At 72.4% G+C, this 45752-nt stretch carries 39 protein-coding genes (1 of these 39 only partly in view); 15 read left to right on the plus strand and 24 right to left on the minus strand.

The features are described from left to right. A protein-coding gene (locus tag ACIBI5_RS26695) for an FtsX-like permease family protein (RefSeq protein ID WP_397251234.1) crosses the window boundary here: on the plus strand, window positions 1–381 show its end. Its footprint begins 2088 nt before the window's first position; 381 of the gene's 2469 nt are visible here — the last part of the coding sequence; its start codon lies beyond the left edge, outside the window; its stop codon occupies window positions 379–381. Between the two features lie 6 nt (window positions 382–387). Continuing rightward, window positions 388–1146 (plus strand): ABC transporter ATP-binding protein, encoded by a 759-nt coding sequence (locus ACIBI5_RS26700; protein ID WP_397251236.1) that lies wholly within the window; start codon window positions 388–390, stop codon window positions 1144–1146. Here ACIBI5_RS26700 and ACIBI5_RS26705 read toward each other — a convergent pair. Genes ACIBI5_RS26705 through ACIBI5_RS26715 form a run of 3 tightly spaced genes read right to left on the minus strand, consistent with a single transcriptional unit; the run spans window position 1107 to window position 3723 of the window. Next, window positions 1107–1772: a response regulator gene (locus ACIBI5_RS26705; RefSeq protein WP_397251238.1), complete on the minus strand. Its 666-nt coding sequence runs from the start codon at window positions 1770–1772 to the stop codon at window positions 1107–1109. The two genes, ACIBI5_RS26700 and ACIBI5_RS26705, sit on opposite strands and share 40 nt — an antisense overlap. Next, entirely contained in the window at window positions 1769–2839 is a 1071-nt protein-coding gene (locus ACIBI5_RS26710) for a sensor histidine kinase (RefSeq protein WP_397251240.1), read from the minus strand. The genes ACIBI5_RS26705 and ACIBI5_RS26710 overlap by 4 nt, the downstream gene beginning before the upstream one ends. Window positions 2840–2868: 29 nt before the next feature. Next, window positions 2869–3723 (minus strand): AraC family transcriptional regulator, encoded by an 855-nt coding sequence (locus tag ACIBI5_RS26715; protein ID WP_397251242.1) that lies wholly within the window; start codon window positions 3721–3723, stop codon window positions 2869–2871. A gap of 84 nt (window positions 3724–3807) precedes the next feature. Between ACIBI5_RS26715 and ACIBI5_RS26720 the strand changes: the two genes are divergently transcribed. The 4 genes from ACIBI5_RS26720 to ACIBI5_RS26735 all read left to right on the plus strand — a co-directional run bounded on the left by ACIBI5_RS26720 (window position 3808) and on the right by ACIBI5_RS26735 (window position 8440). Next, window positions 3808–4608 carry an NAD(P)H-binding protein gene (locus tag ACIBI5_RS26720; protein WP_397251244.1) on the plus strand — a complete coding sequence of 267 codons (801 nt, stop codon included), beginning with the start codon at window positions 3808–3810 and terminating at the stop codon, window positions 4606–4608. A gap of 107 nt (window positions 4609–4715) precedes the next feature. Beyond that, window positions 4716–5594, plus strand: a complete 879-nt coding sequence (locus ACIBI5_RS26725; protein ID WP_397251246.1) for a GNAT family N-acetyltransferase — start codon at window positions 4716–4718, stop codon at window positions 5592–5594. After that, the gene (menC, locus tag ACIBI5_RS26730) at window positions 5591–6703 is read left to right on the plus strand and encodes an o-succinylbenzoate synthase (RefSeq protein ID WP_397251248.1); all 1113 of its coding nucleotides are present in this window, start codon (window positions 5591–5593) and stop codon (window positions 6701–6703) included. Before ACIBI5_RS26725 ends, menC begins: the two co-directional genes overlap by 4 nt. A 99-nt stretch (window positions 6704–6802) precedes the next feature. Next, complete coding sequence (locus ACIBI5_RS26735; RefSeq protein ID WP_397251250.1) at window positions 6803–8440, plus strand: helix-turn-helix domain-containing protein; 1638 nt, start codon at window positions 6803–6805, stop codon at window positions 8438–8440. On the opposite strand, the gene ACIBI5_RS26740 is transcribed toward ACIBI5_RS26735, so the two are convergent. The 8 genes from ACIBI5_RS26740 to ACIBI5_RS26775 form a co-directional block, all read right to left on the minus strand. Continuing rightward, window positions 8418–10472 (minus strand): prolyl oligopeptidase family serine peptidase, encoded by a 2055-nt coding sequence (locus tag ACIBI5_RS26740; RefSeq protein WP_397251252.1) that lies wholly within the window; start codon window positions 10470–10472, stop codon window positions 8418–8420. The genes ACIBI5_RS26735 and ACIBI5_RS26740 overlap by 23 nt on opposite strands. Beyond that, window positions 10469–11602, minus strand: coding sequence for an erythromycin esterase family protein (locus ACIBI5_RS26745; RefSeq protein WP_397251254.1), 1134 nt, complete (start codon window positions 11600–11602; stop codon window positions 10469–10471). Before ACIBI5_RS26745 ends, ACIBI5_RS26740 begins: the two co-directional genes overlap by 4 nt. Continuing rightward, on the minus strand, window positions 11599–13467 hold the full coding sequence (locus ACIBI5_RS26750; protein WP_397251256.1) for an ABC transporter substrate-binding protein: 1869 nt from the start codon (window positions 13465–13467) through the stop codon (window positions 11599–11601). The genes ACIBI5_RS26745 and ACIBI5_RS26750 overlap by 4 nt, the downstream gene beginning before the upstream one ends. 51 nt (window positions 13468–13518) lie before the next feature. After that, window positions 13519–14382, minus strand: coding sequence for an ABC transporter permease (locus ACIBI5_RS26755; RefSeq protein ID WP_397251258.1), 864 nt, complete (start codon window positions 14380–14382; stop codon window positions 13519–13521). After that, complete coding sequence (locus tag ACIBI5_RS26760) at window positions 14379–15329, minus strand: ABC transporter permease (RefSeq protein WP_397251260.1); 951 nt, start codon at window positions 15327–15329, stop codon at window positions 14379–14381. The genes ACIBI5_RS26755 and ACIBI5_RS26760 overlap by 4 nt, the downstream gene beginning before the upstream one ends. After that, entirely contained in the window at window positions 15326–17380 is a 2055-nt protein-coding gene (locus ACIBI5_RS26765) for a dipeptide ABC transporter ATP-binding protein (RefSeq protein ID WP_397251262.1), read from the minus strand. Before ACIBI5_RS26765 ends, ACIBI5_RS26760 begins: the two co-directional genes overlap by 4 nt. A 121-nt stretch (window positions 17381–17501) precedes the next feature. Then, on the minus strand, window positions 17502–18890 hold the full coding sequence (locus ACIBI5_RS26770) for a serine hydrolase domain-containing protein (protein WP_397251264.1): 1389 nt from the start codon (window positions 18888–18890) through the stop codon (window positions 17502–17504). Between the two features lie 157 nt (window positions 18891–19047). Then, window positions 19048–20199: an ROK family transcriptional regulator gene (locus tag ACIBI5_RS26775; protein ID WP_397251265.1), complete on the minus strand. Its 1152-nt coding sequence runs from the start codon at window positions 20197–20199 to the stop codon at window positions 19048–19050. Window positions 20200–20511: 312 nt separating this feature from the next. Here ACIBI5_RS26775 and ACIBI5_RS26780 point away from each other — a divergent pair, with 312 nt between their 5' ends. Further along, entirely contained in the window at window positions 20512–24429 is a 3918-nt protein-coding gene (locus ACIBI5_RS26780; RefSeq protein ID WP_397251267.1) for a discoidin domain-containing protein, read from the plus strand. Between the two features lie 28 nt (window positions 24430–24457). Beyond that, window positions 24458–26824: a cellulase family glycosylhydrolase gene (locus ACIBI5_RS26785; RefSeq protein WP_397251269.1), complete on the plus strand. Its 2367-nt coding sequence runs from the start codon at window positions 24458–24460 to the stop codon at window positions 26822–26824. 43 nt (window positions 26825–26867) lie between these two features. On the opposite strand, the gene ACIBI5_RS26790 is transcribed toward ACIBI5_RS26785, so the two are convergent. The 3 genes from ACIBI5_RS26790 to ACIBI5_RS26800 all read right to left on the minus strand — a co-directional run bounded on the left by ACIBI5_RS26790 (window position 26868) and on the right by ACIBI5_RS26800 (window position 28784). Next, window positions 26868–27362 (minus strand): SRPBCC family protein, encoded by a 495-nt coding sequence (locus ACIBI5_RS26790; RefSeq protein ID WP_397251271.1) that lies wholly within the window; start codon window positions 27360–27362, stop codon window positions 26868–26870. Further along, complete coding sequence (locus ACIBI5_RS26795) at window positions 27359–27724, minus strand: metalloregulator ArsR/SmtB family transcription factor (protein ID WP_397251273.1); 366 nt, start codon at window positions 27722–27724, stop codon at window positions 27359–27361. The genes ACIBI5_RS26790 and ACIBI5_RS26795 overlap by 4 nt, the downstream gene beginning before the upstream one ends. 79 nt (window positions 27725–27803) lie before the next feature. Further along, window positions 27804–28784, minus strand: coding sequence for a LacI family DNA-binding transcriptional regulator (locus ACIBI5_RS26800; protein ID WP_397251275.1), 981 nt, complete (start codon window positions 28782–28784; stop codon window positions 27804–27806). Between the two features lie 69 nt (window positions 28785–28853). On the opposite strand from ACIBI5_RS26800, the gene add reads away from it, so the two are divergent. Continuing rightward, a complete protein-coding gene (add, locus tag ACIBI5_RS26805; RefSeq protein WP_397251277.1) occupies window positions 28854–30719 on the plus strand; it encodes an adenosine deaminase in 1866 nt (621 codons plus the stop codon). Window position 30720: 1 nt separating this feature from the next. Here add and lexA read toward each other — a convergent pair whose 3' ends face one another. Then, window positions 30721–31329 (minus strand): transcriptional repressor LexA, encoded by a 609-nt coding sequence (lexA, locus tag ACIBI5_RS26810; RefSeq protein ID WP_397251323.1) that lies wholly within the window; start codon window positions 31327–31329, stop codon window positions 30721–30723. 44 nt (window positions 31330–31373) lie between these two features. After that, a complete protein-coding gene (locus ACIBI5_RS26815) occupies window positions 31374–32309 on the minus strand; it encodes an NAD(P)-dependent oxidoreductase (protein ID WP_397251279.1) in 936 nt (311 codons plus the stop codon). A gap of 59 nt (window positions 32310–32368) precedes the next feature. On the opposite strand from ACIBI5_RS26815, the gene ACIBI5_RS26820 reads away from it, so the two are divergent. Both ACIBI5_RS26820 and ACIBI5_RS26825 read left to right on the plus strand, forming a co-directional pair. Then, window positions 32369–32719 carry a MerR family transcriptional regulator gene (locus tag ACIBI5_RS26820; protein ID WP_397251281.1) on the plus strand — a complete coding sequence of 117 codons (351 nt, stop codon included), beginning with the start codon at window positions 32369–32371 and terminating at the stop codon, window positions 32717–32719. Between the two features lie 265 nt (window positions 32720–32984). Continuing rightward, complete coding sequence (locus tag ACIBI5_RS26825; RefSeq protein WP_397251283.1) at window positions 32985–33395, plus strand: ATP-binding protein; 411 nt, start codon at window positions 32985–32987, stop codon at window positions 33393–33395. Between the two features lie 242 nt (window positions 33396–33637). Here the strand turns inward: ACIBI5_RS26825 and ACIBI5_RS26830 are convergent, their stop codons facing one another. From ACIBI5_RS26830 to ACIBI5_RS26850, 5 genes are read right to left on the minus strand one after another with little or no spacing between them, the layout of a single operon-like run. Beyond that, window positions 33638–34471 carry a sugar ABC transporter permease gene (locus tag ACIBI5_RS26830; RefSeq protein ID WP_397251285.1) on the minus strand — a complete coding sequence of 278 codons (834 nt, stop codon included), beginning with the start codon at window positions 34469–34471 and terminating at the stop codon, window positions 33638–33640. Beyond that, window positions 34468–35847, minus strand: a complete 1380-nt coding sequence (locus ACIBI5_RS26835; RefSeq protein ID WP_397251287.1) for an ABC transporter permease subunit — start codon at window positions 35845–35847, stop codon at window positions 34468–34470. Before ACIBI5_RS26835 ends, ACIBI5_RS26830 begins: the two co-directional genes overlap by 4 nt. Next, entirely contained in the window at window positions 35847–37037 is a 1191-nt protein-coding gene (locus ACIBI5_RS26840) for an extracellular solute-binding protein (RefSeq protein ID WP_397251289.1), read from the minus strand. The genes ACIBI5_RS26835 and ACIBI5_RS26840 overlap by 1 nt, the downstream gene beginning before the upstream one ends. 9 nt (window positions 37038–37046) lie before the next feature. Further along, window positions 37047–38366: an alpha/beta hydrolase gene (locus ACIBI5_RS26845; protein WP_397251291.1), complete on the minus strand. Its 1320-nt coding sequence runs from the start codon at window positions 38364–38366 to the stop codon at window positions 37047–37049. Then, window positions 38363–40102, minus strand: a complete 1740-nt coding sequence (locus ACIBI5_RS26850; RefSeq protein WP_397251293.1) for a glycoside hydrolase family 13 protein — start codon at window positions 40100–40102, stop codon at window positions 38363–38365. The genes ACIBI5_RS26845 and ACIBI5_RS26850 overlap by 4 nt, the downstream gene beginning before the upstream one ends. 134 nt (window positions 40103–40236) lie before the next feature. Here ACIBI5_RS26850 and ACIBI5_RS26855 point away from each other — a divergent pair, with 134 nt between their 5' ends. After that, window positions 40237–41235: a LacI family DNA-binding transcriptional regulator gene (locus tag ACIBI5_RS26855; protein WP_397251295.1), complete on the plus strand. Its 999-nt coding sequence runs from the start codon at window positions 40237–40239 to the stop codon at window positions 41233–41235. 2 nt (window positions 41236–41237) lie between these two features. Here ACIBI5_RS26855 and ACIBI5_RS26860 read toward each other — a convergent pair whose 3' ends face one another. Further along, complete coding sequence (locus ACIBI5_RS26860) at window positions 41238–42413, minus strand: sensor histidine kinase (RefSeq protein WP_397251297.1); 1176 nt, start codon at window positions 42411–42413, stop codon at window positions 41238–41240. 122 nt (window positions 42414–42535) lie between these two features. Between ACIBI5_RS26860 and ACIBI5_RS26865 the strand changes: the two genes are divergently transcribed. Both ACIBI5_RS26865 and ACIBI5_RS26870 read left to right on the plus strand, forming a co-directional pair. After that, window positions 42536–43198: a response regulator gene (locus ACIBI5_RS26865; RefSeq protein ID WP_397251299.1), complete on the plus strand. Its 663-nt coding sequence runs from the start codon at window positions 42536–42538 to the stop codon at window positions 43196–43198. A gap of 316 nt (window positions 43199–43514) precedes the next feature. After that, window positions 43515–43892, plus strand: coding sequence for a hypothetical protein (locus ACIBI5_RS26870; protein ID WP_397251301.1), 378 nt, complete (start codon window positions 43515–43517; stop codon window positions 43890–43892). Between the two features lie 58 nt (window positions 43893–43950). Here ACIBI5_RS26870 and ACIBI5_RS26875 read toward each other — a convergent pair whose 3' ends face one another. Then, window positions 43951–45057: an MFS transporter gene (locus ACIBI5_RS26875; protein ID WP_397251304.1), complete on the minus strand. Its 1107-nt coding sequence runs from the start codon at window positions 45055–45057 to the stop codon at window positions 43951–43953. 179 nt (window positions 45058–45236) lie between these two features. On the opposite strand from ACIBI5_RS26875, the gene ACIBI5_RS26880 reads away from it, so the two are divergent. Further along, window positions 45237–45656: a YciI family protein gene (locus ACIBI5_RS26880; RefSeq protein WP_397251306.1), complete on the plus strand. Its 420-nt coding sequence runs from the start codon at window positions 45237–45239 to the stop codon at window positions 45654–45656. 10 nt (window positions 45657–45666) lie between these two features. Here the strand turns inward: ACIBI5_RS26880 and ACIBI5_RS26885 are convergent. After that, the coding region (locus ACIBI5_RS26885) for an integrase core domain-containing protein (RefSeq protein WP_397251324.1) at window positions 45667–45752 on the minus strand (86 nt) is incomplete at its 5' end.

Genomic DNA, 45752 nt, shown 5'->3' on the forward strand with positions numbered 1-45752 from the left:
GCCGAGCGCAACCGCGTCATGCCCTATGTCTCGATGCTCATCGGGGTCTTCTGCCTGGTGGCGGCGGTCAACAGCCTGTGCCTGGCGGTCGTGGACCGCAGGCGGGAGTTCGGGGCCATGCGGCGGCTGGGGATGCGCCGTCGTCAGGTGATGGGGATGGCCGCGTGGGAGAGCGTGCTCACCGTGCTGCCCGTGGTGGTGTTGTCGCTGGCCGCCGTCGCCGCCCTGGCGGCCGTGCACGCGGTGAGCTCAGGCGGGCCCGCCTCGCCGGTGTCCTTCATCCCCTTCGCGTGGCTGGCCCCGCTGGCGGGCGGCGCCCTACTGGGAGCGTCGGCGGGTTCGGTCCTGGTCGTCCGTGCGGTCATGAAGAACGAGAGGTAGGCAGAGATGACCATCACGCGTGAGCCCGCGGTCCTTCTCAACGGACTCGGGAAGATCTACGGCTCGGGGGCCTCGGCCGTCACCGCGCTCCACGACGTCACCTACGGCTTCGCCCGGGGGTCGTTCACCGCGGTCATGGGGCAGTCGGGGTCGGGCAAGACGACGCTGCTGCAGTGCGCGGCGGGGCTCGTCCACCCCACGTCGGGCAGCGTGCGCGTGGGCGGCGCCGACCTTACCGGGCTGCGGGAGCGCGAGCTCGCCTCCATGCGGCGCGAGCGGGTCGGCTTCGTCTTCCAGTCGTTCAACCTGCTCCCGGCGCTGAGCGCGCTGGAGAACATCGAGCTGCCGCTGCGCCTGGCGGGGCGGCGGCCCGACCCGGACTGGGTGCGGGAGCTGGTGGGCAGGACCGGCATCGCCGAGCACGTACGGCGGCGCCCGCACGAGCTGTCCGGCGGCCAGCAGCAGCGGGTGGCCATCTGCCGCGCGCTGGCCGCCGGGCCCGAGGTCGTCTTCGCCGACGAGCCGACGGGCAATCTCGACACCGCCTCGGGGCAGGAGATCCTGGCCATGCTCCGGCAGGTCGTCGACGCGCTGGGCCAGACGGTCGTCCTGGTCACCCACGACCCGGCCGCCGCCGCGCACGCCGACCGGGTGCTGTTCCTCAGCGACGGACGACTGGTGGACGTCCTGACGGAGCCGACGCCCGAGCGGGTCGCCGCGGGAGTTCAGCGGTCCTCCCCCGGCCTCACCAGACCGGCCTCGTAGGCGGCGATCACCGCCTGCGCGCGGTCGCGGACGCCGAGCTTGGCGAACAGCTCGCTCACCCGGTTCTTCACCGTCGACAGCGACAGGTTCGTCTCCTGCGCGATCTGCCCGTTGGACAGGCCGTGCGCGATGAGTTCGAGTACCCGCCGCTCGCGTTCGGTCAGCGCGGACAGCTCGGACGGCACCTCGGGCGCGCGGCGGCGGGCGGGGCGGACGAAGGTGCCGATCAGCCCGATGAGCAGCCGGGGCGCGACCGCCGCCTCGCCTCTGTGCACGATCCTGATGCCCTCGATCAGCTCCTCCGGCGAGGCGTCCTTGGGCAGGAAGCCGGACGCGCCCGCGCGCAGCGCCGTCACGACGTGCTCCTCCAGGTCGAAGGTGCTCAGCGCGAGCACCTTCGTCCCGGGGAGTTCGGCGACGATGCGCTCGGTGGCCGCGATGCCGTCCATGCCGGGCATGTGCAGGTCCATGAGGACCACGTCAGGACGCAGTTCGTGGCCGCGCCGCACGGCCTCCAGGCCGTCGCCCGCCTCGCCCACCACCAGCAGGCCGGTTCCGGTCTCCAGCAGCAGCCGCAGTCCCGCCCGGACCAGGACCTGGTCGTCGACGACCAGCACTTTGATCATGTCCGCTCCGGCAGGGGGATGCGGGCGCGCACGAGGAAGCCTCCTGCCGGTGCGGGACCCGCCTTGAGCTCGCCCCCGACCAGCGAGACGCGCTCGGCCATGCCCGCCAGGCCGAGCCCCAGGCCGGGGCCGCCGGACGCGCCACGCCCGTCGTCGCTCACCTCGACCTCGACCCGGCCGGGCAGGTACGCCAGCCGTACGCGGGAGGCGGCGCCGGCGGCGTGCTTGCGGGTGTTGGTCAGCGCCTCCTGGACGATGCGGTAGACCGCGTGGTCCACGGGCGCGGGCAGCGTGACCACCTCGCCGGTGACCTCCAGGGCGGCGTTGCCCGACTCCCCGACCAGCGCGGGCAGGCCGGCGGCGCCGACGCTCGCGAGGCCCTCGGCCTTCTCGCCGTCGGTGCGCAGCACCTCCAGCAGGTGGCGCATCTCCGTCATCGCCTGCCTGGCGGCGTCCTCGCCGGTGAGCAGGGCCTGCCGGGCGCGATCGCCGTCGGTGGGGATCAGCCGCCTGGCCGCGCCCATGTACAAGCTCACCACGCTGACGTGGTGGGCGATGACGTCGTGCAGTTCGCGGGCGATGCGGCGGCGTTCCTCGCGGACGGCGCGCTCGGCCGCCTGCTCCCTGCCGCGGCGGGCCATCTCCGCGCGCAGGGCGGCGACGTGCCCGGCCGTGGCCGGGAGCATCGGGAACAGCGTCATCGTCACGCCGGTCAGCGGATGGCTCAGCACGAAGTCCGCGGTGAGCACCCCGGAGACGGCCGCCGCGCCCAGCGCCACGGTCGCCGCGGCGGGGGCGGGCGCGTGGCGGCCCGCCAGGAACAGAGCGATGATCATGGCGCTGTTCGGGGTGTCGTAGCCGGGCGGCATGGTCCCCAGCAGGTAGAGCACGCCCACGAGCGCGACCACGGGAACCGGGTGCCGCCTGCCCAGCGCGACGAGCCCGGCGCAGGCCAGCGTGATCAGCAGGCTCTTGACGGAGCCCGCCCCGGGCAGCTCGGCCGCCAGGACCACCGCCGCGAGGGCGAGGTCGCCGAGCCAAGGCCGGCTCCGCACCCCGTCGATCACCGCCCCAATCTACGCGAATCGCGCGCCCGTCAGCCGGCGGCGGCGGTGCGGTAGGCGGTGGGGCTCTTGCCGAGGACCCGCTTGAACGCCGCGCTGAAGCCGAACGCGTCGGCGTAGCCGACCTTGCGGGCCACCGAGGCGACGGTCGCGGCGGGTTCGGTGAGCATGTCGGCGGCCAGCGCCATCCGCCAGCCCGTCAGGTACGCCAGCGGCGGCTCCCCCACCAGCTCCGTGAACCGTTTCGCCAGCGTGGTACGGGAGACCGACGCCGCCTCCGCCAGGGAGGCGAGGGTCCAGGGCTCGGCGGGCGAGCCGTGGATGGCGCGCAGCGCGGGTCCGACCACGTCGTCGCCCAGCGCCGCGTACCAGCCGGGCACGACCGCCTCCGGCCGGGCGAACCACTCGCGCAGCGTGCACACCAGCAGCCAGTCGAGCAGCCGGTCCAGCACGAGCTGATGGCCGGGGCGCCCGCTCAGGAGCTGGAACTCCAGGTACTCGGCCATGGTGGAGCAGCCGTGCTCGTCGGAGACCACCAGCATCGGCGGCAGCACCCGGACCAGGCGGCGTGCGACCTCGCCGCCGATCTCGTAGGAGCCGGTCAGGAGCACGGTCCGCTCGCCCGGCCCGGTGCCGGCGGCCGGGCCGCGCTCCGGGCTGTCGGCGAACACGAACGGCTCGGGGCCGGTCACGACGGCCGCTTCACCGGCGCGTACCCGATGGGCCTGCTCGCCCCTGACCAGCCAGCCCTCGCCGCGCAGCGGGCAGCACAGCGTCAGCGGCGCGCCCGTGCCGATCCGCGCCGTGCAGGGCGGCGACAGCACCGACGCGTCGAACACGGCTCCCTGGCCGCGCACACCTCTGAGCAGATCATCCAGCGGGTCCACCGTGCCACGATATCCGGACGATCGGACAACTCCCCCGTACGCTCACCCATGTCCGGACCACGCCGTCACCGGTTGGCTGGACCCATGAGTGAGATTCTGATTCTGGGCGCGAGCGGCAAGACCGGCCGCCGGCTGGTGCGACGGTTGCGGGCGGCGGGCGAGAACGTACGGCCGGCGTCCCGCTCCAGCCAGGTCCGGTTCGACTGGTCCGACCCCGGCACGTGGGACGAGACGCTGCGCGGGGCCCACGCCGTCTACCTGGTGGCCCCCGACGGCCCCGGCCCGGTCCACGAGTTCGTGCAGCGGGCGGCGGACGTCAGGAAGTACGTGGTGCTGTCGGGCCGTGGCGCCGACAAGCTCGATGCGGCCTTCTCCCGGAGCATGCTGGACGCCGAGGAGGCGGCGCGCGACTCCGGCGCGGAGTGGACGGTGCTCCGGGCCAACAACTTCAACCAGAACTTCGACGAGTTCGTGTGGCGCGACGGCGTGATGGCCGGGCTGCTCACGCTGCCTCTCGGGCGGACACCGGAGCCGTTCGTCGACGTCGAGGACATCGCCGAGGTGGCCGCCGAGGTGCTGACCGGCGACGGGCACTCCGGGCGTACCTATGAGCTGTCGGGGCCGCGCGGGCTGACCTTCGAGGAGGCGGTCGCGATCATCGCGCGGGCCTCGGGACGCTCCATCCGGTACGAGGAGGTGACGCCGGAGGCGTACCGGGCGCAACTGGTGGCCGAGGGCTGGGGCGAGGAGGACGCCGACGGGGTCCTGGCCATGTTCGCCTACATGCGCGAAGGACACGTGGCCGAGCCCGCCGACGGGGTCCGGCAGGTACTCGGCCGCGAGGCGGCCTCGTTCGAGGACTACGCGAGGCGCGTCTGGTCCTAGCCTCCGGGCGATGACGTCGGCCGGTTGTCCGCCCGGACGAACCGGGCCCCGACCTGATGTCCTCGCCGACCATCTACGGGACCCGATCGGTTGCGACCATGGCCGTCGTGACCGATCTCATCAGCGACCGTCGCGAGTCCCCGGCCGCCGAGGCCGCCCGCGCGGCGGCCGAGGCGGCCGCGCGCGGCGCGGGCGTCGACATCCGCCCCCTGGACAGCGTCGGCGAGCTTGAGGCCGTCCGCCGCCTGTACGAGCGCATCTGGCGCACCGGCGAGAACAACCCTCCGGTGACGGCCGACCTGCTGCGCGCGATGTGGAAGGCGGGCAGCTACGTGAGCGGCGCCTTCGACGGGGGCGAGATGGTCGGCGCCTGCTTCGGCTTCTTCTCCCCGCCCGCCCGCGCCACCCTGCACAGTCACATCGCCGGAGTCCTGGCCCGCACGCAGGGACGCAACGTCGGTTTCGCGCTGAAGCTGCACCAGCGCGCCTGGGCGATGCCGCGCGGGGTCGGCGAGGTCGCCTGGACCTACGACCCGCTGATCCGGCGCAACGCCTACTTCAACATCACCAAGCTGGCCGCCGATCCGGCCGAGTACCTGCCGAACTTCTACGGCCCGATGGACGACGACATCAACCGCAGCGACGACACCGACCGCGTCCTGGTCCGGTGGCGGCTGGAGTCGCCCGAGGTCGAGGCGGCCTGCGCCGGCCGGCCCCGGCCGGTCGGGGTGACGGCCGCGCACATGGGCGTCGCGCTGGGCGTCGCCCCCTCCGGCGGGCCGCTGAGCGGCCGCGCCGACGCCCCCACCGTGCTCGTCGGCGTCCCCGCCGACATCGAGACCATGCGCGAGAAGGATCCGGCCCGCGCCGCCGAGTGGCGCAAGGCGCTGCGCGAGGTCCTGGGCGGGCTGCTCGCCGAGGGCGCGCGGGTACGCGGGTTCGACCGCGCCGGCTGGTACATCGTCGACAGGCAGGAGAAGCCGTGAAACTCACCGGAGTCGAGATCCGCACCATTCAGGTGCCGCTCGTGTCACCGTTCAGGACGTCGTTCGGCACGGAGACCGTACGCGAGGCGCTGGTGCTGCGCGCCGTCACCGACGAGGCCGAGGGGTGGGGCGAATGCGGCGCGGGCACGGCGCCGCTGTACTCGCCGGAGTACACGCACGCCGCCGCCGACGTGCTGACCCGTCACCTGGTCCCGGCGCTGGCCGGGGTGGCGGAGCTGGACGCGCACCGGGTCGCCCCGGCGCTGGCCGCGTTCAAGGGCCACCGGATGGCCAAGGCCGCGCTGGAGACGGCGATCCTGGACGCGGAGCTGCGCGCCCGCGGCGTCTCCTTCGGCCAGGCGCTCGGCGCCGTGCGCACGGCGGTGCCGTGCGGGGTGTCCGTGGGGATCACCGAGTCGATCCCCGAGCTGCTGGACACGGTCGCCGGCTATCTGGAGGCGGGCTACGTGCGGATCAAGCTCAAGATCGAACCCGGCTGGGACGTCGAGCCGGTCCGTGCCGTGCGCGAGCGGTTCGGTGACATCCTGCTGCAGGTCGACGCCAACACCGCCTACCGGCGCGGCGACGCCGGGCACCTGGCCGGGCTCGACCCGTTCGGCCTGCTGCTGATGGAGCAGCCGCTGGACGAGGACGACCTCATCGGGCACGCGGAGCTGGCCAAGCGGATCACGACGCCGATCTGCCTGGACGAGTCGATCGTCTCGGCGCGGGCCGCCGCCGACGCGATCGCGCTCGGGGCGTGCCGGATCGTGAACATCAAGCCGGGCCGCGTGGGCGGCTACCTGGAGGCCCGGCGGATCCACGACGTGTGCGCGGCCAACGACGTGCCCGTGTGGTGCGGCGGCATGCTGGAGACCGGGCTGGGCCGCGCCGCCAACGTCGCGCTGGCCGCGCTGCCCGGGTTCCTGCTGCCCGGCGACACCTCGGCCTCGGATCGCTACTACCGCACCGACATCACGCCGCCGTTCCGCCTGGTGGACGGGCACCTCGAGGTGCCGGCGGGGCCGGGGCTCGGCATCAGCCCGATCCCCGACGTGCTGGACGCGGTCACGGTCGCGACGAGCTGGGTGCCCGTAAGCGCGCCATGACGGTTGTCCCGCCGGACGAACGGGATGGCATCATTTCGTCATGGCGACCCAACGACCCCGCACCCGCGCTGAGCTAGCTTCAACCGTGTGCTCGACCCCATGAGCGGCCTTCCGCGAGCCGGCCTCGCCCGTGTGCTGGAGGAACTCGGCTCCACGCTGCTCGACGTCGTCTGCGGCGACGTCGAGCCGGCCCGCGACGTCGGCGGCGTGGTCATCCACGACCCGCTCGACGAGCCGGAGCTGCCGGGCAACGCGCTCGTGCTGGGCGTCGGCCTGCACGATCCCGCCGAGATCGCGCGGGTCGTCACCCAGGTGGGCAAGCGGGGGGCCGCCGGGCTCGTGGTGCGCGCACCCGTCGTACCGGACGAGGAGCTGGTCGCGGCGGCGCGCGAGTCGGGGGTCGCGGTGCTGGCGTTCGCGCGCGGCGCGTCGTGGACGCACCTGACCGGGATGCTGCGGACGCTGACCGCGGACGGCGGCCTGGACGACGCCGACGCGTTCGCGCTCGGCCGGGTCCGGTCGGGTGATCTCTTCGCGGTCGCCAACGCCATCGCGGCGCTGCTCGACGCGCCCGTCACCATCGAGGACCGCAACTCACGCCTGCTGGCCTTCTCCAGCCGGCAGGAGGAGGCCGACCCGTCGCGGGTCCGGACGATCCTCGGCCGTCAGGTCCCCCGTCACTACACCCAGATCCTCGAAGAGCGCGGGGTGTTCCAGGCGCTCTACCGCAGCGGCAGACCCGTCTTCGTGGCGCCGCTGCCCGAGAGCGGCGAGCTGCCGCGGGCGGCCATCGCGGTACGCGCCGGGGACGAGATCCTCGGCACGATCTGGGTGGTCGCGCCGGAAGCGCTGAACGAGGAGCGCAGCGAGGCGCTCTTCGAGGCGTCCAAGCTGGTCGCGATGCACATGGTGTGGCAGCGGGCGGACGAGGACAGGGAGCGGCGGCTGCGGGCGGAGCTGCTGAGCACCGCGCTGGAAAGCGCGCCGGGGTCGCTGGAGGCGGTGCGCCGCCTCGGGCTGAAGGACGAGCCGGCGGTCGTCCTCGCGCTCACGGTCGTCGCCCCGGCGGCGGCGCATCCGCTGCCCGCGCAGCTGGCCACCGAGCGCAAGCGGCTGGCCGACGCGTTCTCCATGCACCTGTCGGCCGTGCACCCGCGCGCCGCCGCGGCGCTGATCGGCGATGTCGCGTACGGCATCCTGCCGCTGCCGCAGAGCGGCCAGGACGCCGAGGAACGCGCCGCCCTGATCGCCACGGAGTTCCTGGCCCGTGTCGGCTCCCGCCTGCGTCCGCTGGTCGGGGTGGGGCAGCTCGCCCTGGACGCGTCGGCGCTGGCCCGATCCCGCTCCGGGGCGGAACGCGCGCTGCGCGTCCTGCGCGCCGGGGTCCTGGCCGGCCGGCAGGTGGCCCGGCTGGACGACGTCCACGTGGAGGCGCTGCTGCTGGAGCTGGCCGACCTGGTTCCGCGCGGCGACCTGCCGAGCGGAACGATCGCGCGCGTGGCCGCCTACGACAAGGAGCACCAGACCAGCCTCGTCGAGACGCTGCGCGCCTGGCTGGACGCCTTCGGCGACGTCGCGGTGGCCTCGTCGGCCATGTACGTGCACCCCAACACGTTCCGCTACCGGCTGCGGCGCGCGGCCGAGGTGGGCCGCGTCGACCTCACCGATCCGGGCGCGCGCCTGTCGGCCATGCTGCAGCTGCGCCTGATGTCGATCAGGTCGGCCCCGGACGGCTGAGCGGGCCCCGCAGGCCGAGCGTGCCGATCAGGAACGCCAGCCACTCCGCGTCCTGCGCCAGCGCGACGTCGTGCGGGGTCGCCGCGCCGTGGCCCGCGTTGTCGAAGACGTGCAGCAGGATCGGCGCGTCGCCCCGCTGGGCGGCCTGCATCCGGGCGGCGAACTTGCGCGCGTGCCAAGGCCGGCACCGCGGGTCGTTCGCCCCCGCCTGGATGTAGACCGCGGGAAAGTCACCGGGACCGGCCAGCTGGTACGGCGACAGCCGCAGGAGCCGGCGCACCTCCTCCGGGTCGTCCGGGTCCGCCCAGGCCTTGCGGATGACGAAGTCGAGGTAGGGGTCACGGGTGCCGCCGACGAGATCGAGCAGCGGCTCCCTCGGCAGGACGGCCCGCCACAGGTCCGGCCGCGTGGTGACGGCGACCCCGCACATGAGGCCGCCGTCGGACCCCCCGGTCAGCGCGAGCCGCCCCGGATCCGTGACACCCTCGGCGATGAGGTGCTCGGCGACCGCGACGAGGTCGGCGTCGCGCACGTGCTTGTTCTCCCGGTGCGCGGCCAGATACCAGTCCCGGCCGAACTCGCCGCCGCCGCGCAGGTACGCCTGGACCAGGACGCCGCCGGCGGCGACGAAGGCGGCCAGGTCGGGCTGGTACTGGGGCAGGAGGGGCACGTTGGCGGCGCCGTACGCGGAGATCAGGACCGGCGCGGGACGCGCGGGGTCGCTCCCGGCCGGGCGCACCACGTGGTACGGCACCGCCACCCCGTCGGCGGCGACGGCGTGCCCCGTCTCCAGCGAGGCGTCCAGGGTGAGCGCGGGGGCCGACAGCGTCTCCAGCCCCGCCCGGCCGGGACGGTGCCGGTAGACGCCCCAGGAGCTGGTCAGCGTGGAGAAGGCGAAGACGAAGTCGTCGGCGGGCGGGCCGGCGGCCAGAGCGGTCATCGCGAAGAACGGGGCGGCGAGCGCGCCGCGCCCGGGGAGCGGGACCTCACCGGTGACGGCGCCCGTGTGGTCGAGGACGCGGACCCTGGCGAAGGTCCGGTCGAACTCGCTGAGGTAGAGCCGCCCGCCGACCGGCTGGAGGGAGCGCAGCACCGTCTCGCCCTCCGGGACGAGTTCGGTCCAGCCCTCCGGGTCGCCGGGGTCGTCAGCGTCCAGCGGGATGGAGACCACGCGCCCGCGGGCGGCGCCGACGTCGGTCACCGCGATGTAGTGGTCGCCGACGACGTGGCCGGCGATGGTCCCGGAGCACGCGGTGACGAAGGGGCGCCACACGGTGCCGGGCCGGGACAGGTCGCGGACCGCGACCGGGATCGGGCTGCCCACGCGATGGCTGGCGACGGCCCACCGGCTGCCCGGCGCCATCTGGACGAGCGTGTACTCCCGGGAGCCCGCGCCGACCGGGATGGGTTCGAGGGTGGTCCTGCCGTGGCGGTGGAGGAAGACCGCCTGCCGGAAGTCCTGGGGCGAGCCGGTGAGGGCGAAGAAGTAGAAGCCGCTGCCGTCGGGCAGCCACGAGACGCCGCCGGCCCACGCGCTGTGCAGGACCTGTTCCGGCGCGCCGTCGAGCAGCCGTCCCGTGTCCACCTCGACGAGGCGGATGGTGTTGTGCTCGCTGCCGTCGGCGCAGACGCCCAGGGCCAGGACGCGGCCGTCGGGTGACGGCGCCAGCCAGGACAGGACGGCCGGGTCGCCCGCGTCGCCGAGCCCGGCCAGCTCGATCAGCGGGCGGCCGGGGCCGAGCGGCTCGCCGGACACGACCACCGAGGAGCCCACCGCGCGAAACCACCGCCCGGCCGCGTACTTGGGCAGGGCCGGACGGGACCCGGCGTCGTGGGCCAGGACCAGTGCCCGGACGTCGCCGGGGTCCTGGCCGTCGTAGACGACCGCGGTGGCCAGCTCGGCCTGGCGCCGCTGCCAGAGCCGCACCTCGGGGGTCTCCTCCTCCAGCCAGCGGTACGGGTCGGGCGCGCGGACGCCGGCGACGTCCTCGAAGACCTCGACGGTGCGCGCGGGCGGGTAGGGCAGGGTCATGTCGCCTCCAGTTCGGCGCGCAGCCGCTCGAACGCGCCGGGAATCCGGGTGACCCGGCGCAGGTGGATGAGGGCGTCGAAGGCGGCGGGGAAGTCCTCGACGAGGTCGAGGCCGCCGCCGGCGAGCGTGCCGTCGACGCCGTCGAAGAACGTCGTGGGCGCGCGGCGCAGGTCGACGGCGGTGACGGCCCGCCCGATGCGGTCCAGCCGCGCCTCGACGGAGTTCGGCGGCGCGACCCGGGCCTCCAGGAAGACGTCGCAGTCGAACGGCCGCGGCGAGCGCTGCGCGAACCGGACCTCCGGGCCGGAGCCGTAGGTCATCCCGACGACGACCAGCCCGTCTCCGAGCGCGGCGTCGAGCATGCCGCCCATCGTCGGCCGGTTCAGGAACGGCGTGCGCCGCACGTGCGCGTTGTGCGCGCTCACCACGACGCGTTCCTCCCGCTCCAGGATCCAGCGCACGGTCTCGGCCATGAACACCTCGCGCGGGTACGGCCCGGCCGCGGGCGGATCCAGCTCGGCGGCGAACGCGTGGAGCGAGGCGGCGCACCGGCGAGCGACCTCGTCGCCGTCGGCGGCGGCACGCTCCCGCAGCTCGCGCAGGCCGCCGAGCAGCCGGGCCCGTCCCGCCTCGGACATGGCCGCGTAGCCGAGCGCCGCCTCGGTGCGGCCGCCCAGGTCGCTCAGCTGAACGAGCTCCCGGTCGCCGGGGCGGCCCGGGATCCGGTCGAGGATCGCGCGTACGGCGGGGCCGGGTGAGGTGGAGGAGCCGGGCAGGTCCATCCCGTAGAAGCTCACCCGGGCCGGGCCTCCGGAGTTGCGCGCGCGCATCCAGCGCAGTTGCCCGCGCATCGGCTCGCATTCGCCGAACCGGTAGGTGATGCCGTCGCGGGCGACGTCCTCGGCCCGGCCGGGGCCGCCGTGGATCCAGGCGTCGACGGCCAGGCCCTCGGCGAAGCCGGACTCCATCACGAAGGCGGAGAAGCCGAGCTCCTCGGCGAGGGTGCGGAACAGCCGGTCCTTGAGCTCGTAGAACTCGGTGATGTTGTGCGCCCCCTCGCCGATGGCGACCACCCTCGCGTCGCCGGCCAGTTCACGCACCGACGCGGCGTCGCCGGGGTCGATCATCATGGGCGGGTGCCGGCCGCGTCGTGGAAGTACCACAGCTCCGGGGTGTAGAGGAAGCTGATCAGGGCGTTGAACGACGACTGCGGGCCGGACAACGTGTTCTTCCACACGACGAGCGTGTGCGGGGTCGGCAGGAAGAGCACGGGCAGGTCCTCGGCCAGGCCGTTCACCTCGGCCGACAGCGACTTCTCGTCCGAGCCGAACGTGGAGGCGTTGATCAGCTTGTCGATCGCGGCGTTGCGGTAGCTGCCCAGGTTGAAGCTGCCCTCCGTGTTGAGCACCGTGTTGCTGCTCGGGTAGCCGGCCGCCAGGTAGAGCGGCCCGTAGTCCTGCATCGCCCACTCGTTCTTGGTGGCGGGGGCGTAGGTGTTGCCGTAGTTGGCGTACATGTAGTTGAGCGACTTGGTCACGATCTTGACGTCGATGCCGAGCTTCTTGGCCGCCGAGGCGAAGGCGACGTCGCGGGCGCCGACGAAGGCCGGGGCGTTGGCGGAGGCCAGGGTGAAGCTGATCGTCTGTCCGCGCGGGATGCCGGCGCCGCACTGGCCGGGGCCGGTGCCGGGGCGTTCGCAGGTGGTGGAGCCGTTCGGCGTCACCTTCCAGCCGTTGTCGGTGAGCAGCTTCCCGGCGGCGGCGGGGTCGTAGGGGTAGGGCGGCCGGTCGCCGAACGCGGGCGGGTAGGGCGAGCCGTGCCCGGCCGTGCTGTAGTTCGGGGAACCGGCGCCGTTGTAGACGCCCCTGCTGGTGATGTAGCCCTGCTGGTCGATCAGGCGCTGGAGGGCCTGGCGGGCGTACCTCTGCGTGATGATCTTGTCGAAGTTGTTGACGGTGTTCTTGAAGTTGATGACCAGCGAGTCGAGGCGGGCGGGAGCGGGGGCGCCGTAGACGTTGTACCCCTTGGCCTTCAGATCGGCGATCTGGGTGACGAAGCTGGAGTCGAGCGTGCCGACGGTCAGGTTGCCGGCCTTGAACTGGTTGAGCACCGCGGCGGCGGAGGTGAAGGCCTTGAAGTCGATCTGGTCGAGCCGCGACTCCCCGGGACCGCTGTAGGCCGTGTTCGGCGTCAGGGAGAACGAGCCGGTCGTCGAGTCGAAGCTCTTGAGCAGGTACGGCCCGTTGACCACCTTCCAGAGCGGGTTGCCGGCGAAGGTGGACTGCGACTCCGACTCCTTCGTCAGGTACTTGTAGATCGCCTTCGCGTGTTTCGGCTGCTTGTAATCCAGGTGCGGGCCGCCGGTGCGGGCGATGTTCCACTCCGCCGACGGCATCACGTACAGCAGCGTGAGCATCGACAGGAGGTACGACGGGTTGTACGCGGTCTCCAGCCTGAGCGTGAGCGTGTCCGGCGCGGCCGCCTCCGCCGTGACTCCATCGGGGAACTGGCCGGGGGTGTAGAAGCTCCAGTTGGCCGGGCTCTCCGCGAGCGCGGCCTTGAGCAGCGCCATGGAGAAGACGACGTCATCGGCGGTGACCGGGGTGCCGTTGGACCACTTGTAGTCCTTCATCTTGATGGTCACGGTCTTGCGGTCCGGGCTGTAGGCGGGCGGCTCGGCCAGGCTCAGCTCGGCGTCGGCGATCTGGTCGCCTTCCCCGCTGGGTCGGTAGAGGGAACGCCACAGCAGCCCGCGGGCGACGACGGTCCCGTTGGCGGCGGCCGGCGGGTAGGGGTAGATGTAGTTGGGGCTGAGTCCCGGGGTCAGCGCGACCGTGGCGGTCCCGCCGTCCTTGGGGGTGCCCGTCTGCTTCGGCTGGGCGCTGTAGCCGCCGGTGACGTCCTTCGTCGCGCCCCCGCCGCCGGTGCACGCCGTGGCGAGCACCGCGGCCACGGCGAGCGCCGCGGACAGCCGCTTACCGGACACATAGGTCATGGATGGCTCCCTGCTGGTGAAGTGGATCGAAGATCGCGGCGGACGGGGGCTTCAGTCGGCCCGCCGCCCGACGGTGTCGCGGAGCGTGTCGGCGAGCAGGTTGAGCGCCAGCACCGTGACGATGATGCAGCCGCCGACCGGGTAGATCAGCCACCAGTAGTCGGCGGAGATGTAGGTGACGCCGCTGGCCAGCTGGCTGCCCCAGTCCGCGGTGGGATAGGTCAGGCCGAAGCCCAGGAATCCCAGGGCGGCGACGACGAGGACGGCGTCGGCGACCTGGAAGGTGATGTTGACGATGATCACGCCGAGCGCGTTCGGGATCAGGTGGGTGAAGATGATCCGCCGGCGCGAGGCCCCCATCACCCGCGCGGCCAGCACGAACTCGCGCACCCGCAGGGTCAGCACCTCGCCGCGGACGAGCCGGGCGGACACGAGCCAGGAGAACGCGCCGATGACCAGGCTCAGCGACAGGGCGTTGGCGTGGAAGCGGGCCGAAAGGATCAGCACGAAGAACAGGAAGGGGATCGACAGCATGACGTCGACCAGCCGCATCATGAACCCGTCGACCACTCCCCCGGCGAGCCCGGCCACGGCGCCGTACACGGTGCCGATGGTGGTCGCGAAGAGCGCGGCGAGCAGCCCGATCTGCAGCGACACCTGTCCGCCCGCCATCAGCCTGCCGAGCACGTCGAACCCGTTCGTGTCGGTGCCGAGCGGGTGTCCCGGGCCCGGGGGCAGGGCCGCGTTGATCAGGTCCACGTCGGTCTGGTTCGTCGGGTAGACCAGCGGCCCGAGGAAGCAGAACGCGGCGATGAGCACCAGGAGCAGCCCGCCGGTGAGGCCGAGCGGGTGCCGGCGCAGCCCGCGCAGCGCCGAGATCCGCCGCGGCGGGGCGCTCACGTCCAGTGTGGTCATTTTCTCAGCTCGATTCGGCGGTCGGCGGCCGCGACCACGATGTCGGCGATGAAGTTGCCGGCCACGGTCAGCACGCCGCCGATGAGGGTGTAGGCCAGCAGCACCGGATAGTCCTCGCGCTGCAGGCTGTTGAGGAACAGCAGGCCAAGGCCGGGATAGTTGAACAGCGACTCGACGATCAGGTTGCCCGCCAGGAGGGTGGGGACGAGCGTGCCGACCAGCATGACCAGCGGCAGGCAGGCGTTGCGCAGCAGGTGGCGCACCAGGATCAGCCGCTCCGGCAGCCCTTTGGCCCGCGCGACCCTGATGTAGTCCTGGCCGAGCTGGTCGAGGGCGGAGGAGCGCTGGTACTGGGCGAAGACCGCGACGCTGGTGACGGCGAGCGTGATGACGGGCAGTGCCATGGCCCGCGGGTCGGTGAAGACGACCCAGGGCGAGTGCGACTGCGACGCCTCGGCCGGGAAGATCGGCAGCGCCTGGCTGAAGACGGCGATCAGGACCAGCCCGAGCAGGAACGACGGCGTCGCGTACAGCACGTACGACACGGTCGTGGCGACCCGGTCGGCGACGCTGTTGCGCTTGACCGCCTGCAGGACGCCGAGCGGGACCGCGATCAGCAGGGCCAGCACCAGCCCGGTCAGCGAGAGCATCGCGCTGCGCCCGGCGTTCTGCCCCAGCAGCGTCGCCACGTTCTCGTTCAGCTTGTAGGACCGGCCCAGGTCGCCGTGCAGGAGCTGGCCGAGGTAGCCGACGTACTGCACCACCACGGGCCGGTCGAAGCCGTGCTGACGGTTGAAGTCCGCCACCGCCTCCAGCGAGGCGCGCTGGCCCAGGACCACGCGCCCCGGGCTGTCGGACACCAGGTGCAGCAGGAAGAAGGTGACGGCGGAGATGCCGAGCAGGACGAACAGGGAGATCGCCAGGCGTCGGACCACGTACCAGGTCATGCGGGCGAGTCCTCTCCGCGCAGGGGGTGGTGGCAGGCCACCCGGTGGGTACCGGTGACCGGGCTCAACGGGGGTTCCGTCGCGGCGCACAGCTCGGTCGCCAGCGCGCACCGGGTGCGGAAACGGCAGCCGCTGGGCGGGTCGACGGGGCTCGGCGGTTCGCCGTGCACCCGCGCGCCGTTCTCCCGGCCCCGCGTGCGCGGGTCCGCCTCGGGCACCGCGGCGAGCAGCCCGGCGGTGTAGGGGTGGGCGGCGGCGCCGTACACCTCTTCGGTGGTGCCGGTCTCGACCAGCTTGCCGAGGTACATGACGCCGACCCGGTCGGCCAGGTAGCGCACGACCGCGAGGTCGTGGGAGATCACCACGCTGCTGAGCCCGCGCTCGATCTGGACGCGGCGCATCAGGTTGAGCACCTGGGAGCGGATGGAGACGTCGAGCGCGCTGACCGGCTCGTCGGCCACCAGCACCTTCGGGTCCAGCGCCAGCGCGCGGGCCAGGCCGACGCGCTGGCGCTGGCCGCCGGACAGCTCGTAGGGGTAGCGCTCCATGACGTTCGCCGGCAGTCCCACGTCCCGCAGCAGCTCGCGCACGCGGGCGGTGCGCTGGGCGCCGCTGCCGCCGCCCTGGATCGCCAGCGGTTCGCGCAGGATCGTGCCGATGCGCATGCGCGGGTCGAGGGAGGCGTTGGAGTCCTGGAACATCATCTGCAGCTGGGTACGGCGCGGCCCGAGCGCCCGAGCGCTCATCCGGGTGACCGGCTCCCCGTCGAAGATCACCTCGCCGGAGGTGGGCCGGTCCAGGGCCACGAGCATCCTGCCCAGGGAGGACTTGCCACAGCCCGACTCGCCGACCAGCCCGAACGTCTCGCCGGCCGCCACGTCGAAGCTCACGCCGGAGACCGCCTTCACGGTACGGCGCCCGCCGAACAGGCCCCCGCCGCCCGCTGGATACTCCCGCCGGAGATCGACGACGCGCAGCCGGGGGGCGGAGCCGATCGGGGCCGGAGCCTCGAACCGGGCGCGGGCCCTGACCGCCCGGTCCTCGGCCGGGTGCCAGCACGCGTGGGCGTGGCCGTCCGCCTCCGGGGTCAGGGCCGGGGTCTCCTCCCGGCACCGGCCGGTCACTGCGTCGCACCGGGGCGCGAAGGGGCAGCCCGGCCGGGCCGAGGTCAGGTCCGGCGGGGCTCCGGGGATGCTGTAGAGCTCCTCGCCGCGGTCGTGGGTGAGCGACGGGATCGAGGACAGCAGCGCGTGCGTGTAGCGGTGGCGCGTCCTGGTGAAGAGCGTGGAGGTCGGGCCGGTCTCGGCGACGCGCCCGCCGTACATCACCCCGACACGGTCGGCATGCCGGGCGATCACCCCCATGTCATGCGTGATGAGGATCATCGACATGCCCAGCCGGGACTTGAGGTCGTCCAGGAGGTCGAGGATCTCCGCCTGGATCGTGACGTCGAGCGCGGTGGTCGGCTCGTCGGCGATGACGACCCGGGGCTGGCAGACCAGCGCCATCGCGATCATCACGCGTTGCCGCATGCCGCCGGAGAGCTGATGGGGGTGGTCGTCCAGCCGTTCCGCCGGGCGCGGCAGCCCGACCAGGGCGAGCATCTCCTCGGCCCGCCCGCGCGCCGCGCGCTTCGACAGGCCGTGGTGCAGGCGCACCGGTTCCGCGACCTGCTCGCCGATGCGCCGGGTCGGGTTCAGCGCCGTCATCGAGTCCTGGAACACCATCGCGACGTCGTTGCCGCGGATGGCCCGGTAGCGCGCGGCGGACAGGCCGACGAGCTCCTCGCCGCCCAGGTCGATCGACCCTCCGCTCACCCGGCCGCCGGCCGGCAGCATGCCCATGACCGCGAGGCCGGTCATGGACTTGCCCGACCCGGTCTCGCCGACGATGCCCAGGGTCTCGCCGCGGTTCAGCACCAGGTTGACGCCCGAGACGGGGCGTACGACCCGCTCGCCGCGCCGGATCTCCACCGACAGGTCGGCGATCGTCAGCACACGATCGCCGCCGGCGGGGCCGCGCGTCTTCCGGGAACCATCGGCCGTGCTCACGGCAGTGCTCTCCAAATCCACCCTGCGATAGTGGGACGCGAAGCCCCTCGCGGTGTTTGTCGCGGTCATCGAATGTTCATGGTCGAAATGGTCCGCTCCGACGAACTGATCGTCGTGAGGGTCAGCGCGTCACGCGGCGGTCGGCCCGGCCGGTGTGCAGGTACGCCGCGTGGCCCCGGCCGTCGTCGCCCAGGAAGGCCAGCGGGGCGCGTACACCGTGCTCGGGTTCGACCGGGATGAGCGTGTCGCCACGCCAGGTCACCAGCTCCGTGCGGTACGGCAGCTCGTCCAGCTCGGCGGTGACGCCGATGGGCAGGCGCTCCAGCCACAGGCGGCCCTGCTCGTCCTGGCTCACCGTGGTCTCACTGGTGCTGGAGGCGTAGGTGCCGGTGTAGCGGGCGGCGTCCGGCGCGGGCGCGAGCGCGGGGTCGGGCATCGGCGTCGCGGGCGGCTCGACGCCGCCGAGCTCGCGCAGCACGCGCCGCTCGATCTGGCGGAACACCCGCTTCGGCGAGCCGCCGTTGGTGACGAGCGCCAGCGCCACGTCCTTCCCCGGCACCACGCGCAGGAACGCCGACTGGCCGACGGTGTTGCCGTCGTGGCCGAAGACCGTGTCGCCGGACAGGTCGAACAGCTCCCAGCCGAGGCCCCAGGCGGCGCCCTGGTCGATGTCGGGCTGCGTGATCTGGGGCACCCGCATCGCCGCCACGCTCCGCGGGCTCAGCACCCGGGCGCCGTCCGGGCCCACGCCGCCGTCGAGGTGCATGCGGACGAAGGTCAGCAGGTCGCGGGCGCGCATCGCCAGCATCGACCCGGCGGGCGCGTTGGAGCGTGCCAGCGCCCAGACCGGAGCCGGCTGAGGGGCGGCGCCCGGCGCCGGTTCGATGTGGCCCACGGCGGCGCGGTGGAGGATGGCCTCGTACGGATCGCCGGCCGCGTGGGTCAGGCCCAGGGGCGCGAACAGGTGGGCCCGCATGCAGGCGTCGAACGGGGCGCCGCGCACGACCTCGATGATCCGGCCCAGCACGCAGAAGCCGGCGTTGTTGTAGGAGAACATCGCGCCGGGTTCGAACAGCTGGGGCACCTCGCGCAGGACGTCCACGTACTTCTCGACGCAGTCGTCGCCCTTGCCGGTGTCGGTGAAGATGTCGCCCTCGAACCCGGCGACGTGGGACAGCAGTTGCCGGACGGTGATGCGCGCGGCGGCCCGTTCGTCGGCGATCCGGAACTCCGGCAGGTACCGGCGCACAGGGGCGTCGAGGTCCAGCTCACCCTCGTCGACGAGCTGCATGGCCAGCGTCGCGGTCAGCACCTTGGTGATCGAGCCGATCTGGAAGATGGAGTCGGCCGTGGCCTCGACGCCGGTGGCCGTGTTCAGCACGCCCGCGGCGACGTCGACGGTCCGCTCGCCGTGGCCGATCGCCACCACGGCTCCCGGTACCCGGCTCTCCGCGAGCAGATCCGGCAGCCGGTCCCGCAGCCACGTGCCGATCTCATCCAGTTTCGTCATCGGTGTACCTCCCGCGTTCACTGCGCAGGAGCTTAGGATCGGCGTGACCAGCGGTGTTCGTCTGCTCCGACCATCGGCGGCGGGCCGATTCGTGGGGTCGGCCAAGCCTGATCGGTCAACGGCCGAGCCTGTCCGGGCAGCGGCCCAGCCTGCTCGGTCAGCGGCCGAAGAGGTCGTCGCGGACCGTTGCCAGGGCGAGGTCCATGGCGCCGGCGAGGACGGGGTTGCCGGCCAGCTCCGATCCGCGGACCGCGGGCCGGGTGGGGAGCAGGACGTGGAGCTCGCGCTCCACGAGGTCGCGCAGCCGTTCGCCGCCCGCCTCCATGACGCCCCCGGCCAGCACGATCAGCCCGGGGTCGACCACCGAGGCGATGGCGGCGAGACCGACGGCCAGCCGCCCGGCCACGAGCCGCAGGCCCGCCGCCGCGTCCTGGGCCGCACGGCCGGACTCCTCCGCGATGGCCACGGCGGCGCGCACGGACTGCCGGAAGTCCGGGTGGTCGATCCCGTAGGTGGCGAGCAGGTCGCGGATCGCGCCGCCGCCGCCCACCGACTGGAATCCGTGGCTGCCGTGCCGCCCGCCGTCGCGGGCGGTCACCGTGCCGGAGATCGGCATGTGGCAGATCTCCCCCGCGGCGCCGAAGAAGCCGCGGTGCAGGCGGCCGCCGATCACCAGCGCCGCGCCCAGGCCGTCGTCGGCCCACAGCAGGACGAAGTCGGGGCAGCCGGCGGCGGCGCCCCTCGCCTGTTCGGCCAGCGCGACGAGGTTGACGTCGTTCTCCACGCTCACCTCGGCGCCGAGCGCCGCGCTGAGCGTGGGCACGAGGCCGGGCAGGTGCCAGCCGGGCATGTCCGCTTCCGCGACGTGGCCGAGGCGGCCGGTGGCCGGGTCGACGGCGGCCCGCACGCCGATGACCACCCTGCTCAGCGGTCCCGGCGGGGCCGCGCCGTCCAGCGCCGCGCGCAGCCGCTCGACCGGCGGGCCGCCGGCCGGATCCGGGGTGGGCAGCACGAACGCGCCCACGGCGGCGCCGGTGATGTCGGCCACCCGCACCTCGATGGCGCCGGGGGTGACGCCGATGGCCGCCACGTGGGCGGCCGCCGGGTTGATCCGGTACGTCTCCGCGTTGCGCCCGGCCAGGCCGGAGCGCATCCCGTCGCTGACCACCAGGCCCGCGGCCTGAAGGCGGGCCAGGAGCTGGAAGGCGGTCGGTTTGGACAGGCCGGTGAACTCGCCGAGTTCGGGACGCGTCAGCGGGCCGCGCTCCAGCAGGACCCTGAGCGCGATGCGCTCGTTGATGGCCCGCATCAAGCTTGGAGTCCCGGGTTGTGAGGGGTTCACGGCTTCAGAGCGTATCCGAGTCGCCGCTCAAATTTCTTTAGTTAATAAATTTTCCTAACCCCCAGTTCGGGGGCACCTTGACTCTCGACAAGCCTCTCGGAGGGAAACCCGCTGTTCAGATATGTGAATGCGGAGAGCTGCGCGCGCTGACTTTCAGTAAAGTTGGGGCTTGCATCTGCCGCCATGGCCTCCTACGCTCCGCAATAGTTAGGAATATTTCTTAACTATCGGTTGCGCGACCGGACTTCTCACCCCCCGAGATTCTGTCAGGAGCCACTGATGCAAGGTGTGATCCCCTTACGACACCGTCTCGCCGCGGCAACGGCCCTGTTCGCCCTCGCCGCGCTACCCCTGCCGGCACTGCCCGCGCAGGCCGCGCAGACCGCGCAGGCCGCGCAGGCCGCGCAGACCGGGCAGGCCGCCGGCGCGGTCGCCATCCCCGATCTGACCAGCGCGAACCGCCGGGCGCCCATCACCGGCCTGCCCGACTGGAGCAAGGCGGGCTTCCGCGGCGGCGCCGCCCTGCCGGGGCCCGGCGCCATGAACCCGGACGCGGCCTGCCACGTCACCCCGCAGGAACTGGCCGGCCAGTACGGCGTACGCCCGGACGGGAGCGACGCCACCACGGGCCTGCAGGCGGCCATCGACGCCATCAGGACCACGTGCACGCCGAGCGCCGGATACACGAAGCTGTCGTCGATCACCCTGCCCGCCGGCCGGTTCGTGGTCACCAGGCAGCTCGGCCTGGACGCCGACTACCTGGTGCTCAAGGGCGCGGGCATGGGCCAGACGGTCCTGTCCTTCCGCCCGGACGCCAACACCCGCTACGACACGCTCACCGAGGACGGCAGCGACTGGGACGAGGACGGCGCCACCCACGGCGCCGGCAAGGGCGGCTGGACCTGGCCGGGCCGCGGCCTGCTGCGCGTGCAGACCCGCGAGGTCCACAGCAAGTACGCCGGCGACCACTCCTCCGCCCCCGCCAACCGCAAGGACATCTTCGAGGGCAGCGTCAACCAGCACTGGGCGGCCGGCGTGCCGCTGCGCGCCGCCTCGGTCACCGGAGAGACCCAGATCAGGCTGGCGAGCAACGCGGACATGGCCCGCTTCAAGGCCGGCGCGCACCTGTGGGTCGGCGCCGCCAACAGCGTGAAGTTCTACCAGCTGCAGACGGTCACCGACACCTCCAAGTACATGAACCTGCACATGCGCCAGCAGATCTTCACGATCACCGCCGTGGACGCCGCGGGCAGGAACCTCACGATCGACAAGCCGCTGGAGTACGACCTGCCGGTGAACTCCACCTCCGACGGCTCCTCCGCGATCGGCGGGACCGTCTACCCGAGCCGGGTCACCCCGCTGAAGGTCGTGCAGGGCGTCGGCATCGAGGACCTGACCCTCACCCAGGACATGGCCGGCATGCCCAAGCTGGGCGGCGGCACGTACAACCTCGACCGGGCCGACGCCCGCTTCAACTACGGGAACATGGCGCCCGAGTACGCCCAGCACGGCATCGTGCTCAAGTGGGCGGCCAACGTCTGGATCCGCCGGGTCGGCACCGAGATGACCGGCTCCCACGCGGTCGTCACCGAGAGCGCCAAGAACATCCAGGTCCAGGAGTCGAGCTTCGACGGCTCGTGGAACAAGGGCAAGGGCGGCAACGGCTACTTCCGCGGCTCGCGCGTCTGGGACTCCCTGTACGCCTATAACACCTCGCGCGACCTGCGGCACTTCACCTTCCAGTGGTCGGCGTCGAACAACGTGGCGATCGGCAACGACTTCGACTCCGACCTGAACGTGCACGGCGGCTGGGAGCGGCGCAATCTGTTCGAGAACAACAAGGTGCGCGTGCCGTTCGAGCACGCCTCGAAGAACTGCCGCGCCAACTGCGGCGACGAGGGCGGCGGCGGTCCCGACAACTCGACCTGGTGGCCCATCTGGTGGGCGGCGGGGCCGAAGGCGGCCAAGTGGTCGGGCTCCAGCGGGCCGCAGAACGTGATCTACAACAACGAGATGAGCAAGCAGACGGCGGAGGGCGGGCCGTACCAGGGCTACTATCCGGACCGGCAGCGGCTCTACCAGTTCGGCAGCTCGGCCAGTGACGCGGCGAAGTTCCAGCACCTGGCGGTCAACGGGACCACGATCGCCGACTGGGCGGGCAACGAGAGCGCCGACTTCACGGGTTCGGGCGTCAACGCCTCGCGGACCGACGCCTCGGGCTCGCTCTTCCTGAAGGGCCAAAGCGGCGGCGAGGACACCACCCCGCCGAGCGCGCCCGGCAACCTCCGCTCCACCGCCACCACTTCCACCAGCGCCTCCCTGACGTGGGACGCCGCCACCGACAACATCGGGGTCAGCGGCTACGACGTCTACCGGGGCGGCACCCTGGTCAACACCGTCACCGGAATCACCTTCACCGACACCGGCCTGACCGCGAGCACGAGCTACACCTACACCGTCAGAGCCCGCGACGCCGCCGGGAACACCTCCCCCGCGAGCAACACGGTCACCGCCACCACCCAGCAGGGCGGCGGCACCGAGACCCTGCTCTCCCAGGGCAGGCCCGCCACCGCCTCGTCCGTCGAAGGCGCCGGATTCGAGGCGGCCAAGGCCGTGGACGGCGGCACGAGCACCCGCTGGGCCAGCGCCGAAGGCAACGACCCCGAGTGGATCACCATCGACCTCGGGGCCACGGCCGACATCTCCCGCGTGAAGCTGAACTGGGAAGCCGCCTACGGCAAGTCGTACAAAATCCAGACTTCGCCCAACGGCTCTACCTGGACCGACGTCTACTCCACCACCACCGGAGACGGCGGCATCGACGAGGTGACGCTGTCGGGCGGCGGACGCTACATCCGCATGTACGGCGCGGCGCGCGGCACCACCTACGGCTACTCCCTCTGGGAGTTCGAGGTCTACGGCTCCTTCACGGGCGGTGGCGACGACACCACCCCGCCGAGCACCCCGTCAGGCCTGCGCTCCACCGGCACCACCTCGAACACGGTGTCACTGGCCTGGAACGCCGCCACCGACAACGTCGGCGTCACCGGCTATGAGGTCTACCGGGGCGGCACCCTGGTCAACACCGTCACCGGGACGACCTTCACCGACACCGGCCTGACCCCGTCAACCGCCTACACCTACACCGTCAAGGCCCGCGACACCGCCGGCAACACCTCCCCCGCGAGCAACGCGGTCACCGCCACCACCCAGCTCGGCGGCGGCTCGATCGTGGACGTCTCCACCGCGGCCCAGCTGATCAGCGCCCTGGCCGGCGCCCAGCCCGGCCAGACGATCCGCCTCGCGGCGGGCGAGTACCGGGGGGCGTTCCTCACCCAGAGGGCCGGGACCGCCTCCGCCCCCATCACGCTGACCGGCCCGGCCGGAGCCGTCCTGGTCAACGACGGCCCGTCGGGGACCGCCCCGTCGTGCCCCGCCCCCGGCGGCGGATGGGACTCCGGGTACGGGCTGTGGTTGTCCGGCGCGCCGTACTGGAAGCTGACCGGCTTCACCGTCAAGGACTCCAAGAAGGGCATCGTCCTCGACGACTCCCACCACGTGACCATCGACGGCGTCCACGTGCACCACACCGACGAGGAAGGCGTGCACTTCCGGCGCTCCTCCGCCGACGGCGTGATCCAGAACTCCACGATCAGCCACGCCGGGCTGGTTCAGCCCGGCTACGGCGAGGGCGTCTACATCGGCTCGGCCGGTTCCAACTGGAGCTGCCACGGAAACTCCGGCGGCGTCGACCGCTCCGACCGGGTCAAGGTGCTCGACAACGACTTCGGGCCCGGCATCGCCGCCGAGCACATCGACATCAAGGAAGGCACCACCGGCGGCGTGATCCGCGGCAACTCCTTCAACGGCACCGGCATCTCCGGCCAGAACTCCGGCGACTCCTGGGTCGACGCGAAGGGCGTCGGCTACGTGATCGAGAACAACACCGGCACGTTCTCCGCGCCCGGCACCTTCGCCAACGGCTACGAGACACACAACCCGTCCACGTCACCGTCGTTCGCCAACGGCTGCGGGAACGTCTGGCGCGGCAACCGCTCCGACCTGGGCGGAACCGGCAAGTACGCCATCTACGTCTCCTCCACCTCCAAGTGCGCGAGCAACCCGAACGTCGTCCACGCCTCCAACACCGTGAGCAACGCCCGCACCGGCCTGACCAACATCCCGGTCACGCCGTAACCCCCCGAAGAGAAAGACGAACGCCAAGATGAGACCACGAACACTCGCGGCCTTAGCCGCGGTGCTGGCCCTCCCCCTCACCCTCCTGAGCACACCGGTCTCCCAGGCGGTGGCCGTGACGGCGACCGCGTCCTCGACGGAAGGCTCCGGCTTCGAGGCGTCCCAGGCCGCCGACGGCGACGGCGCCACGCGCTGGGCCTCGGAGGAGGGCGTGGACCCGCAGTGGATCCGGCTCGACCTGGGCGCCGCCGGCACGATCAGCGGGGTCACGCTCACCTGGGAGGCGGCCTACGCCAAGTCCTACAAAATCCAGACCTCGCCCGACGGCACGTCCTGGACCGACGTCTACTCCACCACCACCGGCGACGGCGGCACGGACCAGCTGACCCTGTCGGGCAGCGGGCGCTATATCCGCATGTACGGCACGCAGCGCGGCACCGCCTACGGCTACTCCCTCTGGGAGTTCGAGGTGCAGACCTCCTCCGGCGGCGACACCACACCACCGAGCACGCCCGGCAACCTGCGCTCCACCGCCACCACCGCGAGCTCGGTGTCGCTGGCCTGGAACGCCTCGACCGACAACGCCGGCGTCACCGGCTACGAGGTCCACCGGGGCGGCACCCTGGTCAACACCGTCACCGGAACCACCTTCACCGACACCGGCCTGACCCCGGCCACCGCCTACACCTACACCGTCAAGGCCCGCGACGCCGCGGGCAACACCTCCCCCGCGAGCGCCCCGGTCACCGCCACCACCCAGCAGGGCGGCGGCACCGAGACCCTGCTCTCCCAGGGCAGGCCCGCCACCGCCTCGTCCGTCGAAGGCGCCGGGTTCGAGGCGGCCAAGGCCGTGGACGGTGACACCACCGGCACCCGCTGGGCCTCCGAGGAGGGCGTGGACCCGCAGTGGATCCAGGCCGACCTCGGCGCCAACGCCACCGTTTCCCGCGTCAAGCTGACCTGGGAGGCGGCCTACGGCAAGGCGTACAAGATCCAGACCTCCGCGAACGGCACGAGCTGGACCGACGTCCACAGCACCACGACCGGCGACGGCGGCACCGACGACGTCGCCGTGACCGGCAGCGGGCGCTTCGTCCGCGTCCACGGCACCCAGCGCGGCACCGCCTACGGCTACTCCCTGTTCGAGCTGCAGGTCTACGGCACCGCCGGAAGCGGCGGCGACACCACCCCGCCGAGCACGCCCGGCAACCTGCGCTCCACCGCCACCACCGCGAGCTCGGTGTCGCTGGCCTGGAACGCCTCGACCGACAACGCCGGCGTCACCGGCTACGACGTCTACCGGGGCGGCACCCTGGTCAACACCGTCACCGGAACGACCTTCACCGACACCGGCCTGGCCGCGAGCACGAGCTACACCTACACCGTCAGAGCCCGCGACGCCGCCGGGAACACCTCCCCCGCGAGCAACACGGTCACCGCCACCACGCAGCCGCCCACCGGCGGCGGCACCCCGGTCGAGGCCAACGGCCGGCTCAGGGTCTGCGGGGTCAAGCTCTGCAACGAGAACGGCAAGCAGATCCAGCTGCGCGGCATGAGCTCGCACGGCCTGCAGTGGTACTCCCAGTGCCTCAACACCGCCTCGCTCGACGCCCTGGCCACCGACTGGAAGGCCGACGTCCTGCGGATCTCGATGTACATCCAGGAGGACGGCTACGAGACCAACCCGCGCCTGTTCACCGACCGGGTGCACAACCTCATCGAGCAGGCCACGGCGCGCGGCATGTACGCCATCGTCGACTGGCACATGCTCACGCCCGGCGACCCGATGTACAACCTGTCCAGGGCCAAGACGTTCTTCACCGAGATCGCCCAGCGGCACAACAACAAGAAGAACCTCTTCTACGAGATCGCCAACGAGCCCAACGGCGTCTCCTGGTCGACCGTCAAGAGCTACGCCGAGCAGCTGATCCCGGTGATCCGCGCCATCGACGCCGACACGCCCATCCTCGTCGGCACCCGCGCCTGGTCCTCGCTCGGCGTCTCCGACGGCGCCAGTGAGACCGAGGTGACCGGCAACCCGGTCAACGCGACCAACATCATGTACACCTTCCACTTCTACGCCGCCTCGCACGGGAGCAACTACCTCAACACGCTGTCCCGCGCGGCCGACCGGATCCCGATGTTCGTCACCGAGTTCGGCACGCAGACCGCCTCGGGCGGCGGTGGCAACAACTTCGGGATGTCGCAGCAGTACCTCGACCTGATGGCCCAGAAGAAGATCAGCTGGGTCAACTGGAACTACTCCGACGACGGCCTGTCCGGCGCCGTCTTCACCGGCGGCACCTGCCCGAACGGCCCGTTCACCGGAACGAGCCGGCTCAAGGAGGCCGGGGTGTGGATCCGCGAGCGGGTCCGTACTCCTGACGACTTCTGAGCCACCGGCCCCGCCCGCTCCCCTGCGCGGGCGGGGCCGTCCCTCAGTCGCGCAGCGCCTCGAAGTACGGCTTCATCGCGGGGTAGTAGTCGTCGAAATCCGGCTGGGGCGATCCTTCGCGGGCGGCCACGAGCATGTCGAGGTAGTACTCCCAGCCGGGACCGACGTCGCCGATGCCGTCGAGGCTGTCGAAGTGCTGCACGAACTCCAGCCGCGTGGTGCCGCCGCTCTCCGACAGCAGCAGGTCGATCCGCCACTCGCCGTGCTCGTCGGTGGCCGAGACCGTCAGGCGCTCCGGCGGCTCGCAGGCGTCGATGCGCAGGTCCATCCACGGGGACTGGTCCTCGTACGCCATCTGGACCTTGATCGTCCGGCCGGGCCCCGGGTCGCCTTCCCACGGCCCGAACCAGCGGGCGGTGCGCTCGGACTCGGTGACGCTGGCCCACACGTCCTCGATGGGCGCGCGGAAGGTACGGATGAGCACGAGATCGTTCTCGGCGTCCTTGCGCAGGAGTCGCGCGGTGGGGCGGGGTGTCATGCGGTGTCCTCCTTGACCTCTTCTGCCGCGCCGCTCGTGCGGTGTTCGCGGCGGGTTCGGTAAACCTCGGTCTCCAGCGCGTCCAGGCGTCCTTCCCAGGCGGGCCGCCCGGCGAAGAACTGATCGAGCCACCCGGCCAGCTCGTGGAGCCGCCCGGTGTCGAGCTCGTAGAGGCGCTGCCTGCCGACGAGCTCGTCGTGGACCAGCCCGCCTTCCCTGAGCACGCGCAGGTGGCGGCTCACGGCGGGTCTGCTGATCTGGAAGCGCCCGGCGATCTGACCGGCCGACATCCGTCCTTCGCGCAGCATGACCAGGATCTCCCTGCGCACCGGGTCGGCGATCGCGCCTGCCACCTCATCCACGGACAGAAGCGTAACACACTGGTTACGCGTTAACCACGCCGTCATCGTCGCCGGTCGCGTTCCCGTGTCCCCGGCCGGTCTATCGCCGGTCGCAGCCGCAGCTGCGGCGCGCGAGGAGGGTGGCTCGCGAGGCGGGCGCCGGGGCCGCGCGGTCGAACAGGAGGGCGACCGCCTGCCCGGCCATGGCGGCGAGGGGCTGCCGGGTGACGGTCAAGGCGGGGGCGGTGTGGGCGCTGTCGGAGGTGCCGTCCAGGCTGATCACCGCCAGGTCGTCCGGTACGGCCAGGCCCGCGGCACAGGCGCCGGACAGCACGCCGACGGCCTGCTCGTCGGTCGCCGTGATCAGCGCCCGGGGCATGGCTCCGGCGGCGATCAGGCGGCGGGTCAGGGCGTCGGCGTCGGCCCGGGAATAGGCGGAGCGCAGCGGGACGGCGCCGGGCGCGGCGCCGTCCTGCCAGGTCCGCCGGCGGAGTCCCACCGGGCCGGTGTCGTGGGGCCCGGCGAGGAAGGCGGGGTCGTGGTGCCCGTGCGCGCGCAGGTGGGCGACCGCCTCGCGCACCGCGTGCTCGTTGTCGGCGGCGACCAGGGGCGCGCTGTCGGCAGCCGGGCCGTTGTGCAGGTAGACGGCCGGCACCCCGGCCCGCGCCGCGTGCCGGGCGACGTCGTCCGCGGCGTCGGCCGAGACGATCACCAGGGCGTCGACCTGGGCGGCCAGGAAACGTTCGACGAGATGGCGCTGGCGTTCGGCGGAGTAGCCGGCGTTGCCGATGAGCATGAGGCGGTCGTGCTCGGTGAGCGCCCGTTCGACGTGTTCCGCCAGGGCGCCGAAGTAGGGGTTGAGCGCGTCGGCCAGGATCAGGCCGACCACGCCGGTGGTGCGTGAGCGCAGCGCGCGGGCGATGCGGTTGGGGCGGTAGCCGAGCTCGGCGGCCGCGGCCAGCACCCGTTCGCGGGTGGCGGCGGCCACGGGGCGGGGACCGTCGTTGATCACGTAGCTGACCACGGCGGTGGAGGTGCCGGCGCGGCGGGCTACGTCGGCCAGGGTGATCGGCTTGTTCATGGCGGTTTACAGTCTCGCAGCTAATCGTTTAGATTTCGCCAGTCTAAACGATTAGATTCCGAGGTGCGCATGATCATCGACACCGACACCGGTTCCGACGACGCCGTGGCGCTGCTGCTCGCGCTCGCCGCGCCCGGCGAGGTCCGTGCCGTCACCACGGTGGCCGGCAACGTGCCGCTCGCCACGGGCACGCGCAACGCGCTGGTCACCCTGCAACTGACCGGGCGCGCCGACGTGCCCGTCCACGCCGGGTGCGAACGTCCGCTCGTCCGCCCCGTGTCCACCGCCCAGCACGTGCACGGACACGACGGCATGGGCGGCCACGACCTGCCGGACCCCGTGCGCGGCCCCGAACCGGACCACGCGGTGGACGTCCTGCTGTCGGCGCCCCGCCGCCGTCCCGGCGAGCTGACGCTCGTCACGCTGGGCCCGCTCACCAACCTCGCCGCCGCGCTGCTGCGCGACCGGGCGCTGCTGTCCCGTTTTCGCCACGTGTACTGCATGGCCGGCGCCGCCGACCTGCGCGGCAACATCTCCCCCACCGCGGAGTTCAACGTCTGGGCCGACCCCGAGGCCGCCCGCGTGGTTCTTCAGCAGGCCACGCCCGAGACCGTGACCTGGATCGGCTGGGACGTCTCCCGCCGGGACGCCGTCATGACCCCCGCCGACCAGCGCCGCCTGGAAGAGCTCGGCACCCCGCTGGCCGTGTTCGCCCATCGGATCAACAGGACCGTGGCCGACTGGGCCCGCGACGTCACCGGGCTGGCCGGCTACGACCTGCCCGACCCCATCGCCATGGCCGTCGCCCTGCGCCCCGATCTGGTCCTGGAGCGGGAGACCGTACACGCCGACGTCACCCTCGGCGACGAGACCCGCGGCCAGCTCATCATCGACCGCCGCCGCACCGCTCCCCCACCCAACCTCACGCTGGTACGCCGTGTCGACGAGCGGGGCTTCAAGCACATGCTCTTCGACGCCTGCGCCCGGGAGGCCCCGCCCATGAACAGCCGCCACGAGCTCCACTGTCACCTGGACGGCTCGCTGCGTCCCGCCACGGTCGCCGACCTGGCCCGCCGGCAGGGCCTCGCCCTGGACCGCCCCGTGCGGGACCTGGTCGTGGCGCCCGCCGGCTGCGGCAGCCTGAGCCGCTACCTCACCTACTTCGACCTGCCGCTCCAGGTCCTGCAGAGCCCGGACGCCCTGCGCCGCGCGGCCCGCGAGCTGGTCGAGGACTGGCGCGCCGACGGCGTGGTCCACGGCGAGGCCAGGTTCGCTCCGCAACTGCACGGCCGCCAGGGCATGACGCTGGACGAGGCGGTCACCGCCGTGGCCGAGGGCCTGGCGGAAGGCCGCGCGACGACGGGCGTGCGCACCGGCCTGCTGCTGTGCTGCCTGCGGCACCAGAGCCCGGAGGAGAGCATGGCCGTGGCCGAGACGGCGGTCCGGCGGCGCGAGGTGGTCAGTGGCCTCGACCTGGCCGGCGACGAGCGCCTGTACCCGGCCGCGCCGCACAAGGCCGCCTTCGACCTCGCCCACCGGGCGGATCTGCCGTGCACGGTCCACGCCGGCGAGGCCGCCGGTCCGGCCAGTGTGTGGGAGGCCATCGAGGTGCTCGGCGCCCGCCGGATCGGGCACGGCGTGCGGTGCGCCGAGGACGGCGCGCTGCTCGAACGGCTCCGCGCCGACCACATCGCGCTGGAGATGTGCCCGACCAGCAACGTGCAGACCGGCGCCGTCCCCAGCCTCGCCGGGCACCCGGCGACGCGGCTGCTGGCGGCGGGCCTCGCCGTGACGATCAGCACGGACGCCCGCACCACCTCGGACACCAGCCTGGGCCTCGAGTTCGCCCGCCTGCGCGAGACGGCCGGATGGGACGAACGGCAGGAAAGCCTGGCCCAGGACCACGCCCGCGCCGCCGCCTTCGACGGCGGGTGAGTCAGACGCTGCGCAGGACGCTCACCACGATGCCCAGCACCGCGGCGCCGTCGCCGTCGATGACGTCGTAGGCGGGGTTGCGGGGTTCGAGGTAGACGTGCCCGCCCCGCCTCCTGAACACCTTGACGGTGGCCTCGCCGTCGATCATCGCGGCGACGATCTGGCCCGTGTGGGCCTCGGCCTGCTGACGTACCACGACGAGGTCGCCGTCGCAGATCGCGGCGTCGATCATCGAGTCGCCCCGGACGCGCAGGCCGAACACGGTGCCCCGCCCGGTGAGGTCGCGGGGCAGGGTCAGCGTGTCGTCCACGTGCTCGTCGGCCGGGATGGGCGTGCCCGCGGCGATGTCGCCGACCACGGGCACGCTCACCAGGCCCGTGTCCCGCTGCGGCGCCGCGCCCGGCAGGAACGGCCGCAGGTCGACGGGCCGGGTCATCGAGTCGCTCCGGCGCAGGAAACCCTTGTCCTCCAGGCTCTTCAGGTGCTTCGACACCGACGACGACGACCGGAGCCCGACCGCCTGGCCGATCTCGCGGGCGCTCGGCGGGTAGCCGTGCCGGATCGCCCAGTCCCGGATCGTGGCCAGGATCCGCTGCTGACGCTGCGGCAGGCCGGAGAAGTCCAGGTACGCGAACGCGTCGTCGTCGTAGGAGGTCACCTGGACATGCTAGAGGCCGGATGGGCGGCGTCTGCCGCGCGTTTCTTGAAGACCTCGTATACCGCGAGGTAGTTCTGCCCGCCGCGGCCCTGTGCGACGGCCCGCTCGGCGAGCTCCAGCATCAGCCGCGGCTGCTCGGCCGGGACGCCCTGCTCGGTGCTCGTGCGGGTGATGTGCTCCAGGGCGTTGATGTTCATCTCCAGCGTGCCGAGGTCGCCGGGGTAGCTGCCCTCCTCCAGCGCGGCCGCCTGCCCGGCCGTGGACGGGCCGAACATCATCGGCACGAACCAGCCGAACGCCAGCTCGGCGAAGTCCCCGACCGGGAGACCCGCCGCGTCGATCAGCGCCGAGGCGTGCAGCCAGCCGTTCATGGTGGCGTACATCATCTCCAGCAGGCCCGTGTTGTAGAGCACCGCCAGCTCGACGCCCGCGCCGAGGTAGCGGGGGTCGCCCACGCCGGCCAGCGTGGCCCGGTGCTCGTCGAAGACCTCGCGCGGGCCGCTGTAGAGGAACACGGAGCCGGGCTCGCCGACCAGCGTCGGCGGCACCATGATCGCGCCGTCGAGGTAACGCGCGCCACGCTCACCGGCCCACGCCGCCATCTCGCGCGCCTCCGACGGCGTCCCCGACGTCAGATTCACCACGGTACGGCCCCGCAGTCCGTCCCCCACCGGCCCGAGAATCCGCGCCGTGGACGCGTAGTCGTTCAGGCAGACGATCGTGACGTCGGCCGCGGCCACCGCCTCCTCCACGCTCGCCGCGAGCCGGGCGCCGCGGGCCACGAGCGGCTCGGCCTTGGCGGCGGTGCGGTTCCATACGGTCGTGGGGTGCCCACGGTTCAGGTAGACCTCGGCCAGCACCCGTCCCATGGGCCCGAGTCCGAGGATCGCCACGTTGGCCCTGTCATGTCCGGTTTCAAGATGATCAGTCATGACGGCTAAGCTAAACCCTCACGTCCACGTGAGAGTCAAAGGTTGGTGACGGAGGTCACATGCGCATCGGAGAACTGGCCCGCCGCACCGGGGTCAGCATCCGCGCCCTGCGCTACTACGAGGAGCAGGGCCTGCTGCGGCCCCACCGGCGCTCCAGCGGCTATCGCGAGTACGCCGACACCGACGTGCGCGCCGTCGCCCGCATCAGGACGCTGCTGTCCGCCGGGCTCGGCACCGCCGTCATCGCCGAGGTGCTGCCCTGCATGGTCGACAGCGGCGAGATCCTCGCCCCCGGCTGCCCGGAACTGGTCGACGTCCTGGCCGAGGAGCGCGACCGCATCACCGGCGCCATCGACGAGCTCCAGTCCGCCCGCGCCATGCTGAACGGCATCATCGCCGCCACCCCATGAGGGCGTCAGGCACGTTCCGGGAAAAGGGCCAGGTTAGGGCAGATATCGACACAATGCACTGATCAAAATGGTTTCGGTGTGCATCATGCACATGGTGGCGGTATGTCCGGTTCTTACTCTGTCGAGATGAGCACCGATGCCTCCCCAAGTCCGGTGACGTATCCCGTGCCGTAGGTGCGGAAGCACCAAGACCATTAGGAAGTGCCATGTGCCAGCACTGCCCTCCACCCGCCCGGCCGAGCCTTGCGAGCGTCAGGTGTCCGGCATGGAAACGCTGACGACGCCCGAGGAGTCCACGATCGCGTCGTGGTCTCTGCCGCCCCACTTCCGCTCGGCCGCCGAGGCGCGTCGCCACACGGCCGGCTACCTCAACAGCTGGGGCTTCCACGACACCGACATCGGCGTGCTGCTGGTCAGCGAGCTGGTGACCAACGCTCTGCGGTACGCCCCCGGCCCGGTGACGCTCACCGTCTGGCTCATCGACGGCCTGATGCGCTGCGAGGTCGAGGACACCAGCGCGCAGCCGCCCGCATGGCACGAGCCGGCCGTCCACGCCGAGGGCCACCGAGGGCTCTACCTCCTGGACGCGCTCGCCTGCTGCTGGGGCTTCGTCCGCACCGGCGAGGGAAAAGCCGTGTGGTTCGAGCTGCCCGTGTCCGGAGAGCACGATGCGTAAGATCGTGCTGCCCCGGCCGCGTCCGCGCCCGCCGCGCCAGGACCAGGATCTGCGCACCCCTTCCGGGCGCAAGCTCCCCTACTGACACCGGACCCGTCGGCGTCCCGCGGCCTTCAGGACGGGAAGGACCTGGGTGCCCCGGCCGCGCCGCCCTCACGAGCCGGACACGGCGAGCGAGCCGGGGACACCTCGCGCCGGCGGCGCAGCATGCGTGAGCCGGGGCGGGCCGTGGAGGCGGCTGGTCAGGCCTTGACGGCGCCGCTGGTCAGGCCGCCGACGATGTAGCGCTGGAGGAACTGGAAGAGGATCAGCACCGGCAGCGCCCCGATGAGGGCGCCGGCGGCGAAGACGCCCCAGCTCTGCCCGAGCTGGTAGGAGACGAGCTGGTACAGGCCGACGGCGAGCGTCTGCTGATCGGGGTCGGTCAGGACGAGGCCGGCGATGACGAAGTCGTTCATCGTGGCCACGAAGGAGAACAGCGCCACGACGACCAGGATGGGCCGCACGAGCGGCAGCAGGATCAGGAAGAAGACCTGCGCGTGCGAGGCGCCGTCCATCTGGGCCGACTCGTCGAGCTCGCGCGGGATGGAGTCGAAGAAGCCCTTCATGAGGTAGGTGTTCACGCCGAGCGCGCCGCCCAGGTAGACCATGATCAGGCCCAGCGTGCTGCCCAGCCCCAGCGGGGGAAACACCTCCTTGAAGGCCGACAGAAGCAGAAAGATCGCGACGTAGGCCAGCACCTGGGGGAACATCTGGATGAAGACCAGGCCGACCAGGCCGCTCTCACGGCCGCGGAAGCGGAACCTCGAGAAGGCGTACGCGGCGCAGGCGCCCATGAACACCGACCCGGCCGCCGTCGAGACCCCGATCACCAGCGAGTTCACGAACCAGCGGGGAAACGGGTGCAGCGCGTCGGTGAACAGCGTCGCGTAGTGCCGCCAGGTCACCTCGGCGAACAGGTCGTTCGAGCCGGTCAGCGTCCCGCTCGGGTTGAGCGAGGCGGCCAGGACGAACACCAGCGGGAACAACGCGACCACCGAGGCCAGCACGCCGACCAGGTGCCTCCAGACCCTCATGCGGCAGCCTCCAGCCGCCTGGCCCGCCGGAATCCGGCCAGCGACACCGCCGCGATCACCGCGAAGATCAGGATCGAGACCGCGCAGGCCAGGCCGTAGTTGCGTGAGGTCCCGCCGAAGGCCAGCTTGTACACCAGCGAGATCAGCAGGTCCGTCGAGCCCACGTCGATCGGCGCCCCGGTGTCGCGGGGGCCGCCGCCGGTGAGCATGTAGATGACGTTGAAGTTGTTGAAGTTGAATGCGAACGTGGCCACCAGCGCGGGCGCCGTCGAGGCCAGCAGGAGCGGCAGCCGTACCGACGCCAGGACCCGCCACGGACCCGCCCCGTCGACCTGGGCCGCCTCGGCGAGCTGGCGTGGCACCGCCTGCAGCGCCCCGGTGCAGATCAGGAACATGTACGGGAACCCGATCCACACGTTGACCGCCAGCACGCTCAGCCTGGCCAGCCAGGGATCGGACAGCCACGGCACGGTGGCGCCGCCCAGCAGCACCTCGTTGACGAACCCGTGGTCGGTGTTGAGCAGCCCCTGCCACAGCAGCGCCGCCATGAACGCGGGGAACGCGTAGGGGAAGACCAGCAGCGAGCGGTAGACGCGGTAGCCGTCCAGGATCAGCGCGAGCACCAGCCCGAAGCCGAAGCTCAGCGCGACCGACAGCGCGGCGAACACGAACGTCCAGACCAGCACGCCCAGGAACGGCCCGCGGATCTCGGCGTTGGTGAGCACGCCGGTGAAGTTCTCGGTGCCGACGAAGACCTTCCAGCCGGGACTCAGCGAGCGCCCTGCGGCCGAGGTGAAGGCGCCGCGTCCGTCGTCGCGGTAGACGGTTCCCGCCCGGTCGGTGAAAGCGCCGCCGGAGTAGGTCAAGGTGGGCCGGTAGAGCGCGGCCGTCACCCCGTCCGCGGTCTTCAGGACGCCGCCCTCGGCCGGGACCCGCAGCTTGACGATCTCCGCCTGCCTGGCCACGATCTCCGCGTACGGCAGCGCGCGCCACCCCGGCCCGCTTCCAAAGCCCAGCTCGCCGTCCTTCTCCGCCACCCGGATCGGCCGGCTCTCGCCGGTCTTGACCTCGCTGGCGGCCAGGATCGCCGCGACCGCGTCGGCCTTGGTGGCGTTGTGGCCGTCGCCGTAGTTGGTGAAGGCGGCGTAGCCGGTGTAGAGCACCACGTACACCTGGTAGATCAGCAGCAGCACGACCCCCGGCGCCAGGTACTTGGCCGGGACCGCCCGCTTGCTCAGGTAGACCGCGTTGACGGCCACCGTCCCGGCCAGCAGCAGCGCGAACATCCACCACGAGCGCTGCCCGCCGAGCGCCACCAGTCCGTAGACGGCCAGCGCGTCGGCGACGGCGAGCGGCAGAAAGCGAAGCGCGCGCATCAGGATCCGATCTTCGCGCGGATGCGCTCCGCGGCCTTCCTGGTCAGCTCGGCGGGCTCGCCACGGCCGGTGATGATCGCGAGCTGGGACAGTCCCCAGTCGGCCCAGACGGCGTCCATCTGGGGCACGTTCGGCGTCGGCACGCCGTCGGCGGCGGCCGTGGCGAACCCGGCCAGGACCGGGTCAGCGGCCAGTTCCTCGCGCACCGAGGTCATCGCCGGAGGCCGCCCGCCCGCCGCGTGCAGCGCCTTCTGCGCCTGCGGCGTGGCCAGGTAGTTGACGAGGAAGTCGTTGGCCAGGATCGGACTGGCGCTCTTGGCACTGACGAAGAAGCCCTGCACGCCGGCGAACGGCCGCGCCTTCTCCCCGCCCGCGGGGGGCACCGGGTCCACCGCGAACGGCACGCCCGCCTTGGCCAGCGCGGGCGCGTCCCACGGACCGGTGACCAGGAACGGCGTCTCGCCCTTGACGAAGGCGTTGGTCGCGATGTCGCCGGTCAGCGAGGTCGAGACGGCCTTGTCCGCGGCCAGCCGCTTCAGGTAGGCCGCGAACTTCAGCCCGCCCGGGTTGTCGATCTCCAGCTTGCCGTCCGGGCCGAAGACCTGAGAGCCGAAGGAGGTCTGCAGCGCGTACAGGTGGAAGGGCGAGCCCGCCTTGGGGTCGACGGGCAGCCCGACCGGGTACGTGCTCTTGCCCGCCTTCACCAGGCTCTTCCCGCGCGCCACCAGTTCGTCGAAGGTGGCGGGCGCGGCAGGGACGAGCTTGGTGTTGCGCAGCACGGCCACGCTCTCGATCGCGTACGGCAGGCCGTACGTCCGCCCGTCGTAGGTCATCGCCCGCATGGCCGCCTCGGAGAACAGCGCCGCCTTGGCCGACAGGTCGAGCGGCGCGACGACGCCGTTCTGCACCAGCTTGCCCAGCCAGTCGTGCGGGCCGACGATGACGTCGGGCCCCTGGCCGGAGGGCGCCTGGGAGACGAAGTCGTCGCGCAGGTTGCCCATGGCCTTCTGCACGATCTTGACCTGGACGCCGCGGTCCTTCTCGAACGCCGCGGCGATCTGCCGCAACGGCGCGGCCCGGCTGTCGTCGGCCCAGACGGTGAGCGTGGCGGGGGGCGGGGCCGCGGTCTTCTCGGCGGCGCAGCCCGCCACGAGCAGGGTGGTGGCCGCGAGTGCGGTGAGCTTGCGCATGGTCGCTCCTCAGGATCCGGCGTGCGGGTCGTTCTGGGCCGGATCGCTCCAGCTCGCGACGCGTACCCACACGCGCCGGTCCGCGTCGTGCCTCAGGGGGGTTCGGATGGGGAAGCCGTCGGTGTCGAGGCCGTCGCGGCGCCAGCCGCGCCCGACGGTGCCGTTCAGGCCGACGCCGCGCGGCAGCCGCCAGACGCCGTGGTGGACGCCGGGCGCGACCTTGGTGGTGACCAGGCCGGAGAAGTAGACGGGCGAGTCGTCAGGGGTGCCGAGCGGGACCACGACCGTGACGTCGAGCAGCGCGTCGGGGGCGCCGTCGACGACCGTGACCCGTTCGCTCACCTCCAGCTCGCCGGTGCGGGCGACGACCTGCGCGGCGCCGGGTTCGACGCCTTCGAGCAGGGCGTGGCCGACGCTCTTGAGCGGTCCTGCAGGCTGCCAGGTCACCTGCGCGCCGAGGGCCGAGTACACGCAGCCGTCGGCGCGTTCGGCGACGGGCGCGACGTCGAGGTCCTGGCCGGTGGCGGTCTCGCCGCCGGTGCCCGACAGCAGGACGGGCGGGCCCGCCGTACCGTAGAGATGCAGGAGCGCGCTGCCGGCGCGCGCCGCCCAGGCGTCCTCGTGGTGCGGCGCGGACGGTTCGTGCAGGTAGCGCAGCTCCTCGTCGGGCGTGTACCCGAGGTCGAGCAGGTGCTCCGCGAGCTCGCGGACCGGCCTGACCATGATCAGGCCCTCCATGCCGCCGATGTCCAGCCAGACCCGGCGCGGGCCGCGGGCCTCGAAGCGCCGGTAGACGGGGGTCTCTTCGAGCGTGCGCGGGTCCACGAAGACGAGGAACGGCGAGAGCGCCGCGGCCAGGCCGAACACCTCCGGCCGCCGGAAGGCCAGGTGGTAGCTGACCAGCCCGCCCATCGACGAGCCCATGACGGCGGTGGCGGCCGGGTCGGCGGTGACCGCGTAGCGCTCGCGCAGCACCGGCAGCAGTTCCCCGATCAGGAACTCCTCGTACAGCTCGCCCTTGCACACGCCGTCCGGGTCGCGCGGGTAGGGCGCCACGTGCGAGTACTCGTTGCCGCGCTGGTCACCGGCGTTGGAGACGCCGACGGCGACGAGCGGCGGCAGCAGCCCGCGCCCGATCAGGTCGTCGAGCGTCTCGTCCACCCGCCAGCTCGGGCTCAGGCCCGCTCCGGCGAACACGTGCTGCCCGTCCTGCAGGATCACCACGGGGTACGGCCCCGCCGCCGGGTCGTGGCCGGGCGGCAGGTAGACGAAGACGTCGCGGGAGTTGCCCAGCGCCCGCGAGCGTACGCCGGTCAGGGTTTCGATCATCGTGCGGTCTCCCAGATGTGGAAGGCGGGCCCGTCGGCGGGCATGGGCTCGCCCGGTGCGAGGTCGGGGGCGCCGAGCAGGCCGGCGAGCGCGGTGGGCGCGGGCATCGGGGGGTGGGCGTTCCTGCTGACCTGGATCAGCAGCGTCTCCCCCGGCGCCGCCCGCTCGAAGAGCACCACGTCCCGCTCGGCGCGCAGCCAGCGCAGCCCGCCGCGGCGCAGCGCCTCCCGGCCGCGGCGCAGCGCGATCAGCTCGCGGTAGAGGCGGTGGGTGCCGTGGTCCTGGGCGGCCGGGTCCCAGGGGAAGGGGCGGCGGCCGTCCTCCAGATGCACGCCCTCGACTCCGACCTCGTCGCCGGCGAAGACCATGGGCAGTCCGGGCAGCGTGAACAGCAGGGCGGCGCCCAGGTGCTGGTGGTCGCGGCCGGCGATCGAGCGGAAGCGCGCGGTGTCGTGCGAGTCGAGCAGCGTGAGGTTGTGCGCGTGGGAGCGCCAGGGGATGCGGGCGGCGTACGCGCGCATCACGGCCGCCAGGTCATGGCCGCCGTAGGCCGGGATGGGGCCCGGTGTGCCCCAGAACTCGGTGGAACGTTCCCTCGCCAGCCACGACCACACCGGCCGGGCGAAGCCCGCGTAGGCCATGGTCCCGTGCCAGCCGTCGCCGCGCAGCGCGGACGCGGCGTCGAACTGGTTCTCCGCCAGCAGCAGCCTGTCCTCGCCGAGCGCCGCCCTGGTGGCGGTCGCGACCTGGGCGTTCAGCTCGACCGCGCCGTGGCGTCCGGCCGACTGGGCGACGTCGACGCGCCAGCCGTCGAGGCCGTACTCCTCGGGATAGCGGGCGATCACGGCGTCCAGGCGGCGGCGCAGCTCCGGCGAGCGGTGGTCGAACTTGGGCAGGGTCTTCACCCCGGCGAAGGTGGCGTAGTCGTCGCCGTCGAAGTAGTAGAAGTCCCGTTCCCGGCTGGCGTGGTCGTTCCTGGCCTTCACGAACCAGTCGTGGGCGTCGCCGGAGTGGTTGAGCGTGATGTCGCCGATGACCCGCATGCCGCGGGCGTGGGCCTGGGCGGTGAGCGACTTCAGCGCCTCGTCGCCGCCCAGCAGCGGGTCGACGTGGTCGAAGGTGCTGGCGTCGTAGCGGTGGTTGGAGCGGGCGGGGAAGAACGGGGTGAGGTAGACGAGGTTCGCGCCCAGGGTCTCGATGTGGTCGAGGCGCTCGGCCACGCCCCACAGGTCGCCGCCGTAGATCTGCTGGAGGGCGTGCGGCCTGCCGTACGGGATGGGGTCGTCCCATGCGGCGGGGCGCGCCCACGACGGGAGGGGGCCGCGCGGCCGCTCGGAACGGGCGAACCGGTCGGGGAAGATCTGGTAGATCACCGCGTCGGCGGCCCAGGCGGGCGGCGGCGGGTGGGCGGTGAGGGTGAAGTCGGCGGCGTCGGTGACCTCGGTGCGCGAGAGACCGGCGGCGCTCAGCCACAGCGGTCCCGAGTCGGTGTGCAGCAGGAAGCGGTAGCCGCACTCGGGGTTGACCACCCGCAGCGTGGCCCGCCACCAGGTCTCCTCCGGGGTGACGCGGTCGGCCATCGCCTCGGTGAACGCCGGCTCGCCGTCGGGCGCGCTGCGGACGAAGACGCGCCGGGTTCCCAGCGTGCCGGCCGTGCGGGCGAACACCTCGACCCGGTCGCCCAGTCCGGGCGAGGGGTCGGAGACATACAGCGGCGAACCGTCGTGATGTGCCACTGTGTTGCAAAGTGTTTCCGACTGGACCATGCTGTTAACGCTCCCTTTACCTGCTTTGATGGTCAGGAGCCTAAGCAGCCTCCCTCAGGTGCGGCAACGTCGCGCAACATGTTTCAACGGTTTCTGGAGTTCCCGTGGCACGACTGTCGGTTCGCACGATCGCCAAGCGCGTCGGCGTCAGCGCGGCGACGGTCAGCCGCGTGCTCAACGACCGTCCCGGGGTCGCGGAGGAGACCCGCGCCCGGGTGCTGCAGGCTATGCGCGAGCAGGGGATGGTCGCGCCCGCGCCGGTGTCGCAGCCGTTCGTCGGCATCATCGTGCCGGAGCTGGACAACCCCGTCTTCCCGTTGCTGGCCGGAGCCATCGAGACCAAGCTCGGCGGGCACGGCGTCACCGCGCTGATCGGCAGCTCGACCAAGCAGGGGCCGACCGAGCTCGACTACATCGCCTCCCTGGTCAGACAGCGCATCCAGGGGCTCGTCCTGGTCTCGGGGCGGCACGCGAACCCCTCGGCCGACCACGGCTTCTACTGGCAGCTGCACCAGCAGCAGCTGCCGATGGTGCTGGTCGGCGGGCACGTTCCCGACCTGCCCGTCTCGACCGTCACCACCGACGAGGCGGCAGGGGCCGCGATGGCCGTCGCCCACCTGCGCGCGCTCGGTCACACCCGCATCGGCCTCGCGGGCGGCCAAGGCTACCTGCGCCCCTCCCAGAACCGCCTGCGCGGCTACGGCAGGGAGATGCGCCGCTGGTTCGGCTCCGTGGACGACGCCCTCTACGCCGAGACCGACTACTCGCTGACCGGCGGGCACGCCGCGGGCCTGCGCCTCATCGAGGCGGGCGTCACGGCGGTCATCGCCGGCAGCGACCTCATGGCGCTCGGCGTCCTGGCCGCCGCCCGGCAGGCGGGGCTGTCGGTGCCCGGCGACCTGTCGGTGGTCGGCTACGACGACACCTACCTCGCCGCGCACAGCAACCCGCCGCTCACCACCGTCCGCCAGCCGGTGGAGCAGATGGCCGGCGCCGTGGCCACCGCGCTGTGGGAACGCCTGCAGGGCTACCACACCCCGCACGTCGACCATGTCTTCCCGCCCGCCCTCGTGGCACGCGGCTCCACGGGCCCGCCCGCCTGACCTCACCCCTCCCCCGCACTCAGCGGAAAGGTGGCGCGGACCACGAAGCCGCCGGTCAGCAGGGGTCCGGCGCTCAGCGAGCCGTGGTACAGCTTCACCCGCTCGGTCATCCCGATCAGCCCGTGCCCGTCCGGTCCCGGCGGCGGGGCGCCGGGGCTGCCGTCGTTGCGCACGCTCACGCTCAGCGTGTCGCCGGAGTACAGCAGCGACACCTCGGCCCGCGCCCCCGGCGCGTGCTTGATGACGTTGGTGAGCGCCTCCTGGATGATGCGGTACACGCACAGGCTCATGCCCGAGGAGAGCGCCCGCCGCTCACCGCCCGACGTCACCTCCGTCTCGACACCGGCCGCCCGCACGCGTTGCACCAGGCCGTCGAGGTGGTCAAGACTCGGCGCCGCGCTGTACGGCTCGGCGGTGCCGTCGTCCACCTCGATGCGCAGCACCGACAGCAGGCGGCGCATCTCGGCCAGCGCCTCGCCGCTGGTCTCGGCGATGGTGCGCAGCGTGTCCTCGGCCGTGGCCGGGTCCGACCGGATGACGTAGTGGCCGAGCCCGGCCTGAACGGAGACCACCGACATGTGGTGGGCGACGACGTCGTGCAGTTCCCGCGCGATGCGCACCCGTTCCTCGGTGACCGCCTGCCTGGCCGCCACCGCCTTCTCCCTGCGCAACTGGTCGGCCAGGTCGGCGAGCTGGGCGTTGCGCACCTTGAGCGTGCGCATGCCGAACGCGAACGCGACGGTCCAGCCGATGACGATGGTGGAGTACCAGGCGGCCGCCCACGCCTGTCCCGGCAGCGCGTTGGCGAAGATCCACTCGGTCAGCACGAGCGCGCCCGCGGGCAGGGCGGCCCGCCGGGAGTGGTGGACGACGACGGAGTACAGCGCGAGCAGCGGGCCCATCGAGTTCGCCCCGTAGTGGAAGCCCAGGGCATGGTAGGCGAACGCGGCGGCGCAGGAGACCACCAGCACCGGCGCCGGGCACCGCCTGCGCCAGGTCAGCGGAAGGTTGACCAGGGCGCAGAGCAGCAGCGCGAGCGCGTCGGGACGGCGGTCGAGCGGATGCGGGGCGAGCACCGGCCACACCCAGGATCCCCAGGTCAGCGTCATGCCGAGCAGGCCGTCGACGAGCGTGGGGCGTTTCCTGGCGAAGGCGACGAGGGCCGCGGGCGGGGGCATGGATCGCATCGTCACCGTTCGGCTTGATCGCACTGTGCTGACATGTCACGCTTTGCTGGAAGATCATGGTTTGCTGGTAGACCCACGTAGGCCCCGCGGTGGACGACTGGCTGGTGACGTTTATGATCAAGGTGCTGGTCGCCGACGATCAGGTCCTGATCCGCGCCGGGCTGGCCGCCCTCATCCGCGCCGCTCCCGGCCTGGAGGTCGTCGGCGAGGCGAGCGACGGCGAGGAAGCCGTGGCCCTGGCCGTCTCCGCCCGGCCCGACGTCATCCTCATGGACATCCGGATGCCCGTCTCGGACGGCATCAGCGCGACCCGGCAGATCCTGGCCACCGCCGAGCAGCCGCCGCCCCAAGTCCTCATCCTGACCACCTTCGACATCGACGAGTACGTCTACCAGGCGCTGCGCGCCGGAGCGTGCGGCTTCCTGCTGAAGGAGACGCAGCCGGAGCGCCTGCTGGCCGCCATCCGCACCGTGGCCGCCGGCGACAGCCTCCTTTCTCCCGGTCTCATCCAGCGCCTCATCGAGACCTTCCAGCCCGAGCCCGACGCCGCCGGGCCCATCCCGGACCTGGCCCCGCTCACCGGCCGCGAGACCGAGGTGCTCACGCTCGTGGGCCGCGCCCTGTCCAACGGCGAGATCGCCGCCCGGCTGATCGTGAGCGAGGCCACCGTCAAGACCCATCTCAACCGGGCGATGGCCAAGCTGGGGCTGTCCAGCCGCGCCCAGGCGGTCGCCTTCGCCTACGAGTGCGGCCTGGTGGCGCCCCGGCGTCAGTGACGGGCGCGCCGCCGCCGTGACCGAAGCAGCCGGCCCCGCCCCCGTGCGGGCCGCCGAGCGCGCGCGTCACGTCGTGGCCGCGGACGGTCTCCGGTGCTGAGGCCCGCCGCGGCGATCCAGACGCACACGAGGCTACGAGGACGCCGCTTCCCCGCCCATACCGCGGAAGATCGAACTTCTCCCTGCGACTTCGGCGGTACGCGGGTCAACCGTCCGCGGCAGGCCGGGCGAGCTCAACACGCGCTCAACAATTCTTCAACCCGCCGCGCCCTACCTTCCTGCCATCGATCTCCGAACGAGCACGAAGGGGCGCAACATGACACACACCAAGAAGCTGGCGGCGGCCTTCCTGACCGCGGCCGTCCTGAGCATCGGCGCACCGGCCACCGCGCACGCGGCCTCGGCCGCCGCGCAGCCGGTGCCCGTCTCGGCCGCCGCCGTCATGTCCGGGAGCTCGGCGGAACTGGCCGCCCTGGGCGCCTGCAGCCGGGCCAAGGGCTGGAAGATGCGCCTGGCCTGCGAGGCCCTGGTACGCGCCGGCGGCCTGTGGGTGTGGAAGAAGCTGGAGCAGGGCGCGCGCGGCGGCTGGAAGACCTACTCCGACATCTTCGAGAACGACGTCCCGTACGTCTACAAGAAGATCATCAAGAAGCTCAAGCGGCCCATCTACTGCGCGCTCTCCCGCTCCTGCTAGTCCGCCAGCACCCGCCGGCGGCGGCGACCTCCGTGATCGCCGCCGCCCGGCACCCGTTTCACCGGCGGCTCACCACCGCCATCGCCAGGTACGGTACCGCCGGCAGTGAGACCAGCACCCACGGCGGCGCCCACCCCGATCCGAGCCCGTAGAACGCGAACACCCCGAGCGCCGCCACCTCCGATCCCAGCCCGGCCATCGAGGTCACGGTCGCCCGCGCCTCGTCGCCGATCGTGTCCTGCAGGCGCGCGTCCAGCACCGCGACAGCCCAGGAGAAGGCCGCGAACGCCGCCGCGATCGCCACGAACCCCGCCCAGAGCCCGGCCGCGGAGCTACCGGTCCCCACGGTCCCGCTCAGGGCGGCGCCACCGCCGAGTGCCAGGGCCCCGGCCGCCAGGACCAGGGGCAGCAGCCGGGCGCCGTACCCGGCCAGCCAGCCGCCCGCCGCGATGCCCGCGATCACCAGCCCGACCAGCAACGGGATCACCGGCGTCGTGGCCCCGCCGGCGGTGGCCAGGAGCGGCAGGTACTCATCGACCGAGGTCAGCCCGGTCACCACCGCCAGGACCACCAGCACCCGGCCGACGGCCGGCGCCCGCCGTACCTCGGAAAGGCCGGTGCGCAGGACGGACAGAGAGGACTCCTCGGCTCGCTCGGCGGAGGGCGGGCGCGACTCGGGCAGCAGGCCACCGGTGAGGGCGCCCAACAGGCCGACCGCGACGCTGGCCAGGCCCACCGCCGGATAGCCGCCGGCGGCGAGGACGGGCGCGGCCAGCAGGCTGGCCGCGACGGCGGCGACCGAGGCGAGCGCCTCGGAGCGCCCGATCAGCCGCGCGTAGTCACCGGCCCGGCCGAGGCGGCCGAGCTCCTCGTAGACCAGCGCCTGCAACGTGCCCGACTGCATGGCCGCCCCCGCGCCCCACAGCACGAACCCGGCGGCGAACGCCCAGTACGACGGCACGAACGTCCAGAGCGCGAACCCGGCCGAGGTCACCAGCGGCGCGAGTACCAGCAGGCGCCGGCGCGAGAACCGGTCGGCCCACACGCTGGAGGGAATCTCCAGCAGGAACCCGGCCACCGACCAGATCGCGAACAGCGAGGAGACCTCGGCGGCCGACAGGCCGGTCTGGGTGAAGTACACCGCGTAGACCGGGTAGAAGAGCACGAACTCCGCGGTGAAGGTGTAGGCGTAGAGCCTCGGTTCAGGTCAATGTCGCCAACTCATGTCACCACGGTACAGAAATATTCGCGCGATCGGCCAGGATGTGTCGGAGCGGGCCGCTTGGCTCCGACGTCCCGGGTGAGAGGCGCCGCGGCGGCGCCGGTCACGAAAGAGGGAAAACCATGAAGTACATGATCATGCTCTACGCGTCCCAGCAGGACTTCGACGCCCTGGCCGGCAAGGGCAGCGAGGGCAACCCCGGATGGAGCGCCGAGGACTTCGCCGCGATGACCGCGTTCATGGGGGCCTGGAACCAGGAGCTCGTCGAGTCCGGCGAGTTCGTCGACGCGCGCGGCCTGGCCGCCCCTGCCCACACCCGGCGGGTCGGCAACAAGGACGGCGTGCCGTTCGTCACCGACGGGCCCTACGCCGAGACCACCGAGGTGCTGGCCGGCTACACCATCGTCGAGTGCGCGAGCTTCGACCGGGCCACCGAGCTCGCCGCCCGGCTGGCCGACTGCCCGGCGCCGGGTGACGCGCGCGCCAGGGCGTACGCCGACATCCGCCCGATCGTCGACGGCGCCGACGACCACCTGGCCTAGTTGTACTCGGTCATGAACTTGGTGTCAGTCGAGTGATGGGTGGCTGGCCGCCGAGGGCTGTGTGGGGTCGTTGGGTGTTGTAGTAGTGCAGCCATG

This window comes from Nonomuraea sp. NPDC050540 (assembly GCF_044457485.1).
In the GTDB taxonomy this organism is placed as follows: domain Bacteria; phylum Actinomycetota; class Actinomycetes; order Streptosporangiales; family Streptosporangiaceae; genus Nonomuraea.

Excerpts from the sequence above, each read along its gene's own strand:
- ACIBI5_RS26720 (WP_397251244.1), top strand. The coding sequence starts at position 3,808 with ATGAGTGAGATTCTGATTCTGGGCGCGAGCGGCAAGACCGGCCGCCGG.
- ACIBI5_RS26735 (WP_397251250.1), top strand. The coding sequence starts at position 6,803 with ATGAGCGGCCTTCCGCGAGCCGGCCTCGCCCGTGTGCTGGAGGAACTC.
- ACIBI5_RS26880 (WP_397251306.1), top strand. The coding sequence starts at position 45,237 with ATGAAGTACATGATCATGCTCTACGCGTCCCAGCAGGACTTCGACGCC.
- ACIBI5_RS26770 (WP_397251264.1), bottom strand. The coding sequence starts at position 18,890 with ATGACGAAACTGGATGAGATCGGCACGTGGCTGCGGGACCGGCTGCCG.
- ACIBI5_RS26755 (WP_397251258.1), bottom strand. The coding sequence starts at position 14,382 with ATGACCACACTGGACGTGAGCGCCCCGCCGCGGCGGATCTCGGCGCTG.
- ACIBI5_RS26860 (WP_397251297.1), bottom strand. The coding sequence starts at position 42,413 with ATGCCCCCGCCCGCGGCCCTCGTCGCCTTCGCCAGGAAACGCCCCACG.
- ACIBI5_RS26750 (WP_397251256.1), bottom strand. The coding sequence starts at position 13,467 with ATGACCTATGTGTCCGGTAAGCGGCTGTCCGCGGCGCTCGCCGTGGCC.
- ACIBI5_RS26820 (WP_397251281.1), top strand. The coding sequence starts at position 32,369 with ATGCGCATCGGAGAACTGGCCCGCCGCACCGGGGTCAGCATCCGCGCC.
- ACIBI5_RS26700 (WP_397251236.1), top strand. The coding sequence starts at position 388 with ATGACCATCACGCGTGAGCCCGCGGTCCTTCTCAACGGACTCGGGAAG.
- ACIBI5_RS26870 (WP_397251301.1), top strand. The coding sequence starts at position 43,515 with ATGACACACACCAAGAAGCTGGCGGCGGCCTTCCTGACCGCGGCCGTC.
- ACIBI5_RS26740 (WP_397251252.1), bottom strand. The coding sequence starts at position 10,472 with ATGACCCTGCCCTACCCGCCCGCGCGCACCGTCGAGGTCTTCGAGGAC.
- ACIBI5_RS26800 (WP_397251275.1), bottom strand. The coding sequence starts at position 28,784 with ATGAACAAGCCGATCACCCTGGCCGACGTAGCCCGCCGCGCCGGCACC.
- ACIBI5_RS26815 (WP_397251279.1), bottom strand. The coding sequence starts at position 32,309 with ATGACTGATCATCTTGAAACCGGACATGACAGGGCCAACGTGGCGATC.
- ACIBI5_RS26785 (WP_397251269.1), top strand. The coding sequence starts at position 24,458 with ATGAGACCACGAACACTCGCGGCCTTAGCCGCGGTGCTGGCCCTCCCC.
- ACIBI5_RS26705 (WP_397251238.1), bottom strand. The coding sequence starts at position 1,772 with ATGATCAAAGTGCTGGTCGTCGACGACCAGGTCCTGGTCCGGGCGGGA.
- add (WP_397251277.1), top strand. The coding sequence starts at position 28,854 with ATGATCATCGACACCGACACCGGTTCCGACGACGCCGTGGCGCTGCTG.
- ACIBI5_RS26835 (WP_397251287.1), bottom strand. The coding sequence starts at position 35,847 with ATGCGCGCGCTTCGCTTTCTGCCGCTCGCCGTCGCCGACGCGCTGGCC.
- ACIBI5_RS26830 (WP_397251285.1), bottom strand. The coding sequence starts at position 34,471 with ATGAGGGTCTGGAGGCACCTGGTCGGCGTGCTGGCCTCGGTGGTCGCG.
- ACIBI5_RS26825 (WP_397251283.1), top strand. The coding sequence starts at position 32,985 with ATGGAAACGCTGACGACGCCCGAGGAGTCCACGATCGCGTCGTGGTCT.
- ACIBI5_RS26865 (WP_397251299.1), top strand. The coding sequence starts at position 42,536 with ATGATCAAGGTGCTGGTCGCCGACGATCAGGTCCTGATCCGCGCCGGG.
- ACIBI5_RS26845 (WP_397251291.1), bottom strand. The coding sequence starts at position 38,366 with ATGATCGAAACCCTGACCGGCGTACGCTCGCGGGCGCTGGGCAACTCC.
- ACIBI5_RS26840 (WP_397251289.1), bottom strand. The coding sequence starts at position 37,037 with ATGCGCAAGCTCACCGCACTCGCGGCCACCACCCTGCTCGTGGCGGGC.
- ACIBI5_RS26775 (WP_397251265.1), bottom strand. The coding sequence starts at position 20,199 with ATGCGGGCCATCAACGAGCGCATCGCGCTCAGGGTCCTGCTGGAGCGC.
- ACIBI5_RS26760 (WP_397251260.1), bottom strand. The coding sequence starts at position 15,329 with ATGACCTGGTACGTGGTCCGACGCCTGGCGATCTCCCTGTTCGTCCTG.
- ACIBI5_RS26780 (WP_397251267.1), top strand. The coding sequence starts at position 20,512 with ATGCAAGGTGTGATCCCCTTACGACACCGTCTCGCCGCGGCAACGGCC.
- ACIBI5_RS26790 (WP_397251271.1), bottom strand. The coding sequence starts at position 27,362 with ATGACACCCCGCCCCACCGCGCGACTCCTGCGCAAGGACGCCGAGAAC.
- ACIBI5_RS26745 (WP_397251254.1), bottom strand. The coding sequence starts at position 11,602 with ATGATGATCGACCCCGGCGACGCCGCGTCGGTGCGTGAACTGGCCGGC.